Genomic DNA, 47,101 nt, shown 5'->3' on the forward strand with positions numbered 1-47,101 from the left:
GCACCAATGGCACACCGCTTTCACGGCAGGTGAAGATCAGGTTCGGCCAGACTTCCGTCTCCATCACCACGCCGACGCTCGGTCGCCATTGCTTCAGGAATCGCCGGATCGGACCGACCATGTCGTAAGGCAGATAACAGCGCAGCACACGATCGCCGAACAGGTTTTCGCCCGTGGCACGCCCGGTGGGCGTCATGTGCGTGAGCAAAATGCCGTGAGACGGGTAACGCGCCAGCAGCGCGTCAATCAACGGCTGCGCGGCGCGCGTCTCCCCAACGGAGACGGCATGTACCCAGATCAGCGGACGGCCGGTGTATGGCGGAGCATCGTAAAACCCGAAGCGTTCCCCGATGTGACGGCGATACCCGGGCTCGAACCGGCCGCGCCACCACAGGCGAATGACGGCCAACGGTGCAACGATCCACCAGAGCGCGCGATAGACGAGACGCAGCAACATTCAGATGAGCGCGCGTTGCGTGAGGCGTTGCAATACCGCCAGCGGCGAGCACTCGGGGTGCACCATCGCTTCGGCGGGCAGGAAGAATGTCTGCTCCATCATGAACTGCCCCGACATCACGGCGTGAGAAGTCTGATCCGAAAAGCAGACCCACACGCTGCCCGGCGGGAATGGCATGGTCTGCTGATCGGCGTCGCGCTGGTAGCCCATGTCGGCTTTCATGCCGTCATGCAGGTGCAGCATGATGTGGTCGTAGCCGCTGCGCGGGCGCTTGGTGATACCCACGGCGTTTTGCAACCATGCGGAGCCCGGCCATTGCATCGGCACTTTAGGCAGGAAGCGCCTGGCCACGGCCTCGAACGGCTCACCCACGCGCCAGACGCGTGGCTGGCCCGCCGGATTGATGTTGGTGAACACGCGCAGAATGCGCTCGCCGTAGTTCGGGCGCGACGGGAAGGCATCGACATGCAGGCGGCTGTCGTCCTTGCGCCACGACGTCTGGCGCGTTTCGACCTGATGCAGACGCAAGCTCGTAGGTGCCGCGCGCAACTTGCCGCGATACTCGGGCAGCAAACCGTCGATCAGACTGCATGCCTGCGTGTAATAGCGCTTGACCAACGCATGGACGGCACGCTGCGTGGCGTCATCGGCGGCTACGCCCACGAGCACGTCGGTCTTGGGATCGAGGCTGATGTTCTTGCGCTTCGGATCGGCAATCGACGGATCGAGCAGACGCTGTTCCCCGGCATCGATGGCAAAAGCCAGATGCGGGAAGTAGAGCACCTTGCCCGCCTCGACATCGGCCACCAGCGTCTCGCGCGGTATCGACAGTTGGCTTCCCTGCCAGTTGCCGGATTCGACGGTAACGATCTGGTTGCTTTCTTGCGTTTGGCTCATGCGCTTCGGTCCTCCCCGGACGCGGCGTCGCCACGCATCGCAGGCGGCAGCGACGGTGCGAGCTGGCGCACGGCGTCGCGCACTTGCGCGAGCGTTGGCTTATGTTCGGCGTCGCCTAGATTGATGATGCACGGCGACCAGAATCCACCGGTGCGCCACGCGGTGCTGAAATTGTATAGCTCGATGGTGGGGCGGTTCAGCGCTGCGGCAATATGTACCAAACCGGTGTCCACCCCCACGGTGATCGCACCGCGATCGATGAGGCCGACGACCTGCGACAGATTCAGCTTTGGCGGCACCCAGGCGTCGTTCCCCAAGGCCGCAGCCAGCCGCAGCGAAACCTCATGCTCGGCTGCGCTGCCCCACGGCAAGACGATCCGCAACCCCCGCGACGCCAGATCCCGGCCCAGCGCAATCCAGTCGTCTTCGGGCCAGCTCTTGTCCTCGCGCGAGGTCGCATGCACGAACACCGCGTACGGACGGTCCGGGCACTGGCTGTGATCCGCCCGCTCGGTGGCAATGCCGAAGTCGATCTCGCCGGGCACCTTGAAACCCAGCGCCTCGGCGACCAGCAAGCGTGAACGCGTCACCACGTGGGTATGCGGCTCAATGCGCACCATGTGACGATACAGATAACGCACCGGCCACTCGTAGCTGGCCCCCTCGGTCCGGTTGCCCAGTCCCCACACGGCGCCACGCGCCGTGCGCGCAATCCAGCCGGTCTTGACCAGGCCTTGAGTGTCGATCACGTAATCGTAGGGGGTTTCGCGCAGCGCGCGGCGAAACGCACCGACTTCCTGCCACGTGCGCGCCGCGAGCGGCTTCTTGCGCCAGCGGCGCAGGGCGAAGGGAATGACCCGGCGCACACCGCGCACGAGTTTGACGAGGTCGACGAAACCCTCTTCCACGACCCAGTCGATCTGGGCGTCGGGGTACTGGCGCAGGATGTCCTGCACCACGGGCATGTTATGGACGACGTCGCCGAGCGACGAGACTTTGACGATCAGAACCTGCAACCGAACGCTCCGGCGGTTCGGCCGGGCCTCGTGAGCAAAACCGCGATTTTACTCCCGACACGGCCCGCTGGACACCGTAAACGCCAAGGATCTCGCCACGGCTCCCTCCCCCTGCCTTGCGCCCGCCATCGGGCGCTTGCGCCAGGGGGAGCCCCATCGGCCGGGGTCCCCCCGGCCTGGCGTCAGAACGGCAGCTTCGCGTCGGGCTTGACCGCCAGAATGGCGCGGCGGAAGTCGTCCTGAATATGCTTGATTGCCGCTTCGCTGTCGGCCTCGAAGCGCAGCACGACGACCGGCGTGGTGTTCGACGAACGGGCCAGACCGAAACCGTCCGGATACTCGACACGCACGCCGTCGATCTTGATGATGTCCTGCGCACCGTCGAACTTGGCGGTTTCGCGCAGCTTGTCGATCAGCGCGAAGTTCTCGCCTTCGGCCAGCGGGATCTGTAGCTCAGGCGTCGAAATCGAATTGGGCAACGCGTTGAGCACTGCGCTCGGATCGGCCACCTTCGACAGGATTTCGAGCAGACGCGCGCCCGTGTACAGGCCATCGTCGAAACCGTACCAGCGATCCTTGAAGAACACGTGACCGCTCATCTCGCCCGCAAGCGGTGCGCCCGTTTCCTTGAGCTTGGCCTTGACCAGCGAGTGCCCCGTCTTCCACATCAGTGGCTCGCCGCCATGCTCACGCACCCAGTCTGCGAGATTACGCGTGCACTTCACGTCGTAGATGATCTTCTCGCCCGGATTGCGGCTCAGCACCTCGGCCGCGAAGAGCATCAACTGACGATCCGGATAAATGATCTGACCATCCTTGGTGACCACGCCGAGACGGTCGCCGTCGCCATCGAACGCCAGGCCGATTTCTGCATCGGTCGTCTGCAGTGTCTTGATCAGATCCTGCAGGTTCTCGGGGTGTGCCGGGTCCGGGTGATGGTTCGGGAACGTGCCGTCCACGTCGCAGAACAATTCGATGACATCGCAGCCCAGCGAATGGAACAGCGCCGGGGCGTAAGCACCCGCCACACCGTTGCCGCAATCCACTGCAATCTTCATCGGACGCGCCAGATGCACGTCGCCCGCGATGCGCGCGCGGTACGACTCACCGATCTCGTCGGCCGTGTACGTGCCCTGCCCCGTTTCGAAATCCTGCTGTTCGATCAGCTTCGCCAGACCCTGGATCGCGTCGCCATAGATCGCGCGGCCGCGCAGCACCATCTTGAAACCGTTGTAGTCGGGCGGGTTGTGGCTGCCCGTGACCATGATGCCGGAATCGACAATCCGGCCGTGCAGTGTGACGTTCGTTGCGAAATACACCATCGGCGTGACAACGACGCCGATATCGACCACATCGACGCCTGCGGCGCGCAGGCCGTCGGAGAGTGCGCCGACAAGCTCGGGGCCGGACAGACGGCCATCGCGGCCGACGACGACGGCATTGCCGCCCTCGCGACGCAGCGCCGTGCCGAATGCACGGCCGATCAGGTTCGCAACGTTGGCATCCAGCGTCTTGCCGACGATGCCGCGAATGTCATATGCCTTGAAAATCGCAGGCGAAACTTGCGTGGTTTGCGTCATGGGAAAGCGTCTCTCGGAAACGAGGGGAGAAATGAGCATCCGAAGCGGGTGGGCCTGGCCGGTTGCCTGCCCGGCCCCGCGACGGGCCGGAAGTTGCGAGCGCCTTGGCCGCGAAGCACGCGGCGGCCGCGCCGCAAACGTCAAATCCCGGCAGGAAGCCCGGCCGGGAGCGGCTGCATTACGTTAAAATTATACGGGACTTCGCCGCACTGCGGCACGTCCCGAAACCCTTGTCAGTCATGGCCTGCCTCCCTAGCCGCACGACGTGACAAGCGCGTGAAGTCCACCCGCACCGGCCTCACAAGGCCGGTTTTGCTTATCTTGAGAACGAGTGAGCCGCGCGAGCGCCACATGCCCTATCGCACCATCATTCGCAACATCCTCTGGATGCTGACCGAGCGCGGCGCGCAAATCGCCGGCGGCATCGCCGTCTCCGGTCTCCTGGCTCGTAGTCTGGGCGCCGCCCAGTTCGGCCTGTTTCAGTACGCGCAATCGCTCGTGTTTCTCGCCGCCTCCCTCACACTGCTGTGCGGCAGCGAGGTCGTGGTGCCGCGTCTGGTCGGCAAGCCCGAGGCCGATCAACGCACAGTGATCGCGCACGCCTTCGTGTTGCGACTGGCCGCCGCCGCCGTCGCTTATACGATTCTCACCATTTACCTCATCGGCTTCGCGGAGTCCGACCTGCTGGCCGTCACCCTCTGGCTCGGCGTGGCGCTCTGGTTCCGCGAGCCGTTCGGCATCGTGATCGCATGGCTGCAAGCACGCACGTTCAACCGCCCGAGTGTAACGGCCAACCTCTGCGGGCTGGGGGTGAAGCTCGCGCTCGTGGCGATGCTGTTCGCGACACATGCGGGTGTTGCTTCGTTTGCCGTCGTTTATGCCGTCGAGGCCATCGTAGCCGCCACACTGCTCGCGCGCTATTACCTGAAGCATTCGCCCAAGACACCGGTCATCTGGCAACGCAAGCTGTTGCTGGACCTTCTCACCAGCGGCATGACGTTCTGGGGCGGGCTGATGCTCATGATTCTCTTCAAGCGCATCGACCAGCTTGTGCTCAAGCCGCTCATTCCGCTCTCGGAGCTGGGTGCCTACGCCGCGGCCATGCAAATCACGGAAAACTTCGTGCTCGTCGCGCCGATCATCGCGAATTCGCTCGCGCCGCAACTGATCTTCCAAACGGCCGACAACGCCACCGCGAGGCGCAACACTGTGCGGGCGGTGTGGCTCATGGTGGCCGCGGGCGCCAGTCTTGCCGTTCCGATCGCGCTGCTGGCACCCTGGATCGTGCACCTGATTTACGGCGCAGCGTTCACGGAGTCGGCGCAGATTCTGCGCGTGTCGGCCCTCATGGGGATTCTCGTGTTCGCCGATGCCGCCCTGAACCTGACGCTGATCCGTCGCGGCGCCGGGCGTTGGGTCATCGCGAAATGGCTGTGTGCCGCCGTCGTGGCCTTCGTTGTCGTTCGCGGCCTCGCGCCACACCTCGGTGCGCTCGCCGGAGCCCTCGGCTTCGGAGCCGGCTATGCGGCCGCGCTGGTGCTGGGCGTCTGGCTGCTTCGACGGGACTGAAGCGATGACGCAAACTCACGCCCTGAATTCCGCTGCCCCGCGCACCGTCTGCCTGTTCACGGGCACGCTCGCAGCGTTCGCCGGTGCCGAGCGCGCCACGGCCACCCTGGCGAATGCGCTCGCGGCACGTGGGCACCGCGTGCATGTGCTCTCGCTGTGGGGCCACACCCCTGTATTCCCGTTGGCCCCGGGAGTGGCGCATCACGCGCTATTCGCCGAGCGCATGGCCTTCAAGCATCACTATTTATCCATCGTGCGGCAGGTGCGCCGTTACGTTCGCGAGCACGCCATCGATGTGATGATCGACGTCGATCCGATGCTCGCCCTTTACACGGTGCCCGCCACGCTCGGCCTGCCGCTGCGACGCATCGCCTGGGAGCACAGCACTTACGCCAGCGACCTCGGACGACGCGCACGCCGGTGGGCGCGTGCGCTGGCAGCACGCAGGTACGACGCCGTCGTTGTCTTGACAGATGCCGACCGCATCGCATGGCAGACGCATCATCCGCACGCTCGCGCAAAGTTCGTCACGCTGCCCAATCCACTCGGCATCGCGATCCCCGACACGCTGCCGGCGCACAGTGACGAGGGCTGCATTCTTGCCGTCGGACGCCTCATCCCGGAGAAAGGCTTCGACCGGCTGATCGAGGCATGGGCGCGCATCGCCCATGACGCCCCCGGTTGGCACGTGCGCATCGTAGGCGACGGACCGCTGCGCGACGCCCTGCGCACGCAGGCACGCGACGCGGGGGTCGGCGAGAGCGTCGAGGTACTGCCCGCCGTGGCGGACATCGCGCAGCACTACGCGCGGGCAGCGATCTATTGCCTCGCGTCGCGACGCGAGAGCTTCGGGCTGGTGCTGATCGAAGCGAAGGCTTACGCAGTGCCCGTGGTGGCCTACGCCGCCGACGCCGGCCCGCGCGCACTGCTGAACGACGAGGTCGACAGCCTCGTCGTGAACGACGGCGACCGCGAGGCGCTGGCTGGCGCACTCTCCCGGCTGATTGGCGACGCCTCGCTGCGACGCAGACTCGGGATGGCGGGCTACGCCCACGCGCAAGACTTCCGGCCCGATACCATCGCCGCGCGCTGGGAAGCGCTTTGGACCGATGGGAAGTCAACGCCGGAGGGCGAGCGATGAGGATCGTCCTGTTCGTCACCGGTCTGCAGTTGGGCGGCGCAGAGACCCAAGTCGCCGATCTCGCCCGGGGGTTTCTCGCACGCGGTCATGATGTCAATCTGATTTCCCTGACCGGGAATTGCGCCATCGATCTGCCCGAATCGCCACGGCTCACGCTCATCGAACTGAGGGCGGGCAAGACGCCGTGGTCGCTCGTGTGCGCGTTGCGGCGGCTCGTCTCGCATTTGCGTGCATGGCAGCCGGATGTCGTGCACGCCCACATGGTGCATGCCAATCTGCTCGCCCGTGTGGCACGCTGGTTTGTGTCAATGCCGGTGCTTGTGACGAGCGCCCACAGCCGTAATGAAGGCGGACGTCTGCGGATGCTGGCCTACCGGCTGACCGACCGATGGACGGACTTGACGACCAACGTCAGCGACGACGCCGTGGCTGCGTTCGTCGCGCAACGCGCCGCCCCTGCGGCACGCATCGCGAGCATGCCCAACGGCATCGATACGACGCGCTACCATCCCGACGCGCCATCGCGTTCGCGGTGGCGCGCCGCCGCGCTGGCAACGGCGTCCGGCACGACGCCCATCGTCTTCGCCGCCGGCCGGATGGTCGAAGCGAAGGACTACCCGACGCTGATCGACGCGTTCTCGCACGTGCGACGAGAATTACCCGGCGCGCGCCTGTTTATCGCGGGCGACGGGCCATTGCGGGCCTCGGTGCAGGCGCTCGTCGACACCCGTGGACTTTCCAATGCCGTCACGTTGCTCGGGCGTCGCAACGACATTGCGCAATGGATGTGTGCGGCGGATGTGTACGCGATGTCGTCGGCCTGGGAAGGATTACCGCTCGTGATCGGCGAGGCAATGGCCAGCGGCTTGCCTATTGTGTCGACCGATTGCGGGGGCGTGCGCGAGCTGGTCGGCACCGGGCCGGACAATACGCTGGTGCCCGTAGGCGATGCGCAGGCGCTTGGCGAAGCCCTGACTTGCTGCTTGCGCGCCGACGCGAGCGTGCGCCACGCGGCCGGCATGGCCAATCGCGAGCGCATCGTCGCCAATTACTCTCTCGATGCTGTCGTCAGCCGATGGCTTGAGACCTATGCCCGACTGGCTGCGGCGCGAGCCGCAGCCCACTGAATCCGATGCAAGCACCCGTTCTCTTCTGTTCGAACTCTTTCTGGTCGATCCACAACTTTCGTGGCGGTCCGATCCGCGCACTGCTCGCTGACGGCCATCCGGTCCATGTCGTCGCCCCCGATGACGACTACTCGCCGTTACTGCGCGAAATGGGCTGTACCGTCCATATCATGCCGATGGCGTCGAAAGGCCAGAATCCGCTTCAGGACATTGCGCTGACGATGCGCCTGTTCCGTCTGTACCGGCGTATTCGTCCGGCGGTCTGCTTCCACTACACGATCAAGCCGAACATCTACGGCGCCGTAGCGGCCCATTGGGCGGGCATTCCGTCGGTATCCATCACGACCGGCCTGGGCACCGTGTTCATCAACAAGTCGCTGATTACACACGTCGTACGCCTGTTGTACCGGTACGCGTTCCGGCACACGCTGGAGAACTGGCTGCTCAATGAATCGGACTTCGATGCCATGGTCAGCGGCGAACTGGTCGATATGCGCAAAGCGCGCCTGCTTCCCGGGGAAGGGGTGAATCTCGATCATTTCGCCCTCGCCCCGTGGCCGGCAGACGACGGGACGTTCCGCTTTCTGCTGATTGCGCGGCTATTGCGTGACAAAGGCGTGCTGGAGTTCGTGGATGCGGCGCGCGCGCTCAAGGCGTCGATGCCGCACGTTCGATTCCAGTTGCTGGGGCCCGCCGACGTCGAAAATCCGACCGCGATCTCAAGGGAGCAGGTCGCCGCATGGGAGCGGGAAGGTCTCATCGAGTACCTGGGCGTGACGCAGGAAGTGCGCCCCTTTATCGCCCAAGCACACTGCATCGTGCTGCCGTCCTACCGGGAAGGCTTGTCCCGGACGTTGCTCGAGGCGAGCGCCATGGGGCGCCCCGTGATCACCACCGACGTTCAGGGTTGTCGCGAAGTGGTGAGCGAGGGTGTCACTGGATGGGTCGTACCCGCGCAGAACGCAACGGCATTGAGCACGCAAATGAAGCATGTGGCAAGCATGTCCCCCCTTGATCTTGCGGCGGTTGGGCGGGCTGGGCGTGCTAAAGTAGCGCACAATTTCGACGAGCGATTGGTGATCGCCGAGTATTTCAGAATACTTGGCGAGGTCAATAGGGGGGCCCCGCGACACCCGACCCACGTTTAACCGGGTTCTTGCGAGAACACCATTCGCCTATAAGAACTAAGCAACGCGATTAACTTGTCCGTACTATGCTGAACCTGACATTGGCATTGGTGGTTTCATTCGTCACTACGCTGCTTATCGTGCGGTATGCCCATGTGCACGCGCGTTTTTCCAGCGATAGCGATACGAAAGGGGTTCAGAAGGTTCACGCCCATCCTGTGCCTCGAATTGGCGGATTGGGGATTATGCTCGGTCTGCTCGTTGCGGCAACGTTCGCGACGTTTAACTACCGCGGTGGACGGCTCGGCGAGATCCTGATGCTGACCGCCTGCGCTGCCCCGGTGTTTCTGAGCGGTTTCATTGAGGACATCACCAAACGGGTATCACCGCGTGCCCGTTTGCTCTGCGCGATGGCTTCCGCACTCGTGGCCTATTGGGTGCTGGGCATCCATATCAACCGCATCGATATTGCCCCGATTGACAGTCTTCTCGCAATTCCGTTGATTTCCGTCGTGCTGACCGTTGTTTGTACGGCGGCCATGACGAATGCCATCAATATCATCGATGGCTTCAATGGACTCGCCGCGATGGTCAGTATCTTCATGTTCATGTCGCTCGGCTATGTCGCTTTTCAGGTAGGTGATAGCGTTGTCCTTTCTGCGGCAATGATTATGGTCGGTGCCGTTCTCGGTTTTTTTATTTTGAATTATCCGAACGGACTGATCTTCCTCGGAGATGGTGGCGCCTACTTCATCGGATTCATGCTGGCGGAACTCGCCATACTTCTGGTAATGCGAAACCCGATGGTTTCTCCCTGGTATCCGGCGCTCATGCTGATTTACCCGATTTTTGAAGTTTGCTTTTCGATTTACCGGCGGCGTTTCGTGCGGGGTGTCTCGCCCAGCATGCCTGACGGCGTTCATCTGCATATGCTCATCTACAAGCGCGTATTGCGTTGGGCCGTCGGTTCAAAAATTGCGGCACAATTGGCTCGCCGCAATTCGATGACCTCGCCATATCTTTGGGTGCTGTGTCTATCGGCCGTAGTCCCGGCAACGATCTTCTGGCGACACAGCGGCTTGCTGGCGACTTGTTGTCTCATGTTCATCGTGGTGTACGTCTGGTTGTATCAGCGCATCGTACGATTCCGTTCGCCGCGCTGGATAGTTTTTAAGAAAAAGTAAGCCACGTTCCAAATCATCTCTTCGATAGCCGCGTCAGCGACTATCGCACCGCATCATGCTGAGTCTTGCCATCGCCCTCGTCGTGTCGTTTGTCGCGACGCTGTTGATCGTCCGCTACGCGCACGTTCACTCACGCTTCTCCGGCGATAGCGATGTCGCCGGGGTACAGAAGTTTCACGTGCGCCCGGTGCCGCGCATCGGCGGCGTCGGCATCCTCGCGGGCCTGCTCGTGGCCGCCACGGCGCTCGGCGTCTCTTATCCCAAGGTGTCGCGCGACATTCTGCTGCTCATCGCCTGCGGCCTGCCGGCTTTCCTTTCCGGCTTCATCGAGGATGTGACCAAAAGGGTGACGCCGACGGTGCGCCTCGTCTGCACGATGTTCGCGGCATTGCTGGCATGGTTCATGCTCGATATCCACATCACCCGCATCGACATCGGCTTTGTCGACCGGGCGCTGATGCTCGCCATTGTGTCGGTACCGCTTACGGTGCTGTGTGTTGCCGGCATGGCCAACGCGGTCAATATCATCGACGGCTTCAACGGGCTCGCAGCCATGGTCGCGACGATCATGTTCGCCTCGCTCGGTTATGTGGGATTTCAAGTCCAGGACCCCGTCGTGCTGACCACGTCGATGATCATGGTGGGCGCCATCCTCGGGTTCTTCATCTTCAATTTCCCAGGCGGACTGATTTTCCTGGGGGACGGCGGGGCCTACTTCCTCGGCTTCATGCTGGCCGAAATCGCCGTGTTGCTGGTCATGCGCAACCCGCAGGTCTCGCCGTGGTATCCCGCCCTCATGGTGATTTACCCCGCCTTCGAAGTCTGCTTCTCCATCTATCGCAAACGCTTCGTGCGCGGCATCTCGCCCGGCATTCCCGATGGCGTGCATCTGCACATGCTCGTCTACAAGCGGTTGATGCGCTGGGCCGCAGGCTCGCGCACGGCGAGCGCACTGACGCAGCGCAACTCCTTGACGTCACCGTACCTTTGGCTGCTATGCTTGCTGGCAGTGATCCCGGCGACGGTTTTCTGGCGACATAGTCTGGTGCTGGCGTTGTGCTGCGTCGCCTTCATGGTGACGTACGTCTGGCTGTACCTGCGCATCGTTCGCTTCAAGGCGCCACGCTGGCTGATCTACAAAAAATGAACGACCCCGGGGGCGATGCGCCGAAGGTGTATAGCCTCAGCACGCGACATCCCTCCGGATCGGGACAACAAGACAAGACAGCGCCACCTACGCGATGCGTGACATCTATGCCATCGGCGACCTGCAAGGTTGCCAAACGTCGTTTGAACAACTGCTCGCACGCCTGCCTCAGGATGCGGATCTCTGGCTGGCCGGCGACCTCGTCAACCGTGGTCCGCGTTCGCTCGACACGCTGCGTCAGGTTATCGCGCTGGGCCACCGCGCGACGGCCATCCTCGGCAATCACGATCTGCATTTGCTGGCCGTGGCCGCAGGTGTGCGTCAGGCCCACGGCAGCGACACCATCGACGACATTCTCAACGCGCCCGACCGCGATGCCCTCATCGACTGGGTTCGCCATCTGCCGCTCGCACACCTCGCGCATGGCCATCTGATGGTGCATGCCGGTGTGCTGCCGCAATGGGACGCCACCCAGGTCATCACGCTCGCCCGCGACGTAGAGACGCAATTGCGTGGCCCAAACTGGAAGACGTTCCTCTCGCGCATGTTCGGCAATCAGCCCGATCAGTGGCAAGAGGGGCTGAGCGACGAGGACCGTCAGCGTCTCACGATCAACGCACTCACCCGTATGCGCTTTTGCACGGCCGACGGACGCATCGACTTCAAGATCAAAGAAGGCGCCGATGCGGCCACGACCGAACTGAAGCCCTGGTTCGACGCGCCGGGCCGTCGCACGACCGACGTCACGGTGGTGTTCGGTCACTGGTCAGCACTCGGTCTGGTGATGCGCGAGAATGTGCTCGGACTCGACACGGGCTGCGTCTGGGGCGGCCAATTGACGGCGGTGAAGCTCGCCAGTTCACTCGCCGGGCGCGATCTGATTCAGATCGATTGCCCGCAGATTCGCGATCCGTTTGCGTTCGCGGACAGTAAGAAGCGCGGCAAGATGAAAAAGGCCGATAAGGCCGAAGACGCCATCAAGGCCGCGAAAGCCGAGAAGCTCGGCAAGGGCGCGCGCAAGCTCGACAAGGCCGATAAACCCGCGAAAGCCGATAAGATTCAGCGGGTCGACAAGATCGACAAGGAAACAAAGCGCAAAAGCGCTTGAAGACGGACCGCGCTCACCGCCATCTCCAGGTCAAACGAAAACGGCGCCTTACTGGCGCCGTTTTTCATGCCGGTATACGTCACTCGCGTCAGACCTGAACCGCCTGCGCCCCATCGCCTTCCTCGTCGCCCAACACTACCGAATCACGCGAGCCGACCGAGCCGCTTTGCGGCAGCACCGCCTCAGGCAAGAATCGCTGTAACGCATCGCCAACGGCCTTCTGCGCACCGAGTGCGAATTCGCGCCGATGTTGCCCTTCCTGCGGAGACTGGGGTTCGCCGATCGACAGGCGCACCGTCATGGGAGGTGCACGCAGAATCATGTCGATGGACTCGATCAGACTCATCTCGCCAATGTATGCCGGTGCCATCGTATGTCGTCCGCTCGCGGCATCGGTATAGAACAGGCAGAGCGGCTGCACGGGCTTACCGGTACTCACCGGCGCTTGCAGCAGGTTGGCGTGAAACGGCAACAGACTACGGCCATCCGTAGTCGTGCCCTCAGGGAAAACCGTGATGATGTCGCCGTCGCGCAGACAATCGGACAGGTAATGCATGATCCGGCGCGCATCGGCACGGCGCTCTCGTTGCAGGAAGATCGTGCGCGTCTGCACACACAGCCAACCGACCAACGGCCAATGGCGAATCTCTGCCTTCGCGACGAAGCGCACCGGTTGCCACGCATTGATCGCGAAGATATCGATCCACGACACGTGATTGCACAGCAGCATCACGCCGCTGTTGGGCAACGCGGCATGCTGCTCGACCTCGAGACGCATGCCGCACAGCTTGAGCAACTTCTGCGACCACGCACGAATGCGACGATGCTTCGCCGCCTCGGACAGAAACGGGAAGAACAGCAACGCAGTCAGCAGGCCGCGCAAGAGGTGCAGGCCGAGACGAATTTTTTTGATTAACAACACGGCAATCGCATCCTAAACGGCGAGGGTTTCGTGCGCCACGCGGCCACCGACCAGCGTGAAACGTACGCGACCCGGCAATTCGTATCCCAGGAACGGGGTGTTGTGGCCGGCGCTGCGCAACGTCTGCGCGCCAACCGTCCAGTGCGCCGACGGTGCGAACACGCAAACATCGGCCGGCTGCCCCGGCGCGAGACGGCCTGCGCCCGGCGCTACCGCTACGAGGCGCTGTGCCGGCCCGTGCGTCACACGTGCCAACGCATCGACCAGCGGCACGCGCGACTCGTCGGCCCATTTCAGGACCAGCGACAGGAGCAGTTCCAGTCCGCTCGCGCCCGGCACAGCTTGCGCAAACGGCACCAGACGCGCATCGGCAGCGAGCGGTGTATGGTCCGAGCAGATGGCGTCAATCGTGCCGTCCCGTGCCGCCTCTCGCATGGCCTCACGGTCCCGTTGACCCCGCAGCGGCGGATCGAGCCGGTACTGGGCATCAAAATAACCGATATCCATGTCGGTCAGATGGAGATGGTGTGCGGCGACGTCGCACGTGACCGGCAACCCTTCTGCCTTTGCGGCTCGCACCAGCGCCAGCCCTGCGGCAGACGACAAACGGCACAGATGCACCCGCGTGCCCGTAACGCGAACGAGTTCGAGAAACGTGTGGAGTGCGATCGTCTCGGCGGCCACCGGAATACCCGCCAGGCCAAGACGCGAGGCAACGGCCCCGCTGGCAGCCACCCCGCCCGCCGCCAGTGCGGTATCTTGCGCACGCAACCATACCGTCAGCCCGAACGTGCCTGCGTATTGGAGCGCGCGCAACAACGTGCGGTTATCGGGCATCGGCGCATTGGCCTGCGAAAGCCCGATGCAACCCGCCTGCGTCAACTGCGCCATTTCCGTGAGTTCGCGGCCCGCGAGGCCGACCGTCAGCGCACCCAAGGGGTGTACCTGCGCAAGATGCGTGGCGCTGGCGCGCAATTGCAGCATCTCGACAAGATCGGGCTCGTCCAGCACAGGGTCGGTATCGGGGGGACAAACCACGCGCGTCACGCCGCCCGCGAGCGCTGCGGCCGCTTCGCTGGACGCCGTCATGCGGCGCGCGGCCAGATCGACGAGCCCCGGCATGATCGCCAACCCCGTCGCGTCAACAGTGCGCTCGGCCGTAAAGTCGCCAGGCACCGCGCCCAGCGCAGCGATTTTTCCTTCGGCGATGAAGACGTCCTGAACCTGGTCGGTTCGGGTCGCGGGATCAATGACGCGACCACCCTTCAAATGCAGTTTCATGGTGCGCTTACCCGTGGTTTGCGGCGACGATGCTCATCACCGCCATGCGCACGGCAATGCCGAACGACACTTGTTCGAGAATGACCGACTGCGGGCCGTCTGCGACCGCCGAATCGATCTCCACGCCGCGGTTCATCGGACCAGGATGCATGACGATGGCATCGGGCCTGGCCAACGCCAGACGCTCCGGCGTCAGGCCGTAATACTTGAAGTACTCGGCGGCGGACGGCAGCAACGCACCGTTCATCCGCTCGTTCTGCAAACGCAACATGATGATCACGTCGACGTCGCGGAGCCCTTCGTTCATGTCGTGAAACACACGCACGCCGAGTTGCTCCAGCCCCGTGGGCAGGAGGGTTCGCGGACCGATGGCGCGCACTTCCGGCACGCCGAGCGTCGTGAGCGCGTGAATGTCCGAACGCGCCACGCGCGAATGCAGAATGTCGCCGACGATTGCGACCGTCAGGTTCTGAAATTCGCCCTTGTGATGGCGAATCGTGTACATGTCGAGCAAGCCCTGCGTGGGGTGCGCGTGACGCCCGTCGCCAGCGTTGATGACATGCACATGCGGCGCACAATGCTCGGCAATCAGATACGGCGCCCCCGACTGGGCGTGACGCACGACGAACAGGTCCGCGTGCATCGCCGACAGATTGCCAATGGTATCGAGCAACGTTTCGCCCTGGCTCGTTGACGACGCGTTGATATTCAGATTCAGCACATCGGCCGACAGGCGGGCCGCCGCGATTTCAAACGTCGTTCGCGTACGCGTCGAATTCTCGAAGAAGAGATTGAAGACTGACTTGCCGCTCAGCAGCGGCACCTTCTTGACGTCGGCATCGTTCACGCTAACGAACTGCGTGGCGGTGTCGAGAATGTGCGTCAGCACAGCACGCGGCAACCCCTCTACCGTCAGCAAATGCTTGAGTTCACCGTTACGGTTGAGTTGGGGGTGGCCGCGTCGGCCGAGGATTCCGTTAGCCATACTGGGGGGATTCCTTGCCGGCGTGACGTTGTGTGGCGTCGCGCAGAAGACTGTCAGGCGTAATGCCGGTCCGGAGGTCAGGCAGGCACATGCTCGTCGAAGTACTGCTGGAGGATGATGCGGGCGGCTTCGGCATCGAGCGATGTCTTTTGCGAGACCTTGACACCCGCCTCAGCCAGCGACGCCGCGGCAGCAACCGACGAGTAACGTTCGTCGACCCACACCACCGGCACGTCGAATCGCCCGTTGAGTTGATTTCCGAAGCGCTTGGCTTGCTGCGTCATCGCGTGGGGCGTGCCGTCAGGATGGCACGGCAGCCCGACGACGATGAGTTCCGGTTGCCACTCGGCAATGAGCTTGCCGGTCTCGGCGAACCGGACTTCGCGGTTCAGGTTGGCAAGAACGGTGAGTGCGCGGGCTTCGCGCAACAGGAGATTGCCGATCGCCACACCGATCCGGCGCTCGCCGTAATCGAAGGCGAGTACCGTGGCACTGCCTGCCGTCATGCGTGACCTGCGTCAGCGGAAAGCATAGACGACGTCACGCCCAGCAGGGCCAGCGCCGCATCGAAGCGTTCTGCCGGCGGTACGTCGAACACGATGCCCGGGTCGGCGGCAACGGTCAGCCAGCCGTTGCGGCCGATCTCGTCTTCCAGTTGCCCCGCGCTCCACCCCGAGTGTCCGAGCGTCAGCAGGAAACGGCTCGGCCCCTGACCGTTGGCCACGGCTTCGAGTACGTCTTTCGATGTCGTCATCTCGAGACCACCCGGCACCGACAGCGACGAGCTGTACGGTGTGCCGGTCGACTCATGCAGCACAAAGCCGCGCTCGGTCTGCACCGGACCGCCGAAGAACACCGGCTGATGCGCCAGAGGATCGATTTCCAGCTTCAGATCGAGACGCTCGAAGAGCGACTGCAGATCGATGTCGGTAGGACGGTTGATGACCAGCCCGATCGCGCCTTTCTCGCTGTGCTCGCACAGGTACACGACGGTGCCGGAAAACGTCGGATCGGCCATGCCCGGCATGGCGATGAGGAACTGATTCGTGAGATTGATACGGTCGTTCGGCATAGGGCCAAAGTTTATCGGAACCTGTTTGACGGTCTGCCGCCCGGTGCCGCACGCCGCAGCGAGGACATTGACCTCGGGCGGGCTCGCAGCACCTGCCTGCGGCCGGTCAGCGGACGAACTTTTCCGCATCGTGGTACGGCCATCGGCCGCCAAAGGCGACCTTTGCGCCGACTTTATCACGGAACGTCGCGCCCGGTGACGAGCCGCTGCCCGAACACACTGGCATCCAGCGCGCGCTCGCGCCACATTGCCATGTCGGCAATCAGGTCGGGCCGTGATTCGGGATACGTGTCGGCGGCGAACTGGTGAAGCATGCCGCGCAACGCCTTGACGGTCATCGCGAGCGCCGCCGGACCGCCTGGCTCCGCTGGCGGCGAAACCGCGAGACGCTCACCCGTCGCGGCCACCGCCGCCGCGAGCCGTGCAACGGGCGCCAGTCCGATGGCGGCGGAGTATTCCGCGACCTTCGCCGCCACCGCAGGATCGTTCAAATTCGGAAGCGCCTCATCGGCCAGGCTGAGGAAGGTCTGGCAAACGTCCTGACGCACCGCCAACGGGCCGATGCGCAACCAGTCGCGCGAACTGCTGCCTGCGCCCTGCTTTTGCGCAGCTTGAGCGGCATCGGCCAACGGCTCGGGCAGATGGCCGGGTCGGCGCAGCACGCCGAAATCGGCCAGCAGCGTGCCGAGCCAGCTATCCGGGGCCTGCGCATGCCATGTCGCAAGGGTTTCGAGCAAATCATGACCAGGCACCGCTTCATTGGCGCCCTTTCCACCGGCGCCTGCCGTTGCAGACGCAGTCGTCGCGGAAGCGTCCTGAGCCTGCTGCGGCCCACTGGGACGGGTCAATTGCTTGCGCAAGGCCAGATTCATCCGCCCAATCTGGCGTTTGTCGGCCAGACTCAGCGGGGCTCGGGCAAACCGCAGCCACGCCGCGGCCAGACGCCAGTAATCGAGTGGCGCCGTCGCCCCGGCACGGTGCAGATCCGCCGCGAGATCGGCCAGTTGCCCCAGCGCCGCCGTGGTGTCGGTTGCGTCCGCATCGGGGCGCAACAGGCGCAACAGAACTCGCTCAACGTCCGCGCGCAAGGGTGCCGTGCCAGCAGGTAGCCCGTGCAGGCGCGGGTGTGCGACCACCCATCCTGCCATCCGCAGCTCGCCCGGCGAGGGTGCCCCGGACCAGTTCTCGAACGCAACGCCGGCGTCGGCGGCGGCAGGCGCCGCCACGGGAGTCGCCCCCGCCTGCCAGATGTCGCGTTCGAACTGGCGCAGCGCGTTGCGCTGGGCGTCCTGACTGCCCGGCTGCCCATACGCCGCCTCGGCAATGGCCTGAACAAGGCGTTCGCCGTGCAGCGCCCAATCGGCGTGACCGCTCGACTGGAGCAGCCGATTGGCCCGTCGCAACGGCCCAAGCGCTGCCGCAGGGCCGTTTGACCAGGCGTCGGACGCTTCGGTCAGCGCTTCCGCCACCTCGGGCAGACGCCACAAGGGGGTCGTATCACGCATCTCGCGCGTGGGGGTTCCGGGGGTGTTGATGGTGGTGTCGGAAGGCGTTTGCGGCGTCACCATAGGCCATCTCCTGGCCGTGCGGCCGGTCTTCGTAAATGCGGGCGGGAAGTCCGCTGCGTCACCGGTCCAGCCAACGGCCGGGCGGATCGTCGAGCGCCGTGCCGTGCAGACGGCTTCACGGCGCTCGGCGATATCGGAGAACGCGGCAAACGCGCGGGGATCGCGGAAAACAGGCGGCCGAGCCGCCCATCCTCAGATCTGCACCATCTCGAAATCTTCCTTGCGCGCGCCGCACTCGGGGCAGGTCCAGTTGATGGGCACGTCTTCCCAGCGCGTGCCGGGGGCGATGCCCTCGTCGGGCAAACCTGCCTCTTCGTCGTAAATCCAACCGCAAATGAGGCACATCCAGCTCTTGTATTCCATTCTTTCTTCAGCGACGAGCGTTCCGTTACAATGGCTTGTCAACCGCTTCGGGTCCCGCCGGCAGAGATGTCGTGCGGTGGTGTGGGAACCCTGCCGGTGCATTGTCCCGACAGGTGCTGCCCACGGCGCTTTTCAGCGCTCCGAAACGGGCATTTAAGGCGTGATGGTACCAACGAACCCAAGGCCTGACCAGATCGCCGTCTATCCTGCTTCCATGCACACTGAATCCCCTCCCATTCTTCTGACCTTCGGGCTCTCCGATCCCACTTCGGCAACCGGCGTTCAGGCCGACCTGCTGACCTTCGCCAGCATGGGCGGCTACGGCGTATCGGTACTCACCGGCTACTCCTCCCAGGACTCACGCGCTTGCGATGATGTCCAACCGATCGATCCGGACTGGATCGCCGACCAGGCGCGCATGCTGCTGGAGGACATGCCGGTAGCCGCCTTCAAGGTCGGGAGCGCCGTCAACGCCGAAAACGTCGCGGCGATTGCCGAGATCGTGGCCGATTACGACGAGACACCGCTGGTGGTGGCGCCCGATTTCGGGCTGGCAGGCGAGCATCTGCTCTCCGCAGACGAGTTGCGCGAGGCCACGGCCAGCCTTCTCGTGCCGCAGGCCAGTGTGCTCGTCGTGAGCCCGGCCAGCGCCGTTGCACTGGCGCAGACCGTCACCGAGAACGAGAACCTTTCGCTCGACGAAGCGGTCTCCATCCTGCTGGAGAACGGTTGCGAGTTCGTTCTGGTGAGCGACAGCAACGCCCCGCAATTCACGCACACGCTCTACGCCGACGGCGGCATCATCCGCGAAGACGCCTGGGACCGTCCTCCCCACAATGTGGCTGGCGCCATCGACACACTGGCGGCTGCCGTCACCGCGATGCTCGCCAACGGCCTTGCCGTGCCCGAGGCGGTGCGCGAGGCACAGGAATATTTGCAGCAGGTGCTGGAAAATGCCTTCCGCCCCGGCATGGGACGCCATTTCCCCGACCGGTTCTTCTGGGCCCGCAGCGAAGAGAACGATCAGGAAGGCGCACCGCCCGAAGCCTGAGCCATCGATGGGAGATACCGGAAAGCACAACGCCCGCGAATGTCGCGGGCGTTTGTTTTTACGGGCGGTGTCAGCACGCCATCCATGCCGTCACGACAGTTGGCGCGCTTTCCCTTGCGGAGACACCATCGCATCGTCGTCCGCATCCCCCTTCGGTCGCCCCCAGATCTCGATGACGCGCTTGACGAAGGGAGCCAGGTCATCGCCCTGTGCCCGCAACATGCGGACAAGTGAGGCGTACTGCCCTTCGAAAATCGCCGAGTTGTAGTTCTTCAGACGGCGAATGTCTTCCAACGCTTCATCGTCGCGCCCTGCGATGGCCAACAGCACAATGTAACGCTTGATCATCGTCGGCCCGGCCCCGAGCGCCAGCGCTTCGCGATGCGCCGCCAGCTTCTCGTCGAGCTGATCGCGACTCAGGAACAATGCCCCCGTGACCGCGTAGTCACCGTACGGCGCAAAGAAAAGCGCCGGATCGGTGCGATACATGTCGATCTTGCCAGCGCGATATGCCACCTCGACACGCTGATAGTCGTGGTAAAGCCAGGGAATCGCCACACACGCAAACAGCAGAATCACCCCATTGATGGCGCCGGTCGCTGTCGACGATACGCTATCGATCTGTTTCGTCTCGCAAAATCCAAGCAGGAACAAGGCGGGCAGCAGGAAAAACGCATAGTGCTGCGGGTACTCAAGCATGGCGTGCACGGCAAGCATGCCGAGCAGAATGAATGCCAGCGCGATCGGCGGCGTCTTGATACCGCGCACGGCGCGCACGAACCAGAACGCCAGCGGCACCAGTACCACCAACGTGCCAATGAGGCCAGTCTTTGCGAGCAGGTCGAGCAACACGTTATGGGCGTTGTCAGCCATCTCGACCGGACCGAGCGTGTCGACCAATGCAAACTGCGCGTCGATATAGTTCGACCACCCGGCCCCGAACACCCAATGTTCACGGAAGATAGCGACACCGTACTCCCACAGGTTCAGGCGTCCCGTCACCTGCCCCGCCTGCTGCATGCGGGCCACAGCGCTGCCGTCGAGCTGCAATCCCCAGGCCACGTTTGCCCAGCCGACGAACATCGTCATCAGCGCGAGCAACGGCAGGATCGCGAGCGGCACGAACCATCGCATTGACCGGCGCATGTTGCGCGTCGGCTCGGCGCGCTCCATCCACACGAGCCACAAACCGAACGCCGACAGCAGCGCCAATTGCAGCCACGGGGTACGCGATCCGGTCAGACAAATACCGATATCGAACGCGGCGCACACGGGCAGCCAGAGCCACGCGGGCAGCTTGCGTTGATACCAGAGATAGAAGGCCCCCGCACTGGCGAGCGACAAATACGTCGCCAGGTGATTCGGCTGGTACATATTGCCGAACAGACGCCGTGCGGCCGTCACGGAATACTTGGCCACCAGCCAGGGCACATTGCCTTCCAGATGAAACGCCTGCAAAACCTGCGCGCCAACCGCGTAAAGGCCGCCAAGTGTGAGCGCCACGGCGCTGCATCGCATGAGAACGTTGCGCCAGCCGAGTTGCGCGAGCCAGAAGCCGGCATTCACCGCCACAATCATCGCCACGCCGTAGAGCAACGCCGTCATCATCAGTTGCGGCAGCTCGGTCGGCATCGTGGCGCGTTGCACGAGGATGACCGCCACGAATGCCAGCGGCATCCAGGTGACGCGCGGCATGCGCAGCACCCGCCCGTCGCGTTGCCATACGGCGATCATCGCGAGCACGCCGAGCAGACCGAAGAGCGAAAACGTCAGCGCTTCCGAATAGAACGTGGAAATCGGGTAGGTGTGCTTGACGAGGTTATAGGGCAAGGCCCAGATCAGCGCTACCGTGAGCCCGATCATCGAAAGAAGCAGAGGAGGAAACAAAATCGCCGCCGTGCAATGCACCGGTTGGAAGATGCGCAAGCATAACGAAAAATGGCCGCCCCGGGGGCAGCCATTTCATGCCTGACGCACGCAAATACGCCGTCAATGAACCCATCGCCGCAGCGGGCCACAGTGCATCACGGCGTGTGATGCGCTATGACCGTCTGCGAACCGGACTCAGGCCCCCTTGGCCGTGCCGCGGCACTCCGGCGGCGCCAGCTTGGCGGGCAATGTCGCACCGTTTGGCGCACCTTCACGGCCCTGCGCGAAGCACGTCCACACGATCTGACCTTCGGGCGCCTTGCCAACCGTCAGCCCCTTGGGCGTGCCGTCGGCACCGGCGCTCGTCGGCACCAGCACGATCGCACCGTCGCCCGCGCGTTGGGTGTAGGCGACCGTCACGTTGCCACTCACGGAATCGATGCTCACCGAGTTCACGTTGTCGGTCGCGCTCGGTGCCTGCCAGCCGCTGTTGAACGGCGCACCATGCATGGCGTTCTCGCTCACGAGCGCCTTGGCCGAGGCCGCAGCCCCCAGCCCTTCGACAACGCGCGCGCGCACCAGATAATTCTGCAGATACGGAACCCCTGCCGTGACCAACACACCGATGATCGCCAGCACGATCATCAGCTCGATCAGGGTGAAACCCCGGGATGTGGCGATACCGGTGGTCCGGTGGCCGAAACGACGCATTGTGTAACTCCCTGCGAAAGCAATGAAAACAAAAGGGACATCGGGGGGGAAGTGGGCGGAGTATGCCACAGCCCCAACGGCGAGCGCCCTGCCTCAGATCAAAATCGGGCGGCCCCGTATGGGTGGGGAGAATCGTCCTAGTCCAAGGCGGGACGATTCCTCCGATCAGGGCGCTATTCCCCCGGAAAAGCCACCATCAACCGAGACCAACGACCCCGGCAATGGACTCGATTATTCTGAAGAGGTTGCACGCAATTGACGCGCTTCGCTGCGGCGCTTGAGTACGAGCCCCACGGCCACGACCAGCACGGCACCGGCGGCGCACGCCACGTAATGGGTGAATTCGCCCGCAGCACCTGGCAGGTGCAAGAGGTGACCGATGCCCGGGTCCGAGACAATCAGGCCGCCCGCGATCCAGCCAAGCAGAGCCGCACCGGCGATGACGATGAACGGAAACCGATCGAGCGCCTTGAGTACCAGTTGCGAGCCCCAGACGATGAGCGGAATGCTCACGAGCAAACCGAAGATCACGAGCGGCAATTGATGATGGTCGGCGGCGCCTTCTGCCGCGCCGGCAATGGCGATCACGTTATCGATACTCATCACCAGATCGGCGACGATGATGGTCTTGACGGCGGTCCAGAGTTTGTCGGCCGGCTTCACGCTGTCGTGGGCGTCATGGTCGGGCACCAGCAGCTTGGCGCCGATCCAGAGCAGCAACAGCCCGCCCAGTGCCTTGAGATACGGCACGGCGAGCAGCGTCACGGCGAATGCGATGAGGATCACGCGCAGCACGATTGCGCCAACCGTCCCCCACATCACCCCCTGCAAACGTTGCTTGGCCGGCAGATTGCGGCAGGCGAGCGCGATCACCACGGCATTGTCGCCACCCAGCAGGATGTCGATCATGATGATCTGCAGGACCGCGGCCCAGTTCAGCTCGGCAAAAAACGCAAGCATGGCGGGAATATCCTAGGGAGCGAATGAAACGAATGCGTTGGGAAAGGCAATAGCAAAAAAGGGAGCCCGATGCTCCGGGCTCCCTTCTTCCTGACCGGTCTGACAACCGCCGGTTCCGGCGGCTGTCGTGCGGTCATCCGGCGGGAATTACAGCGCAGCCTTGAGCAGGCGGCCCATTTCCGACGGGTTACGGGTCACCTTGATACCGCAGGCGTCCATGATTTCCAGCTTGGCTTCGGCCGTATCGGCACCGCCCGAGATCAGCGCGCCGGCGTGGCCCATGCGCTTGCCCGGGGGCGCCGTCACGCCCGCGATGAAGCCGACGACCGGCTTCTTCATGTTGCCCTTGATCCACTCGGCAGCCGTTGCTTCGTCCGGACCGCCGATTTCACCGATCATGATCACGGCGTCCGTATCCGGATCGTCGTTGAACATCTGCATGACGTCGATGTGCTTCAGACCGTTGATCGGGTCGCCACCGATACCGACGGCAGTCGACTGGCCCAGCCCCAGGGCGGTCAGTTGGCCCACGGCTTCGTACGTCAGGGTGCCCGAGCGCGACACCACGCCGATGCGACCCTTCTTGTGGATGTGACCCGGCATGATGCCGATCTTCAGTTCGTCCGGCGTGATCACGCCCGGGCAGTTCGGGCCGAGCAGCAGGGTCTTGCGACCTTCGCGACGCATACGGTCCTTCACTTCGATCATGTCACGAACGGGAATACCTTCCGTGATACAGATCGCCAGATCCAGGTCGGCTTCAACAGCTTCCCAGATCGCAGCAGCAGCGCCTGCGGGCGGCACGTAGATCACCGAGACGGTCGCGCCGGTTTGTTGCTTGGCGTCCTTGACCGAACCGAAAATGGGAATGCCCTCGAAGTCTTCGCCAGCCTTCTTCGGGTTCACGCCTGCGACGAACGCGTTCTTGCCGTTCGCGTATTCGCGGCACATGCGGGTATGGAACTGGCCGGTTTTGCCAGTGATACCCTGGGTGATGACCTTAGTATCTTTGTTGATCAGAATCGACATTGCTTGATTTCCTTCATCCGGTTGCCGGGCAGCGTTCGCACAGCCCGTCAGGGCAGCACGCCGCTGCGGCTTCGACTGTTCTGGTTACTTGCCTGCGGCAGCCGCGACAACCTTCTGGGCAGCTTCTTCCATGCTGTCCGCAGAGATGATCGGCAGGCCGGACTCGGCGAGCATCTTCTTGCCCAGGTCCTCGTTCGTGCCCTTCATGCGCACGACCAGCGGCACCTTCAGCGAGACGGCCTTCGACGCTGCGATCACGCCTTCGGCGATCACATCGCAACGCATGATGCCGCCGAAGATGTTGACCAGAATGGCGGTCAGGTTCGGGTTCTTCAGCATGATCTTGAACGCTTCGGTGACCTTCTCGGTCGTGGCGCCACCGCCCACGTCCAGGAAGTTCGCCGGCTCGCCGCCGAACAGCTTGATGGTGTCCATCGTGGCCATGGCCAGACCGGCACCGTTCACCAGACAGCCGATGTTGCCGTCGAGCGAGATGTAGGCCAGGTCGAACTTCGAGGCTTCGACTTCAGCCGGATCTTCTTCGTCCAGGTCGCGGTACGCGACGATTTCCGGGTGACGGAACAGGGCGTTCGAATCGAAGTTGAACTTGGCGTCCAGGGCGGTGACCGTGCCGTTGCTGCTCACGTTCAGCGGGTTGATTTCGGCCAGCGACGCATCGGTTTCCCAGAAAGCCTTGTACAGACCTTGCAGGATCGTGCGGGCTTGCGAGATCGAAGCGTCGGGGATGCCGATCTTCTTGGCCAGATCGTCGGCTTGCGCGTCGGTCAGACCAACGGACGGCTCAACGATGACCTTGTGGATCAGTTCCGGGTGCTTTTCGGCGACTTCTTCGATGTCCATGCCGCCTTCGCTCGAACCCATCAGCACGATCTTCTGCGAGATGCGGTCGACCACGAGGCTGACGTACAGTTCGTTCTTGATGTCGGCGCCTTCTTCGATCAGCAGGCGATTGACCTTCTGACCTTCCGGACCGGTCTGGTGCGTGATCAGTTGCATGCCGAGGATCTGGCTGGCGTATTCGCGCACTTGCTCGATCGACTTGGCAACCTTCACGCCGCCGCCCTTACCGCGACCGCCTGCGTGAATCTGGGCCTTGACCACCCAAACCGGACCGCCGAGTTCTTCGGCTGCCTTCACGGCCTCGTCCACGGAAAACGCCGGAATGCCGCGGGGCACCGCGACTCCGAATTTTCGGAGGATTTCCTTGCCTTGATACTCATGAATCTTCATGCGTGATTCCCTTCTTGCTGAGTTGGAAGTTTGGGTTCGAGCTTGCGAGTCGAGGCTCCATCGCGCACCGCTTCTGTTGTGACGGGCGTCGTGGGCTCGTTCGCTCGATCGTTTGCGCGGCCGTTGAACCAGCGCGGGTAAAACCGGCGCACTGCCTCGCCATCAAACCGCAAGGCGTGACAATGTCCGAGTTGGAAAGGAGGTGCCGAGCTGTCGGCATCATTGGCGGCCTTGAGTGCCGTATCGGGTGTATGAATGACCACCCCGGCAAAGGCCTGAATCGCTGCCGTCGGCAGGACACTGCAAAGTTCGGTCAGATGGGTGCAACCGGCCGCGCCGCCAAGGCGCTCACGGACCGCGTGACGGAAGCCGCGCCGCAGGTTAAGCCCGATCAATTGACGGTATTCAGGGCCGATCTGGTCGCAAATGCCGGGATACGGCACCCAGTCAGAGACGGCCTCAGCGTCACGCACCTCGAAATCCTCATCGATCGTCAGACGCAGCCAAAGCTCGTGAATCGGCGTGCCCTCCTTGCGAAGTCCCGTTGCCAATGCAAAATCCCGATCCTTATGATCGGTTAAACGGGCTTCGATGTCCCATAGGCCATCGTCGCGCGAATACGCTTCGACAGCGATCGTGCGGCGGTGACGCAGGGTACGAGAGACAGGCTCAGAGAGCGGCATGCGAGAGTGTGCAATGCATGAACGCAGAAAGACCTTGATTCTAGCATAGGCCGCGACGCCCTCTGCCGCAGCGCAGCAGAAGCCCGCCGCATAAGGCTCAATTACCCGACCCATCGGTCGGGTTTTCAAAATCGCGGGATCGTCGCACGCATGGTGCGACGCCATATGGCGATAACTGTGGCATGACGCGTCACGCGAGATTCATCGCCGCGTTACGCCAACATTCATGCGGGCTGCAAACCAGCGGCCGTCATCGGCGCTTCGTCGATGAATGACCCGGTATCCATCAGGAAGTCGACTGAACGCGCGTCAAGAATCGTCCGAAAATTCATCAGCGCCCCGTACGATTTTGCTGATAACGGTACGCGAGAAGCCGCGCGAGGCAAGAAAGCGCATCTGCTTGGCCCGCGCTTCGGGTGTGGTGGCGAGCTCGCCGAACTTCTTTTGCCACACAACGCGCGCGCGCGCGAGTTCCGTGCCGCGCAGTTGCTCGGTGAGCGCAGCGACCGTCTCGGCGTCGACCTGATGTTGCTTGAGTTCGTTGACGATACGTGTCGTACCCATGCGCGATGCGCGCCGGTTCACCACGCTTTCCGCAAACCGTTCGGTGGACAGCCAGCGCTCCTGCTCAAGACTGTCGAGCATGCGATCGAGCGCTTCGGGGTCCTCGGCATCGGCATAGGGCACGAGCTTGCGGCGCAGCTCCGTTCGGCTGTATTCACGACGCGCGAGATAAGACAGCGCACGCGCTTTGAGGCTAAGCACGGGTTTGCGTGATCGCTTGACCGAAACGGCTTCGTCGCCTGGCGGCGGCGGCGGTGCATTCGGGTCTCGGGGAGGACGGCGATGGATCATGACCTCATCCTGGCGCAATCAAGGGGGAACTAGAAAGCAAAAACGGCAACGCGACGCCATATGGCCTCGCGTTGCCGTTCCGAAACGGGGCTATCAGGCCTCGTCTTCTTCTTCGATCTCGCCGGTCTCGTTGATCGCCGTCACGCCGAGCGATGCACGCACCTTGTTCTCGATTTCGTGGGCGATATCCGGATTTTCGCGCAGGAACTCGCGCGCGTTGTCCTTGCCCTGGCCAATCTTCTCGCCGTTGTAGCTGTACCAGGCGCCGGCCTTCTCGACGATCTTGGCGTTCACCCCCAGATCGATGATTTCACCTTCGCGCGAGATCCCCTGACCGTAAAGGATGTCGAAGATGGCTTCGCGGAACGGCGGCGACACCTTGTTCTTGACGACCTTGACGCGAGTCTCGTTACCGACGACTTCGTCACCTTTCTTGATCGAGCCGATACGGCGAATGTCCAGACGCACCGACGAGTAGAACTTCAGTGCGTTACCGCCCGTCGTGGTTTCCGGGTTGCCGAACATCACACCGATCTTCATACGAATCTGGTTGATGAAGATCACCGTGCAGTTCGTACGCTTGATGGTGCCAGTCAGCTTGCGCAGCGCCTGAGACATCAGGCGCGCCTGCAGACCCGGCAGCGAGTCGCCCATCTCGCCTTCGATTTCGGCCTTCGGCACCAGCGCCGCGACCGAGTCGATGATGATGAGGTCGATCGAGCCGGAGCGCACCAGCGCGTCGGCGATTTCCAGCGCTTGCTCGCCCGTGTCCGGCTGCGAGATCAGCAGTTCCGGTACCGAGACGCCCAGTTTGTTGGCGTAGCCGACGTCGAGGGCATGCTCTGCGTCGATAAACGCGCAGGTGCCACCGATCTTCTGCATTTCAGCCACGACTTGCAGCGTAAGCGTGGTCTTACCCGACGATTCCGGGCCGTAGATTTCGATCACGCGCCCGCGCGGCAAGCCACCCACGCCAAGCGCGATGTCCAGACCCAGCGAGCCGGTCGAGACGACCTGGATGTCCGCTTCGACCTCGCCGTCGCCCAGACGCATGATCGAGCCCTTGCCGAATTGCTTCTCGATCTGCGCGAGGGCGGCGGCGAGCGCCTTGCCTTTCTCGGCCGACAGATTGGCAGACCCTTTCTTGCTTTCTTCCATGAATCGTCCTTTGATATGATGAGCGAGACGGCTCGAGTGAGGCGTGAATGCCAGTACTGTATAAAAAACCAGTGCTGTTTGCAAGTGCCTGTTGTCCGAAAGCGCCGAAACGACAAAAAAAGCCGCGAACCACGCGCCGCAACATCACCGGAGACACACCGCTGCCGTCAGGCGCCGGTGCCTAGACAAGCCTATCACGCCCATGCGAATTCTCATCGCAGAGGATGACAGCATTCTGGCTGACGCCCTGACCCGCTCGCTGCGTCAGGGGGGCTACGCCGTCGATCACGTCAAGACAGGGCTCGAAGCCGACTCCGCGCTCTGCGCCCAGACGTTCGATTTGCTGATTCTCGACCTTGGCCTGCCCCGCCTTCCCGGTCATGAAGTCCTGCGCCGGCTGCGCGCACGAAATTCCCATTTGCCTGTATTGATCCTGACGGCGTCGGACAGCGTTGACGCTCGCGTGAAGGGCCTTGACCTCGGAGCTGACGACTATATGGCCAAGCCGTTCGCCCTCGCCGAACTCGAAGCGCGAGTGCGGGCGTTGACCCGGCGCGGCGCGGGCGGAGGCTCTACGGTCATCCGCCATGGCCCGCTCAGTTTCGATCAGGTGGGCCGCACCGCCTATATCCATGAGCAGATGCTCGACCTGTCTGCCCGCGAACTCGAATTGCTCGAAGTCCTGCTGCTTCGCACGGGCCGCCTCGTCTCCAAGGAGCAACTCGTCGACCATCTGTGCGGTTGGGGCGAAGAGGTGAGCAACAATGCCATCGAGGTGTACATGCACCGGTTGCGCAAGAAGATCGAGCCCAGCGGCGTACGCATCGCCACGATCCGCGGGTTGGGGTATTGTCTGGAGAAGCCGGCCGCAACGCCTGCCAACGCGGCCTAGTGCGCCGAGTGCGGCGTCAGCCGTTCCAGCCTCTTTAGTCTTCCCGTCCGATGCGTCTGAGCTTTCGCCACCATCATCGCGCTACCCCCGCGGACCCGGACGCCTCGTCTTCCCCGTCGCCTCCGGCAGATGACATGTCCGCAAGACGCGCCACCGCCACGCCCACCGACCCCACCGATCCATTCGATCCCTACGCCGATCCGTTCGTGCGCCCCGGCTTTGGCGCGCCGCTAGAGCGCGAGGCGGAGCCGCCGCCACGCTCGCTCTTCGGCGAGATCCTCGACTGGATGCTCGCGCCACTGCTGCTGCTCTGGCCGATGAGCATTGCCGTGACGTATCTCGTCGCGAAATCGATTGCCAACGGCCCGTTCGACCGGGCGCTCGAGACCAACACTTACGTCCTCGCCCAGCAAGTCCATGCGGATCGCGGACAAGTCACGCTGACGCTGCCCATGCCCGCGCGCGATCTGCTGCGCGCCGACGCCACCGATAACGTCTACTTTCAGGTGCTCGGGGCGAAGGGAGAACTTGTCGCCGGGACGGCGGAACTGCCCCTGCCTCACGAAGATGATCGTCCGCAGCCGGGCGTCGTGCAGTTTCGCGACGAGACCGTCGGCGGCAACGACATCCGCGTCGCGTTCACCTACGTCGACCTGCCACGCATCGCGCCTGCGGGCAGCATGGCGCTCGTGCAAGTTGCAGAGACACTCGACAAACGCAGTCAACTGGCAAACGAAATCATCAAAGGTGTGATCCTGCCGCAATTCGTGATCCTGCCGCTGGCCATCGTGCTCGTGTGGTTCGGCCTGTCGCGCGGCCTTGCGCCGCTGCATGCGTTGCAGGAGCATATTCGCGCCAGACGTCCGGACGATCTGTCGCCGCTTGAAGCGAGTCAGGCACCGCCGGAGATTGCACCGCTTGTCGGTTCGTTGAACGATTTGCTCGGACGGCTCGAGCAGAACATGAAACTCCAGCAGCGCTTTATCGCCGATGCCGCCCATCAGCTCAAGACGCCGCTGGCCGGGCTACGCATGCAGGCCGAACTTGCCTTACGTCAGACGTCCCCCGACGAATTGCGCCGCTCGCTCTCGCAAATCGCGGTGAGTTCGGAGCAGGCAGCACGCCTCGTCAATCAGTTGCTGGCGCTGGCCCGCGCGGAGAACAGCGCGAACGACGCCGCCGCCTTCACACCGGTCAATCTCAGCGTGCTCGCCCGCAGCGCCATGCAGGACTGGTTCCAGGCCGCGTTCTCCAAACGAATCGACCTTGGCTTCGAGGAGCCGCCGTTCCCGGTGCATCTGTCGGGTCAACCGGTGATGCTGCGCGAGCTGCTCAACAACCTCATCGACAACGCGATTCGTTACACGCCGACAGGCGGCAAGGTGACGGTCCGCTTGCGGCACGAGGCGTCCGACGGCTTCGTCCACCTCGAAGTCGAAGACACCGGACCGGGTATTCCGGCATCGGAGCGCCCCCGTGTGTTCGAGCGCTTCTATCGCATTCTGGGCAGCGACAGCGACGGCAGCGGTCTGGGTCTGGCCATCGTGCGCGAGATCGTGCAAATCCATCGCGGCGATGTGAGCGTGCTCGACCATGTCGACGCGCAGCATCCCGAAGCAACCGGCACCCTCATTCGGGTGACATTGCCGCTCGCCGATGTGCCTATCGAAAACCCGCATGCGTGACGAAAACACGCGAAATACGGTCGATTTCACGCCAAAGTCGAGGGTAAGTCCCTAGCAGCGTAAGGTTCGAGTCAGTTTGGCGTCAGACGGCGGTAAGGTTGCGCTCCAATAATCAGTTGCAACGGCCCGGGCACGACCCAGGGGCGTGCTTACATTACAGGAGACAACCGCATGGCTACTGCAACGACAGCCACTACGCATGCGCCGATGACCAAGGAAGAGCGGAAGGTGATCTTCGCGTCGTCGCTGGGCACAGTGTTCGAGTGGTACGACTTTTATCTGGCCGGCTCGTTGGCCGTTTTCATCAGCCGGCACTTCTTCTCTGGCATCAACCCGACGGCGGCGTTCATCTTCACGTTGTTGTCGTTCGCGGCGGGTTTCGCGGTACGTCCGTTCGGCGCGATCGTGTTCGGGCGCATCGGCGACATGGTGGGTCGCAAGTACACGTTCCTGGTGACCATCACACTGATGGGTCTGTCAACGCTGGTTGTCGGTTTGCTGCCGGGCTACGGGTCGTGGGGAATTGCCGCACCGGTGATCTTTATCGCCATGCGTTTGCTGCAGGGTCTGGCCCTTGGCGGCGAATACGGTGGCGCAGCCACGTATGTTGCCGAGCATGCGCCGCATGGCCGTCGCGGTTTCTACACGTCGTGGATTCAGACGACTGCCACGCTCGGTCTGTTCCTTTCGCTGCTCGTGATTCTCGGCACCCGTACGGTGATCGGCGAAGAAGCGTTCGGCGAATGGGGTTGGCGCGTGCCGTTCGTTCTCTCGCTCGTGCTGCTGCTGGTTTCGCTGTGGATTCGCATGCAATTGAGCGAATCGCCGGCATTCCAGCGCATGAAGGCCGAGGGCAAGGGGTCGAAGGCGCCGCTCAGGGAGTCGTTCGGTGAGTGGAAAAACCTGAAGATCGTCATTCTGGCGCTCATCGGTTTGACGGCCGGGCAAGCGGTCGTGTGGTACACGGGTCAGTTCTATGCGCTGTTCTTCATGACTCAGGTGCTCAAGGTCGATGGCAACACGGCAAACATCATGATCGCTTTGGCCCTGCTCATCGGAAGTCCGTTCTTCGTATTCTTTGGCGCGCTCTCTGACAAGATCGGGCGCAAGCCGATCATCATGGGGGGCTGTCTGATCGCGGCGCTGCTGTACTTCCCGATCTTCAAGGCGCTCACGCACTATGCAAACCCGGCCCTGGAAGCGGCCACCGCTCGCTCGCCGATCACGGTGATCGCCGATCCGAACGAATGCTCGTTCCAGTTCAACCCGGTAGGCACGTCGAAGTTCACGAGTTCGTGCGACATTGCCAAGAGTTACCTATCGCGGTCCGGCCTGAATTATCACAACGAGGCGGCACCGGCGGGCACGATGACGACGGTGAAGATCGGCGACAAGGTGATTCAGTCGGTCGATGGCAAGGCCGCAGACGCGAAGGACAAGGTCAAGGCGTTCGAGACCGACATGTCGTCCACGCTCAAGGCAGACGGCTATCCGCCCAAGGCAGACCCCGCGCAGATGAACAAGCCAATGGTCGTGGTGCTGCTCACGATTCTGGTGATCTTCGTGACGATGGTGTACGGCCCGATTGCCGCGATGCTGGTGGAAATGTTCCCGACGCGTATTCGCTACACGTCAATGTCGCTGCCGTATCACATCGGTAACGGCTGGTTCGGCGGCTTCCTGCCGGCGACGGCTTTCGCCATCGTGGCAGCCAAGGGCGACATCTACTCTGGCCTCTGGTACCCGATTGTCATCGCCCTGGTGACCTTCGTCATCGGCATGCTCTTCATCAAGGAGACGAAGGACGTCGACATCTACGCCAACGACTGATGGTGTGACCTACCAGACAGGTTGAAATGGATCGTCAACGCCGGGACCTTCGGGTTCCGGCGTTGTCTTTTTCGGGACCTGTCGGCAGGCGCGCCGAACCGCACCTCGCCTATTTTCATTTGGTCCGCAAAAAAGTGTTGACAGCCTATAGGGGCCTACCTATAATCTTTCTTCTACGGCGAATTAGCTCAGTCGGTTAGAGCGACGGAATCATAATCCGCAGGTCCGGGGTTCGAGTCCCTGATTCGCCACCAAATGCAGAAAGGGCTCAGCGCAAGCTGGGCCCTTTTTCTTTGCTCCGCAAACGCAGATCCGCTCCGCAACTCTTTACCGAATACCAGGGAAGCTCACTCGAGGACTACGAGATCCCTCGTACCAATCGGACGAGGGATCTCCCCGAAAATTCAGCGCTCGCCACCCTCGTCCTCGTCCACTCCCGTGTAGATGTCCAAGCAGTCGAGCACCCGGACCGACTCAACGTCATTGGATCGCGACAGCTTGCGATGCAGGCTATCCGGCAAGCGTCGCTTGCGCAAATAGCCATAAATCAACTCACGCTTATCAGGGTTCAGCGCGTACTTCTTCTTAGAGTTGCTGATCTTGCAAACCACGATCTCCTCCTGGAAGAGCGTGTTCAGCACATGCGGCACCCGCCCACTGTATTTATCGTCGACGCCGCGACCCTTCGGAATGTCGCTCGACCACATATACCCCTTCGAGTTTCCCGTCCACATGTGCTCCTGATCCAGCTTGCGCATCAGGAGAAAAGCCACGACAACGTCGAGGGCTTCGTGCGGCTCGCCGCCTTGATGGCGCCGGCAAACGTCGGCGATTGAAGCCCTCAGGCCGTCAATCTCGTACGCCTCACAAACAACAACTGGCACAAAACCATCGAGCTTTTCACGCACCAGCTCAACGGTCTTGTTTTGCACCGGGCGAATTAACAAGACCGGCCCAGGAGTCTGACGGACAACAGAACAGAACTCCCGAACATTAAGCGACGAGTTGCGCTCATAAATGGTCGCTTTGATCACCCAACCGCCGTGCCCATCCGGTTCTCGCACGCAAAGCTCAACCAAAGCCGCGGCATCGCCGGCATATTGGTTAGCAGCGTGACCTATGTAAACGACTGGCATCGCGCGTTCCTTTGACTCGCGCTAAATTAGCGCGTCTTAGCCTGGGAAAGCGCGGACAGCATCACTCCTGCAGGAATTGGAATTTCCAGAAGCCTTTCGAGCGGCAGCGTCGAAATCGCCAACAGAATGGCCTCACGAAGGCCGTCACCACCAAGTACAGGCGCCGATTGAACACTCGGAAGCGCATCCCCCACTTCCTGCTGCCGAGGGCGCGCAGCTCCCTGGAATCCTCGCTCCACCGGCAACGAGTGCTGCGTCAACCACTCTTGAACGCGCGTCGACACCTTCGCAGAACGAAAGCGATTCCACATACGCGCAACATTCTCGTCCTGCCCCCGAAGCAATTGGAAAAATGCGTAGGGGTGCCACCCCTCCGTCGCTAGCGTCTTCGCTGCCTCCGCGACATTTTTTCCGTCAGCACTGGCAATGAAGTCACGCGCCCACTCGCGCTGCTCATCAGGGGAAATTGGGGTAATCTCCACCCAATCGTCTGCTGGCGCCGGCGCAATTTCCAACCCTGCACGGATCACCCCGTTGGCGCGATGCATAAAGCGCCGACCGCTCGGCGAAGGCAATACAAATGCCTCCCAAACCGACTTACGCAGAGGATTGAAGACTTCGATAGCTTGAACATCCCCAGCCGGCGGTTCGCCCACCGGCGAAACCGCTAGAGCACCCTTTGCGGTCTCGAATGTCTTGAGATGAGGCTGAACCCTCGGATCAGTCAAGAGCTCACTGAGAGTGCGCTTGCCGAAGGTTTTCCAGGTGACGTCAGGCGACGCCTTCCGGAGCATATTGCCCAGGGCCGCTGCCATAACGGAGCGGCTCACGGGGTTCATATTTTTAGTTACAGTCTGGACCAGAAGGTCCAAGTATTCTTCGAAAGTCATCGTTAGCCCTTGAAAGCAGAAAGCCCCTTAGGAAACTCCTAAGAGGCTAATGTCTTGTACTGCTTCTGCAGGGGCAAGAAGATCTGGAGCGCAATCGCGCAATTATCTAAGTCATACGTGGTAGCCGCCTGCATGCGACTCGCGACTCAGAACCCAGTCATCTGGACTTTCAGGTCCCACCACCCGAGAGGCTTTACGCCAATCTTTCCCCCACGGTCTCCCGTGCAGCGGCAATAGGTCTTCAGTAAGTGTGATTTTGTGCGACTTCAACTAGCTTGTCAAGCTAAAGACCGCACAAATGTGTTGAGTTCCGTTCACAAACGCGCGGCAACCATCCAATGATGGCAATTAGGACACATCCGGAACTACTCCTCGAACCAGCACGCCCCCCCCCGGGTTACGAACGTTCCAATTGGCAATCTGGCCAGCCTCTTGCAGCCGCCCTCTCAGAGACGCACGAAGCGACATCTGCTCCCCATCCCCTCCTGCCGCACGGATGGCCGCTCGAGCCTCATGTATTTGCTTGTGGCGCGAATTGGGAAGGCGCAGAGCGTCTGAAGTTACGATTACTCCGGTCACAGTTTTAGGCTTGTGCGCAGGAAAGGTCTTGGATTTATCGTCCTTGCTAGTTCGACCGGCAGCACGAATGAGTCCCCGCACTCGATAAAGCAACTCCTTTGATGCTCCCGGCCCAGAAATGACAATGTCATCGACGTAACATGTCATGACGCACCCGCGATCCTGCGCAAGACAGTAAATCTGATCAAACATTGCACGGTGCGCGAAGAACGCCAACGGCCCACTAAGGTAGCTCCCCGTCGGAAGGTGCCGCTGCCGAAAACAACATAGCCGCGCCAGAAGGTGAGCGACATCCGGAGCACACCCCATGTCTCGGCGGAAAAAGCCGTACACAGCACTGAAATTAGTACCCGGGTAAAACTGAGCTATATCGGTCTTGATCAAGGGGCCGTTGCCGACATGTGAGCCGGCATTGGACACGTACGACTCCCCCTTAACTGATCGGACGTAGGACGGTACGTCTAACCGCCCAAGCAAAGACGCAATACGTTTATGCACCCCTGCCAGTTCCCCAACGGGATGCTGGATGGTGCGCCCCTTCGCGTTCACGAATACGCGATAGTTCCGCTCCCCAACCAACTGCTCAATCTGATGCAGATCAATGCCCAACACTTCCGCCGCACGTCTCTTGGAGGGAAGCCGAAACAACGGGGACTGATCGAGCGGATAAGTGGGCCTAGCGCTCATTGGCAAGCGCCTCCCTGTCCGCAACCCATTCGAGCAACCGCAGAATCTTGTCAGCAGCCTTTACGCGCAACTTGCCTCCGCTCGTACCCGCGTCCAGTTGCTCCGAAAAGAGCAAGATCGACGACACCGGTAGTTTGAAGACTTGAGAGTATTGGGACAGGAGGTCGATGCCCGGTGTTTTTATACCGGACTCGATTTCACTCAGATATGAATTTGAAATTTCCAGTCTCTTCGCGAGATCTGTCTGCGACAACTGATGAAACGTTCGCATGAGCTTAAGTGCACGATGCAGCATAGCTCCAAGCTCCTTCTTCAAAAAGCGGGGGGCGCTAGTGGCGCCATTGATCGTAAATCCGCCCAACCAACCAGACCAAGCGCACGAAATACACAGCACAGCGCCAGGTTTCCGGCCGAATAAGAACGGACACCATCTTGCCGACTAGCCCCCGTCGTTTGGAGGTATTCAGGTCCATATAGGGCCTCTTCAGTTACGCTGCCGCGGGGTGCGACAGCTCTCGCATGTAACTGAAACGGAGCAAACGACGGGACTACCCCCCACATCCGAAGTGAGTGCACGGTTTCGCAACGTGCACTCTCGCGCCGCACCCACCTACCCTGTACGGCCGGGACAGACCGAGCGACGACAAACATTAGGGCATGCGCCCCACGACCGGATGGTCAATACAGCAGCGAGTTATTCCGACACCTCAGGGTAAAGAGTAGCAGCATTTTCGCGAAGAGCAATAAATTTTCGCCAATAGCGAAATTAAAAACTATCGCGTCGGCCCCACTTTGTCGCCTTTTCGCTCACGCACATAGTGTTCTGTCATCGTTATCGACTGGTGCCCCAGCTGTTTCTGCGCGGCGCGAATATCTCCGGACAACTCGGTTTTGTCCGTGCCCGCCTTGGCCCTCAAGTCCCTAAACTGAAAGAGCCCCTTCTCGATACCAGCCGCCTCCCGAGCCGCATCGAAGCGAAATCTGAGCGCATCAGCCCCCATACGCTCCCCTTTCTCGTTGACAACCAGCGCCGAACTAGCAACTCGATAGCCGACTTTCCGCGCCTGAATGCGCTTAATGACCTCGCCCAACTCACCTACGACCGATATCCGCAACTTCTTTCCGCGCTTCCCTTGGATAACCCAGAGCTCGCCATCCCGTATGTGACTCTCGTCGAATCGGAGCGTGTCGGCAGGCCGTTGACCGGTCAGATACGCGAGATCCATAGCGTCTCGCGTCGGCTGATCAGCAAATTGCCAAACTCGTTGGAACAACCCGTCCTCCACATATACGTTGCGGCCAAACTCGCGGTGTTTCTTAATTCCGACGCAGGGATTTGCGGCATCAGTAAATCCCCGCTCCCGCGAAAAATTGAAAATATGGGAGAACAACGCGATTTCTCGATTCGCACGAACGTGCCCTGCGCGGTCAGGCGCTTGTCGCCCATTCTCCGAGTACCACCGTTTCGCCAGCTCCATTCGCCAAGAAAGATACTGCCGAACATGCACAGGTCGTATCTCATCGAGACGAGCAGGAGGATCGTCAAAAAATCGGTACAGGAAATCCAATTCGAGAAGGTTATCGCGTTGCGTACGACGCGCCTTGCTTGGCAAGATCTCGCGCACATACCGTTCAGCAACATATCGAAACGTCACCAACTCGATATGTCTTGCCCGCCCTTCAGCCTCAAGCTCGGACCACAACCTAACCGCATCCACATAGTCAGACCCAAGCGGGATCTCTTTCCTCGGCACGCCACCGGTATCGTAGTAGTAGTACACGTTTCCACTACGCTGTTTTCGCGCACGCATTCTAGTGGGCAAATTGAGATTCTTCGTAGGGCGTCGTCCCATATCACTTCGCCAACGCTTTAGGCTGCCACGACGCACGCACCACAATCTCCTTCCCACCTTCCACCGCCGACCGGGTGACGACAGGCTTCCCCGCAGCGTTCACAAAAAATGCGATCCCCATTTTGCGCAAAGCATCGACCTGCTTCGACTTCACTTTTCTTCCGGTCAACATGGCCAGTTCTGGGGGAGAAAGGAACAAATCCATCACATCAGCTCTCCCGTGTAGCAAGCCAAAAAGTGCCCAGTTCCTGATTCCAAAACACTTGGCAGTGGTCCAAGCTGGCACCCACCGCCTGCGCTGCCTCAAACGCAATCACGATTGCCCTAGCCGGATCGTTGCTCAAGATATGGTCAATCGGGTGTCGCTCGGGGACAACGATGCCTCTGCTCGTCCAATAGCGCTTCTCGTTCATCTTGTGTTCCGCGAAGTCCTTGGTAAGGTACTTCCCAAGGTAGGCAGCCAGCTTGTGGCGCAGCCCCCTTTGTCGAAACGGGTTGCGCACATCGACGTTGCCGTTATCTGCACCAACGATTGAGTGCCAGATGGAACGCAAAACGCGATAGTTTTGCCGCCCCTTCACCGCGACGTGCAGATGCCACGCACCGCGCTTTTGGCGCTCGGAGACAGCCACGTACTGAAAGTTCTGGAACTTACCTAGGCGGCGGCGAAGAGCATCGAAATCACGCTTCAGGCGTTCACGGTCTTCCATGTTCTCCCGGTATGTCAAAGTGATCATCCGATCCGCACCAATCGCCTTGCAGCGCAGGCGAACCTGTTGCTTTGCTCGCTTTGCCGCAGCGAGTTGGTTTTCTTCCGTATTCTCTGACTCACCGCGCTTAGCTTTGGGCATCGCGTGCAACTGTTGAGCCCCCATATACCGATCAAATCGCGTGGCGGTGACTTCGACTTGCCCGTCGCCAAAGTTACGGCCACGAATCAACCACTCTCGACGGAACGCTACCCAGTCCGATATACTCGTTTCAAGCATGACAACTCCAGATTGTCGTGTGGCTGTGCTAGCCCTGAACCGTTGCAGCGGTCGGGGCTTTTCTTTTTTTTGCGATGGTGTTGCGGTTACTGTCTGCGAGCTTCCTCATCGGCTCGTACGTTAAGTGTTACTGATATAAATCTAGGCGCGCTCCGCGCGCCCGAGTGACCGCGCTACCGCTGCGCACACTCGGGCGTCGTAGCCCGCCCTCTGGCGCAAATGTTTCGCATGGGCCGCGCCGACCTCCGGCCGACCCAGCCCAAGCTCAGAGCGTTTTTGTGGCAACGCGGCGTCAAGGCCATGCCCTGCGGGTCGCTGCGCGAGCCTTGACCCCGGCACACACGTCGGCGCACCCTCATTGCGCACCTCCCTTCACGCGCTGAACCTGCAACACCAAAACCACTTCAGTTCGGCCGCTGGATGCGCTGTGCCCGTCGAGAAACGAAGGCAACCAGCCGGGGCTATTCTTCGTTGACGAGTCGCCGTCTTGCACCAACCCACCGAGCAATATGACCTCACCATCTTTTGCACTGATGGTCGTTTTAATTTCTCTTGTGTTCTTCGTCGGAGAGTTATTCACCCCATTAGTGGTCGGCACGAAGCTGGAAATCTGTTCCGTCAACCGGACTTCTATGGCCTCTTGCATCACGACCGGTTCGACCTCGAAGATCAAGCCCGCATCCTGATACGTGACTGACTGGACCGGTGTCCCAGATGCGCCCTGATAGCTGATACTTCCGAGTGTTGGCACACGTGACCCAACATTGAGGCGAACTCGCTCACCTGACGTGACGCGAACATGCGGATCGCTTATTTGCTTGAAGCGCGTATCGGCGTTCAGCAGCGACAGCGCCATGTCCAAACCGGAACTTGAAAAGCGAAGTGCAGTGGGGTCGCTGTCCGTGGCACCGTTTGACATCGACACGGAGGTCCCAAACGCACGGGCGGCAATGCTGAACGCGGAGTTATTTGCTCGCGTGTTCGACACCTCGTACACCCAACCGCGAATCAATACCTCCCCGGCGGCAGCGTCTATCTCTTTCAATGCTGCGGCCACGCGCTTGATCTCTTCGTCTGTGCACAGGCAGGTCAACTCATCTGCGGCGGACAGAGCAAGTGTCGCGCGCGGCGGCGGGTTTCCCGGTTGCCCAACAGCCGTACCATCAGACGGTGGCGCGGACATATCTGATTCGGTTCGCTCTGCGAAAGGGCGTGCGGATGCCAGAGTCTTTGCACCCAGTACAGGTTCGACCGCGCGAGCAAGGTATGCGGCGGTGCGGAATCTCGGGCGGTAAACAAATAGCGATTGCGACACCTTCTTCCGCTCGTCGTAGCTCTTTCGAGACACATAGTCGACGCCGGATTTAGACGTGACGGCGAATCCCTGAGAATCTAAAAAATCGAGCACGAACGAATGTAGGTCGCGACCTTTCCCGTCATATCGGAACGACACGAGCCGAGTGTCTTGCAATACGTCGGAACTGATGACGTGCGGTACCCCTAACGCTTCGCTATACAGCAAATCCACCAGTTGCCCGACGTTCACGTAGCGCAAGTCGAATGCTCCACTAGGAGAGCGCTGCACTCCTTTGAGGGGATTCGTGGGCAGCGCGACAGATGTGGAAAGGAGTGCAGTGTCGAATCGAGGTGGCAAGGGCAGTTGAGCCTCTGCCGCACAAGCATTTGCACCGACGAACGCGACAGCGAGCGCAATAATTGATCGTTTCATTTCTGCTTTTCCACTGCGCCTACGCCAGACCACGCGGAAACGACGTCACCGTCTAGGACTCCACGCGTGCCCAATGTCTCGCCTGTGAAAGCGTCAGAGCTCTCGCGGCGCAAACGACCTTGTTTGTCAGCTAGAAGAACGTAGCCCTTTCCGCCCATCGCATAGCGACCAACGATCCTCCATGTAGAAGAAGTCGCAGCTTTGGGGGATGGCGAAGCACGCGGGGCGTCAGGCTGCGCTCCCTCTGCTCTCGATGGCGATTGGACACCGCCGCTGTTGAGTCCGAATCCGTCGGATACGCCAAGAAATCCCTTCCATGCAAGCAGGCCGCCCGCGAGTGCTGCAACCGGAAGCACGAAGAGAGCCTTCGGAATCACTGCTTTCTGCTTCGTGTGGACTTCCGCGCTTGTGTACAGATTGAACACATGGCGCGGATAGCGCCACGCGGTTTTCACCGCGTCGCGAAGCCCCGTGTTCGGGTTGTGGCAGTGATCCCATTCATAGAGCATCGCCCCTTTACGACCGAACAGGCGACGGACATGCACATGTCTCCCGACCAGATCGCGGATCGTTTTACTCATCCGCTGGGGATGCTGCGTGATGAGAATGAAGTCGACCCCTTTGTGACGGTGGACGTGCAGTTTCTCGACGTCTTCTGTCGCTTTGACGCTGACCGGCGTTGGTCCCCAGATTCGCTGGACCTCATCAACCACGATTAGGTCGTTTTGCTCACAACGTGCGTACCAATCACGCACCCACGTCTCGTCGACCAACTCGTGCTCCAGAGACAAATCCCGGATGCCGTCAACAACGAGCCGTCTACCCGCACGAAGCTCCTTCTGCATAAGCCACACGGCGTAGAGCGTTTTCCCGCTGCCCGGAGTGCCAGTGATTAACGTGATCATTTGATGAAGAAGCGTTTGAAATTGGACGCACCAGCCATCGCAACGCGAGCACTAATAGCGCCTCCGATGTAACCCATGCCCTGAAATACACCTCCCATGGCAAGTAGGTTCATAAGATCGGCAGGAAGACCTCCCACCGCCCCGACGACCCATGACATGAGCTTGTCAACCACGAGACTGATTCCGGCAACGGTTACCACGCCCACGCCGAGCGCGAGCAGCGCTTGAGCGATCAACGGCTGAACAAGAGAGAGCAGCCATGTCGCCCAGCTCATCGGAGCAATCCAGTAATGGCGTTCGCGCGTGCGCTAGCGCGATTGACGTCGGACTTGAGAGACGAGCCGATATACGCGATGGCGAGCGCCGCGATCAAAAGCACGGCGATGAGAAATTTCATGACGAGACTCCCATGACAAAAATGATGGCCGCCGCAAGCGCACAAACAGCGAGAACCAGCGGACGAAGTTTTTGGACCAGAGAACAAAGCGGATCAAGCGAAAAGGAAATCTGTTGCCCGAACGCGTTGACGACAATCGGTACCGGGCAGACACCATCGGTAGGACCAACTGACCAAGGGGTTAACGAGACGTCTTTTGATACCGGCTGCGGAAGTTGCCCAGGAGGTGCGCTGCCAAGCGGCGCGCATGCCGATGCCGACGGGTTTGCCTGACAAAGATCAGGATTGGTCGGATTGCCAGTAGTAGGTGGATTGGTGACTGGAGGCGAACCCGGCCCAGTTGATATGTCCGACGAAATCGGCACGGTCGGAGCACCAAACGGCTTGGGGTACCCCTGCACGAGATCGCTCCATGTGGGAGCAACGGGCGCGGACGCCACATCACCTGATGTGACAGGATTTACAGGCGAGTATGGATAGCCGTTGTAGTCTGGACGTGCCGCAGCACTGCGCCAGAGAGCGTCAGTAATAGACGCGGTTAGCGATTGCGGCAATGGCTGAGCGAGCATCGCAGGAGTAAGCGGAAGCGTCGTGATACTTCCGGTCTCTGTCTTGAGCGGCTTTACATAGTTGGCGTTCTTCGAGGGGCTGACGTTTATCTCAGTGCCAATCTGAGTGGGATTGTTCTGTAATGGCGTCCAGTTGAGCAAGACCTTATATGAGAGCGGTTCCGGCGATCCCGTCGGACTGGTCTGAGTAATTGTGACCGTGATGTTCTTCACCGCTTGCGACTGAAATGCCACGTTTGCATCCGCAACTTGCTTTGCACAGTCAAGTCCACTCACGCACCCTACGACCGTGCCGGAGTTCGGGTACCCGTTGTCCCAATACGGATAATTGGAAGGCAGAGGGTTTGTGCAAGTGGTGGTGACTTGCGGGTTACAGGTCGGACGCGTGAACGCGGTCCAACTTCCGGCTTCTGCTGGTGGTGGGTCTTGTATGGCCGATGGAGTGTCGGGGGCGAGCTTGAGGCTCTGTGCCGGGTTGTCGCCGACTTGGGATAGCTTGTATACCCCCCACGCTATCGCACCTGCGGCAGCGATGACGCCAAGACTTACTGCTGTCGCCAGCCATACCGGCGCTCCGGCGACGGTGGCGACCGTTCCGGCAGCAAGGCTCACATACGATGCGTCGTTTGCGGCTTTTCCAACGAACGAGAGAGTGTTGAGTAGTGTGGCGTCGTTTGCGGCCACAGTGATCCCGCGTCGGGCAAGATTCGCCACAATTCCGGACGCAACAGCGCGATTGATGACCGCATTGAATACGGGCATGAGCACTGGTGCCGCCTGAGCCTGAGCCGCCTGCTGTTGACACAGCATCGCGACCAGCGCAAACAAGATGATGATCTTTTTCATCTGCTCAGAAGAAAAGGATGACGCCGATTGCCCAGCACGTCAGAACTACGATGCCGACACATTCATAGAACCAGAGCACTCACGCCTCCCCGGTAGAGTCGAAGTGATTGCGGATGGCGCGAATACACCAAGCAACTGCCATGACACCAAGTACCGCACCACCAATTTGCAAGCCGACGATTTCGCCGCCAGCGACGGGTTGAGAGTCCGAGAGAGTCGCGACGTGGATAAGCATCTCGTTGCCCGCTGAGTCAGCGCCGCATTTCACGTGCTGGCCGCCGACTTCCGCATAGGTCACGCCGGGTTCGTCAGCAGGTCCACAAACCAAACCGGAAAGCGCCATTTCGTTTGCCCAGAAGAAAAGGCGCTGGATACTTCAGCGCCTTCTCATTAACTGCCGCTGTGATTAGCGGCCGAGGAAGCCCTTCACAACCTTGTAGCCCCACGCCAGGACCACGACCGCGAGCACGGCACCACCGATGGCGATGATCGTGGGCTGCACGCCGTTAATCGACGTAACGATCGGAGCCGAGTCAACACCGCTAGGGGCGGTCTGAGCGAACGACATGGAGCTTGCGAGAGCCGCTACGGCAGCGACGGAAAGCGAGCGGAACTTCGTTTGGATGTTTTTCATGTGAGACCTTCTGATTGAATCGAATTTGGCCCGGATAACGGAACGCGCGGGCGGGGGCCAGATGCTCGTGCGCAGAGAACTGTGGGGAGCGGATTAGGCCGTTGCGGATTGAGCGATGGGCTTTGCTTTGTTCTGCCCGAATGGCACCAGCGACACGATGCGCGGGACGAGACGCCCTGCGTCGCTACCGTTGCCCTGGGCAAGCGCGAACTCCGCGAGATATTCGCCGGGCTGGCGATCAGCAAGCACATCAGGAAGGTTGATTACTCCGACCACGATGTTTGCAACTCCATCGGTAGCCTGCTCCAAGATGCACTGAGCTTCACGAATGGTGTATGCGCGCCCGGTCTTCTGGCTGGTCCCGGAACGGGTGTTGACGGAGAGGATGGTCAGTTTCTGTTTGCTCATAGTTGCCTCGTAGCGGAAATGTCCAGCAGGACGGATAATTGATTGCGAACAAATTGGTAACCTACAATTAATCGTCTAAATTTAAACGCTTAATTTTGAGCGAATATAGAACGGAGCTTCCGCGATGTCAACAGTCGGAATTGAAGATTCGCGCGTTCGCGCGATTCACGTAATCAGCGCCGTGACCAGTCCTGCCCGTCGATTCAAGGAGTTAGGTGACAAGACGGAGGTAAGCGCGGCAACTTGGCGAAGCTTCTGGAATCGCGATGGAGCGATTCCCAGTGGAGCTATGCTGGAGGGGCTTGCTAGAGAGTGGCCGCAGTACGCGTTCTGGCTAGTGACGGGAATCACTGATTGGGAGGCGGGGCATGTTGCACCTCCGACGGTTGATTCACTTCCCGAACGTGAGCTTCAGGAGTCGCCTGCGACCACCGCCTACTTTGTCCACAGATTGAAGGCGACTAACCCCAAGCCGCTGTCAGCTGCTACGAGAGCCTTTGTTGAGTCGCTGGAAGGCTTGCGATATTTCGCTCTTGAGAAAGAAGCAACGGATGCCCTAGGTGGACCAGCAGCTCTCGCAAAGCTACGTGACGAACTTATCGAGCACGGCATATTGCAAAAGACGGTGGATAAGCCGTTGAAACTTGAGTCGCTATGGACAGATGAACCGGTTGCCGATCCTGTTATCGAGCGGGCAATTGAGGCGCTGTTGCACGAGCGGCAACAACGGAGCGAAAAGCAGTTAGAAAGTTTGCAATTGCAACGTGCGGAGGAGCTCGCGTCACGACGAACGGATCGTCAATGACTCACTTCTTCAAAAGGACTGGCTTCACCCATCGGAGAAGGTGCGCATGTCTGACACGAATATTGAGGGGGGCGGCACGAACGTCTACGCCGACCTAGATTACGCGAACCCAACAGCAATGGTTCAAAAGGCCGCACTCGTTGCAGCGATTACGGAGCGTATAGAGGCGCTGTCGATATCCGTGGACGAGGCGGCGAAAACCGCTCAGGTCACCGCTCCGAAAATGTTAGCCATGCTCGGCGGGAGATTTCGCGATATCTCGCTGGAGGACATCCGATCCTGCGCGCACTCGCTCGGTGTTCCTTTGTCGTAGCCCGCTCGAAAACAAGCGGGAGCTGATGCATTGCTGGCGGAAGCCTCGCATTCGGATGCATCCTTCGACACCTCTGATAAGGTCTACAACGAGGATAAATCTAGGCGCTAGCGCAAGATGCCAAGCGCTTCAGCTTGCTCGCGGCTTAGACGAATCGTGATGGACGGCTTAGAGGCTTTGAGAGACGACGCCTCAAAGGAAACGCCTTCCAGATTCAGGAAAACGATTTGCTCCTCGAAAACGTCTTCATAGATGTGGAACGACTCAGAGCCATCCGCGGAAGACCACGTCTTGAGCGATGCCTTGGTGCTCATGGCACACCTCAAATTCAGCGGACGACTCCCCGTCATCCATCAGTAGGAAGTCACCTCAGTAACCTTATAGCTATGGGCATTCGCTGAGGTGAACGGCGCTTCGAATCGCCACCGCTCATTCGGGCCGATGTTCTGACCGTACGCGATGGTGTTCCCAATGATATTGCCTCCCGCATCGTACAGGTTGAATTTGACGAATGCGTTCTGAACCAATTTTTCGCCCTTATTCGTAGCCACGCCGACGATAGCCGGGAAGCCGTTCGCGGCAACTATGACCGACGTGTCACTCACGACAATCGGACTGGCCCCATTGGTGCTTTGAGCAAATGCCCCCGCACAGGAGAAAGCGAAAACGAGAACTGCAATTGCGTTCTTCAAAGTGTGATCCTCAAAAATCAACGGCATCCAATTCGTCTGCGTCATGTACAAACGTTTCCGGACATTTAGCTCGGCGCTCCCCGTCCCCCGTCGATACGTACTGCCAGCGGGCGGAATCACCAAACAACAGCAACTAAAAGCCGGTATTAGATATATCGTCCTGCACGCAGCGATCTTTAGATCTCTGTTTTGCAGTCATCGCAGACGCGACCCTCGTCGCTCCGACGATACCCAACATTTTTGCTCCTCAAAGCACGCACAGACCCTATAAATCGGGAGCGGTTTCGTACCAGATTTGACTTGATTGCGGAGCAACGAACGCAACAACTCTTTGATTTAATTATTTATTACAACTGAATCATAATCCGCAGGTCCGGGGTTCGAGTCCCTGATTCGCCACCAAATGCGAAAGCCCTGTAAATCTCTGATTTACAGGGCTTTTTCAATAAGGGCTCTGCGGCTTCGCTGCGAGCCCTTTTCTTTTACCGGCTCCTCACGGTGCAAATTCGGTGCAATACGCGGTGCAGACCTCAAGGAAGGAGCACCATGGCAGCACTCACAAAAACACCATCGGGAACCTGGAAAGCGACGATTCGTCGAGTGGGTTGGCCCACCGCAGCCAAGACATTTCGAACGAAGCGCGACGCAGAGGATTGGGCCCGACGGACCGAAGACGAAATGGTCCGAGGCGTATTTATTCAACGCGCGCCGTCTGAGCGCACTACCGTTGCGTCAGCGCTGGAACGCTATGCCAAAGAAATCGTTCCCACGAAAAAGGCGTCCACACAACGCCGCGAACAGGCCAGAGTCGCCACGCTCCTCGCCGCATTCGGCAAATATTCACTTGCCGCAGTTACTCCCGACCTGGTCGGAAAATTCCGTGACCAGCGACTGGCGGAAGGCAAGGCGAACAATACCGTTAGGCTTGAGCTGGCCCTTCTAGGTCACCTCTTCACGGTCGCGATAAAGGAATGGCACATCGGGCTCACCTACAACCCTGTCGCCAATGTCCGAAAACCGAGCCCGGGCGAAGGTCGCGACCGTCGCATTACTCACGACGAGCAAACACGGCTGTGACCCTACCCCAGAAAACAGTACCACTGAAAAGTAGAAAATCCGGCATGATTTTGACAGTTTGAAACGGAAGACAT

At 60.9% G+C, this 47,101-nt stretch carries 48 protein-coding genes, 1 tRNA gene and 1 pseudogene (1 of these 50 running past the window's edge); 15 read left to right on the top strand and 35 right to left on the bottom strand.

Annotated features, from left to right (window positions below):
* The 4 genes from waaA to PBR20603_RS16950 all read right to left on the bottom strand — a co-directional run.
* Positions 1-454 carry the 5' portion of a lipid IV(A) 3-deoxy-D-manno-octulosonic acid transferase gene (waaA, locus tag PBR20603_RS16935; RefSeq protein ID WP_150560723.1) on the bottom strand. Its footprint begins 854 nt before the window's first position, so 454 of the gene's 1,308 nt are visible here — the first part of the coding sequence; it begins with the start codon at positions 452-454; its stop codon lies beyond the left edge, outside the window.
* 3 nt (positions 455-457) lie between these two features.
* Positions 458-1,354 (bottom strand): Kdo hydroxylase KdoO, encoded by an 897-nt coding sequence (kdoO, locus tag PBR20603_RS16940; protein ID WP_150560664.1) that lies wholly within the window; start codon positions 1,352-1,354, stop codon positions 458-460.
* Positions 1,351-2,319, bottom strand: coding sequence for a lipopolysaccharide heptosyltransferase I (waaC, locus tag PBR20603_RS16945; protein WP_246174787.1), 969 nt, complete (start codon positions 2,317-2,319; stop codon positions 1,351-1,353). Before waaC ends, kdoO begins: the two co-directional genes overlap by 4 nt.
* A 233-nt stretch (positions 2,320-2,552) precedes the next feature.
* Positions 2,553-3,950, bottom strand: a complete 1,398-nt coding sequence (locus tag PBR20603_RS16950; RefSeq protein WP_150560666.1) for a phosphomannomutase/phosphoglucomutase — start codon at positions 3,948-3,950, stop codon at positions 2,553-2,555.
* A 351-nt stretch (positions 3,951-4,301) separates the two neighbouring features.
* On the opposite strand from PBR20603_RS16950, the gene PBR20603_RS16955 reads away from it, so the two are divergent.
* From PBR20603_RS16955 to PBR20603_RS16985, 7 genes are all read left to right on the top strand, one after another.
* Entirely contained in the window at positions 4,302-5,519 is a 1,218-nt protein-coding gene (locus PBR20603_RS16955; RefSeq protein ID WP_150560667.1) for an oligosaccharide flippase family protein, read from the top strand.
* Between the two features lie 4 nt (positions 5,520-5,523).
* Positions 5,524-6,660 (top strand): glycosyltransferase family 4 protein, encoded by a 1,137-nt coding sequence (locus PBR20603_RS16960; protein WP_150560668.1) that lies wholly within the window; start codon positions 5,524-5,526, stop codon positions 6,658-6,660.
* Entirely contained in the window at positions 6,657-7,787 is a 1,131-nt protein-coding gene (locus PBR20603_RS16965; protein ID WP_150560669.1) for a glycosyltransferase, read from the top strand. The genes PBR20603_RS16960 and PBR20603_RS16965 overlap by 4 nt, the downstream gene beginning before the upstream one ends.
* Positions 7,788-7,792: 5 nt before the next feature.
* Positions 7,793-8,935 (top strand): glycosyltransferase family 4 protein, encoded by a 1,143-nt coding sequence (locus PBR20603_RS16970; protein WP_150560670.1) that lies wholly within the window; start codon positions 7,793-7,795, stop codon positions 8,933-8,935.
* A 65-nt stretch (positions 8,936-9,000) separates the two neighbouring features.
* Entirely contained in the window at positions 9,001-10,098 is a 1,098-nt protein-coding gene (locus PBR20603_RS16975) for an MraY family glycosyltransferase (protein ID WP_150560671.1), read from the top strand.
* A 55-nt stretch (positions 10,099-10,153) separates the two neighbouring features.
* Positions 10,154-11,245 (top strand): MraY family glycosyltransferase, encoded by a 1,092-nt coding sequence (locus PBR20603_RS16980; protein WP_150560672.1) that lies wholly within the window; start codon positions 10,154-10,156, stop codon positions 11,243-11,245.
* A 94-nt stretch (positions 11,246-11,339) separates the two neighbouring features.
* The gene (locus tag PBR20603_RS16985; protein ID WP_150560673.1) at positions 11,340-12,353 is read left to right on the top strand and encodes a symmetrical bis(5'-nucleosyl)-tetraphosphatase; all 1,014 of its coding nucleotides are present in this window, start codon (positions 11,340-11,342) and stop codon (positions 12,351-12,353) included.
* Positions 12,354-12,441: 88 nt separating this feature from the next.
* On the opposite strand, the gene PBR20603_RS16990 is transcribed toward PBR20603_RS16985, so the two are convergent.
* The 7 genes from PBR20603_RS16990 to PBR20603_RS17020 all read right to left on the bottom strand — a co-directional run bounded on the left by PBR20603_RS16990 (position 12,442) and on the right by PBR20603_RS17020 (position 18,544).
* Positions 12,442-13,275, bottom strand: coding sequence for a lysophospholipid acyltransferase family protein (locus PBR20603_RS16990; RefSeq protein WP_150560674.1), 834 nt, complete (start codon positions 13,273-13,275; stop codon positions 12,442-12,444).
* A gap of 12 nt (positions 13,276-13,287) precedes the next feature.
* The gene (locus PBR20603_RS16995; RefSeq protein ID WP_150560675.1) at positions 13,288-14,556 is read right to left on the bottom strand and encodes a dihydroorotase; all 1,269 of its coding nucleotides are present in this window, start codon (positions 14,554-14,556) and stop codon (positions 13,288-13,290) included.
* 7 nt (positions 14,557-14,563) lie between these two features.
* Positions 14,564-15,541: an aspartate carbamoyltransferase catalytic subunit gene (locus PBR20603_RS17000; protein ID WP_150560676.1), complete on the bottom strand. Its 978-nt coding sequence runs from the start codon at positions 15,539-15,541 to the stop codon at positions 14,564-14,566.
* A gap of 77 nt (positions 15,542-15,618) precedes the next feature.
* Positions 15,619-16,047: a Holliday junction resolvase RuvX gene (ruvX, locus tag PBR20603_RS17005; protein WP_150560677.1), complete on the bottom strand. Its 429-nt coding sequence runs from the start codon at positions 16,045-16,047 to the stop codon at positions 15,619-15,621.
* On the bottom strand, positions 16,044-16,613 hold the full coding sequence (locus tag PBR20603_RS17010) for a YqgE/AlgH family protein (RefSeq protein ID WP_150560678.1): 570 nt from the start codon (positions 16,611-16,613) through the stop codon (positions 16,044-16,046). The genes ruvX and PBR20603_RS17010 overlap by 4 nt, the downstream gene beginning before the upstream one ends.
* A gap of 176 nt (positions 16,614-16,789) precedes the next feature.
* Positions 16,790-18,181, bottom strand: coding sequence for a hypothetical protein (locus PBR20603_RS17015; RefSeq protein ID WP_150560679.1), 1,392 nt, complete (start codon positions 18,179-18,181; stop codon positions 16,790-16,792).
* A gap of 192 nt (positions 18,182-18,373) precedes the next feature.
* A complete protein-coding gene (locus PBR20603_RS17020; protein ID WP_006400971.1) occupies positions 18,374-18,544 on the bottom strand; it encodes a rubredoxin in 171 nt (56 codons plus the stop codon).
* A gap of 214 nt (positions 18,545-18,758) precedes the next feature.
* On the opposite strand from PBR20603_RS17020, the gene thiD reads away from it, so the two are divergent.
* Complete coding sequence (gene thiD / locus PBR20603_RS17025) at positions 18,759-19,595, top strand: bifunctional hydroxymethylpyrimidine kinase/phosphomethylpyrimidine kinase (RefSeq protein WP_150560680.1); 837 nt, start codon at positions 18,759-18,761, stop codon at positions 19,593-19,595.
* A 90-nt stretch (positions 19,596-19,685) separates the two neighbouring features.
* On the opposite strand, the gene PBR20603_RS17030 is transcribed toward thiD, so the two are convergent.
* The 8 genes from PBR20603_RS17030 to recA form a co-directional block, all read right to left on the bottom strand.
* Positions 19,686-21,458, bottom strand: coding sequence for an O-antigen ligase family protein (locus PBR20603_RS17030; protein WP_150560681.1), 1,773 nt, complete (start codon positions 21,456-21,458; stop codon positions 19,686-19,688).
* Between the two features lie 201 nt (positions 21,459-21,659).
* Positions 21,660-22,175, bottom strand: a complete 516-nt coding sequence (locus PBR20603_RS17035; RefSeq protein ID WP_150560682.1) for a pilin — start codon at positions 22,173-22,175, stop codon at positions 21,660-21,662.
* Positions 22,176-22,406: 231 nt separating this feature from the next.
* Positions 22,407-23,135, bottom strand: a complete 729-nt coding sequence (locus tag PBR20603_RS17040) for a TerC family protein (RefSeq protein ID WP_150560683.1) — start codon at positions 23,133-23,135, stop codon at positions 22,407-22,409.
* Positions 23,136-23,282: 147 nt separating this feature from the next.
* The gene (gene sucD, locus PBR20603_RS17045; protein WP_042113006.1) at positions 23,283-24,164 is read right to left on the bottom strand and encodes a succinate--CoA ligase subunit alpha; all 882 of its coding nucleotides are present in this window, start codon (positions 24,162-24,164) and stop codon (positions 23,283-23,285) included.
* Between the two features lie 84 nt (positions 24,165-24,248).
* Entirely contained in the window at positions 24,249-25,415 is a 1,167-nt protein-coding gene (gene sucC, locus PBR20603_RS17050; RefSeq protein ID WP_150560684.1) for an ADP-forming succinate--CoA ligase subunit beta, read from the bottom strand.
* Positions 25,412-26,098 carry a DUF2889 domain-containing protein gene (locus PBR20603_RS17055; protein WP_150560724.1) on the bottom strand — a complete coding sequence of 229 codons (687 nt, stop codon included), beginning with the start codon at positions 26,096-26,098 and terminating at the stop codon, positions 25,412-25,414. The genes sucC and PBR20603_RS17055 overlap by 4 nt, the downstream gene beginning before the upstream one ends.
* Before the next feature lie 309 nt (positions 26,099-26,407).
* Complete coding sequence (gene recX, locus PBR20603_RS17060) at positions 26,408-26,863, bottom strand: recombination regulator RecX (protein WP_343041951.1); 456 nt, start codon at positions 26,861-26,863, stop codon at positions 26,408-26,410.
* 183 nt (positions 26,864-27,046) lie between these two features.
* Positions 27,047-28,111 carry a recombinase RecA gene (recA, locus tag PBR20603_RS17065; protein ID WP_069342508.1) on the bottom strand — a complete coding sequence of 355 codons (1,065 nt, stop codon included), beginning with the start codon at positions 28,109-28,111 and terminating at the stop codon, positions 27,047-27,049.
* A 202-nt stretch (positions 28,112-28,313) separates the two neighbouring features.
* Here recA and PBR20603_RS17070 point away from each other — a divergent pair, with 202 nt between their 5' ends.
* From PBR20603_RS17070 to PBR20603_RS17085, 4 genes are all read left to right on the top strand, one after another.
* Positions 28,314-29,003: a response regulator transcription factor gene (locus tag PBR20603_RS17070; protein ID WP_150560686.1), complete on the top strand. Its 690-nt coding sequence runs from the start codon at positions 28,314-28,316 to the stop codon at positions 29,001-29,003.
* 134 nt (positions 29,004-29,137) lie between these two features.
* Positions 29,138-30,688 (top strand): sensor histidine kinase, encoded by a 1,551-nt coding sequence (locus tag PBR20603_RS17075; RefSeq protein ID WP_150560687.1) that lies wholly within the window; start codon positions 29,138-29,140, stop codon positions 30,686-30,688.
* A 171-nt stretch (positions 30,689-30,859) separates the two neighbouring features.
* On the top strand, positions 30,860-32,518 hold the full coding sequence (locus tag PBR20603_RS17080; protein ID WP_150560688.1) for an MFS transporter: 1,659 nt from the start codon (positions 30,860-30,862) through the stop codon (positions 32,516-32,518).
* A gap of 177 nt (positions 32,519-32,695) precedes the next feature.
* Positions 32,696-32,772: transfer RNA gene (locus tag PBR20603_RS17085), tRNA-Met, on the top strand.
* Between the two features lie 150 nt (positions 32,773-32,922).
* On the opposite strand, the gene PBR20603_RS17090 is transcribed toward PBR20603_RS17085, so the two are convergent.
* The 14 genes from PBR20603_RS17090 to PBR20603_RS17155 form a co-directional block, all read right to left on the bottom strand.
* Positions 32,923-33,654, bottom strand: a complete 732-nt coding sequence (locus PBR20603_RS17090; protein WP_150560689.1) for a hypothetical protein — start codon at positions 33,652-33,654, stop codon at positions 32,923-32,925.
* Between the two features lie 26 nt (positions 33,655-33,680).
* Positions 33,681-34,544 carry a hypothetical protein gene (locus tag PBR20603_RS17095; RefSeq protein WP_150560690.1) on the bottom strand — a complete coding sequence of 288 codons (864 nt, stop codon included), beginning with the start codon at positions 34,542-34,544 and terminating at the stop codon, positions 33,681-33,683.
* 1,255 nt (positions 34,545-35,799) lie between these two features.
* Positions 35,800-36,105 carry a helix-turn-helix transcriptional regulator gene (locus PBR20603_RS17105; protein WP_150560691.1) on the bottom strand — a complete coding sequence of 102 codons (306 nt, stop codon included), beginning with the start codon at positions 36,103-36,105 and terminating at the stop codon, positions 35,800-35,802.
* A 478-nt stretch (positions 36,106-36,583) separates the two neighbouring features.
* On the bottom strand, positions 36,584-37,591 hold the full coding sequence (locus PBR20603_RS17110; protein WP_343041952.1) for a tyrosine-type recombinase/integrase: 1,008 nt from the start codon (positions 37,589-37,591) through the stop codon (positions 36,584-36,586).
* Positions 37,592-37,664: 73 nt separating this feature from the next.
* Positions 37,665-37,868 (bottom strand): DUF4224 domain-containing protein, encoded by a 204-nt coding sequence (locus PBR20603_RS17115; RefSeq protein WP_150560693.1) that lies wholly within the window; start codon positions 37,866-37,868, stop codon positions 37,665-37,667.
* A gap of 4 nt (positions 37,869-37,872) precedes the next feature.
* Entirely contained in the window at positions 37,873-38,652 is a 780-nt protein-coding gene (locus PBR20603_RS17120; RefSeq protein WP_150560694.1) for a rolling circle replication-associated protein, read from the bottom strand.
* A gap of 355 nt (positions 38,653-39,007) precedes the next feature.
* Positions 39,008-40,381 carry a type II secretion system protein GspD gene (locus tag PBR20603_RS17125; RefSeq protein WP_150560695.1) on the bottom strand — a complete coding sequence of 458 codons (1,374 nt, stop codon included), beginning with the start codon at positions 40,379-40,381 and terminating at the stop codon, positions 39,008-39,010.
* Positions 40,378-41,286, bottom strand: coding sequence for a zonular occludens toxin domain-containing protein (locus tag PBR20603_RS17130; RefSeq protein WP_150560696.1), 909 nt, complete (start codon positions 41,284-41,286; stop codon positions 40,378-40,380). Before PBR20603_RS17130 ends, PBR20603_RS17125 begins: the two co-directional genes overlap by 4 nt.
* On the bottom strand, positions 41,283-41,561 hold the full coding sequence (locus PBR20603_RS17135; RefSeq protein WP_039375195.1) for a DUF2523 domain-containing protein: 279 nt from the start codon (positions 41,559-41,561) through the stop codon (positions 41,283-41,285). Before PBR20603_RS17135 ends, PBR20603_RS17130 begins: the two co-directional genes overlap by 4 nt.
* Positions 41,558-41,683: a hypothetical protein gene (locus PBR20603_RS24460; RefSeq protein ID WP_281356060.1), complete on the bottom strand. Its 126-nt coding sequence runs from the start codon at positions 41,681-41,683 to the stop codon at positions 41,558-41,560. The genes PBR20603_RS17135 and PBR20603_RS24460 overlap by 4 nt, the downstream gene beginning before the upstream one ends.
* A complete protein-coding gene (locus tag PBR20603_RS17140; protein ID WP_150560697.1) occupies positions 41,680-43,098 on the bottom strand; it encodes a virulence factor TspB C-terminal domain-related protein in 1,419 nt (472 codons plus the stop codon). Before PBR20603_RS17140 ends, PBR20603_RS24460 begins: the two co-directional genes overlap by 4 nt.
* 79 nt (positions 43,099-43,177) lie before the next feature.
* Positions 43,178-43,441 (bottom strand): hypothetical protein, encoded by a 264-nt coding sequence (locus PBR20603_RS17145; protein WP_039375198.1) that lies wholly within the window; start codon positions 43,439-43,441, stop codon positions 43,178-43,180.
* Positions 43,442-43,504: 63 nt separating this feature from the next.
* A complete protein-coding gene (locus PBR20603_RS17150) occupies positions 43,505-43,732 on the bottom strand; it encodes a major capsid protein (RefSeq protein WP_150560698.1) in 228 nt (75 codons plus the stop codon).
* A 93-nt stretch (positions 43,733-43,825) separates the two neighbouring features.
* A complete protein-coding gene (locus PBR20603_RS17155; RefSeq protein ID WP_150560699.1) occupies positions 43,826-44,140 on the bottom strand; it encodes a cellulose synthase in 315 nt (104 codons plus the stop codon).
* A 124-nt stretch (positions 44,141-44,264) separates the two neighbouring features.
* On the opposite strand from PBR20603_RS17155, the gene PBR20603_RS17160 reads away from it, so the two are divergent.
* Both PBR20603_RS17160 and PBR20603_RS17165 read left to right on the top strand, forming a co-directional pair.
* Positions 44,265-44,945: a hypothetical protein gene (locus tag PBR20603_RS17160; protein WP_150560700.1), complete on the top strand. Its 681-nt coding sequence runs from the start codon at positions 44,265-44,267 to the stop codon at positions 44,943-44,945.
* A gap of 46 nt (positions 44,946-44,991) precedes the next feature.
* The gene (locus PBR20603_RS17165; RefSeq protein ID WP_150560701.1) at positions 44,992-45,258 is read left to right on the top strand and encodes an XRE family transcriptional regulator; all 267 of its coding nucleotides are present in this window, start codon (positions 44,992-44,994) and stop codon (positions 45,256-45,258) included.
* Between the two features lie 107 nt (positions 45,259-45,365).
* On the opposite strand, the gene PBR20603_RS17170 is transcribed toward PBR20603_RS17165, so the two are convergent.
* Entirely contained in the window at positions 45,366-45,572 is a 207-nt protein-coding gene (locus PBR20603_RS17170) for a hypothetical protein (RefSeq protein WP_150560702.1), read from the bottom strand.
* A 39-nt stretch (positions 45,573-45,611) separates the two neighbouring features.
* Positions 45,612-45,995 carry an FxLYD domain-containing protein gene (locus tag PBR20603_RS17175; RefSeq protein ID WP_150560703.1) on the bottom strand — a complete coding sequence of 128 codons (384 nt, stop codon included), beginning with the start codon at positions 45,993-45,995 and terminating at the stop codon, positions 45,612-45,614.
* Between the two features lie 501 nt (positions 45,996-46,496).
* Between PBR20603_RS17175 and PBR20603_RS17180 the strand changes: the two are divergent.
* Positions 46,497-47,024: pseudogene (locus tag PBR20603_RS17180) on the top strand (site-specific integrase); the annotation flags it as partial.
* Between the last annotated feature and the right edge of the window lie 77 nt (positions 47,025-47,101).

It is taken from the genome of Pandoraea bronchicola (assembly GCF_902459805.1).
Taxonomy (GTDB): Bacteria; Pseudomonadota; Gammaproteobacteria; order Burkholderiales; family Burkholderiaceae; genus Pandoraea; species Pandoraea bronchicola.

Excerpts from the sequence above, each read along its gene's own strand:
- PBR20603_RS17035 (WP_150560682.1), bottom strand. The coding sequence starts at position 22,175 with ATGCGTCGTTTCGGCCACCGGACCACCGGTATCGCCACATCCCGGGGT.
- PBR20603_RS17140 (WP_150560697.1), bottom strand. The coding sequence starts at position 43,098 with ATGAAAAAGATCATCATCTTGTTTGCGCTGGTCGCGATGCTGTGTCAA.
- PBR20603_RS16965 (WP_150560669.1), top strand. The coding sequence starts at position 6,657 with ATGAGGATCGTCCTGTTCGTCACCGGTCTGCAGTTGGGCGGCGCAGAG.
- PBR20603_RS17135 (WP_039375195.1), bottom strand. The coding sequence starts at position 41,561 with ATGAGCTGGGCGACATGGCTGCTCTCTCTTGTTCAGCCGTTGATCGCT.
- waaC (WP_246174787.1), bottom strand. The coding sequence starts at position 2,319 with ATGCCCGTGGTGCAGGACATCCTGCGCCAGTACCCCGACGCCCAGATC.
- PBR20603_RS17165 (WP_150560701.1), top strand. The coding sequence starts at position 44,992 with ATGTCTGACACGAATATTGAGGGGGGCGGCACGAACGTCTACGCCGAC.
- PBR20603_RS17080 (WP_150560688.1), top strand. The coding sequence starts at position 30,860 with ATGGCTACTGCAACGACAGCCACTACGCATGCGCCGATGACCAAGGAA.
- PBR20603_RS17160 (WP_150560700.1), top strand. The coding sequence starts at position 44,265 with ATGTCAACAGTCGGAATTGAAGATTCGCGCGTTCGCGCGATTCACGTA.
- PBR20603_RS16955 (WP_150560667.1), top strand. The coding sequence starts at position 4,302 with ATGCCCTATCGCACCATCATTCGCAACATCCTCTGGATGCTGACCGAG.
- PBR20603_RS17105 (WP_150560691.1), bottom strand. The coding sequence starts at position 36,105 with ATGCTGCATCGTGCACTTAAGCTCATGCGAACGTTTCATCAGTTGTCG.
- PBR20603_RS17120 (WP_150560694.1), bottom strand. The coding sequence starts at position 38,652 with ATGCTTGAAACGAGTATATCGGACTGGGTAGCGTTCCGTCGAGAGTGG.
- PBR20603_RS17030 (WP_150560681.1), bottom strand. The coding sequence starts at position 21,458 with ATGATCGGGCTCACGGTAGCGCTGATCTGGGCCTTGCCCTATAACCTC.
- PBR20603_RS17130 (WP_150560696.1), bottom strand. The coding sequence starts at position 41,286 with ATGATCACGTTAATCACTGGCACTCCGGGCAGCGGGAAAACGCTCTAC.
- PBR20603_RS17115 (WP_150560693.1), bottom strand. The coding sequence starts at position 37,868 with ATGGATTTGTTCCTTTCTCCCCCAGAACTGGCCATGTTGACCGGAAGA.
- ruvX (WP_150560677.1), bottom strand. The coding sequence starts at position 16,047 with ATGACGGCAGGCAGTGCCACGGTACTCGCCTTCGATTACGGCGAGCGC.
- PBR20603_RS17145 (WP_039375198.1), bottom strand. The coding sequence starts at position 43,441 with ATGGCGCTTTCCGGTTTGGTTTGTGGACCTGCTGACGAACCCGGCGTG.
- PBR20603_RS17015 (WP_150560679.1), bottom strand. The coding sequence starts at position 18,181 with ATGGTGACGCCGCAAACGCCTTCCGACACCACCATCAACACCCCCGGA.
- PBR20603_RS17000 (WP_150560676.1), bottom strand. The coding sequence starts at position 15,541 with ATGGCTAACGGAATCCTCGGCCGACGCGGCCACCCCCAACTCAACCGT.
- thiD (WP_150560680.1), top strand. The coding sequence starts at position 18,759 with ATGCACACTGAATCCCCTCCCATTCTTCTGACCTTCGGGCTCTCCGAT.
- PBR20603_RS17170 (WP_150560702.1), bottom strand. The coding sequence starts at position 45,572 with ATGAGCACCAAGGCATCGCTCAAGACGTGGTCTTCCGCGGATGGCTCT.
- PBR20603_RS17075 (WP_150560687.1), top strand. The coding sequence starts at position 29,138 with ATGTCCGCAAGACGCGCCACCGCCACGCCCACCGACCCCACCGATCCA.
- PBR20603_RS17150 (WP_150560698.1), bottom strand. The coding sequence starts at position 43,732 with ATGAAAAACATCCAAACGAAGTTCCGCTCGCTTTCCGTCGCTGCCGTA.
- sucC (WP_150560684.1), bottom strand. The coding sequence starts at position 25,415 with ATGAAGATTCATGAGTATCAAGGCAAGGAAATCCTCCGAAAATTCGGA.
- PBR20603_RS17010 (WP_150560678.1), bottom strand. The coding sequence starts at position 16,613 with ATGCCGAACGACCGTATCAATCTCACGAATCAGTTCCTCATCGCCATG.
- PBR20603_RS17055 (WP_150560724.1), bottom strand. The coding sequence starts at position 26,098 with ATGCCGCTCTCTGAGCCTGTCTCTCGTACCCTGCGTCACCGCCGCACG.
- PBR20603_RS17125 (WP_150560695.1), bottom strand. The coding sequence starts at position 40,381 with ATGAAACGATCAATTATTGCGCTCGCTGTCGCGTTCGTCGGTGCAAAT.
- PBR20603_RS17040 (WP_150560683.1), bottom strand. The coding sequence starts at position 23,135 with ATGCTTGCGTTTTTTGCCGAGCTGAACTGGGCCGCGGTCCTGCAGATC.
- PBR20603_RS16995 (WP_150560675.1), bottom strand. The coding sequence starts at position 14,556 with ATGAAACTGCATTTGAAGGGTGGTCGCGTCATTGATCCCGCGACCCGA.
- PBR20603_RS17155 (WP_150560699.1), bottom strand. The coding sequence starts at position 44,140 with ATGAGCAAACAGAAACTGACCATCCTCTCCGTCAACACCCGTTCCGGG.
- PBR20603_RS24460 (WP_281356060.1), bottom strand. The coding sequence starts at position 41,683 with ATGAAATTTCTCATCGCCGTGCTTTTGATCGCGGCGCTCGCCATCGCG.
- PBR20603_RS16950 (WP_150560666.1), bottom strand. The coding sequence starts at position 3,950 with ATGACGCAAACCACGCAAGTTTCGCCTGCGATTTTCAAGGCATATGAC.
- PBR20603_RS16970 (WP_150560670.1), top strand. The coding sequence starts at position 7,793 with ATGCAAGCACCCGTTCTCTTCTGTTCGAACTCTTTCTGGTCGATCCAC.
- recA (WP_069342508.1), bottom strand. The coding sequence starts at position 28,111 with ATGGAAGAAAGCAAGAAAGGGTCTGCCAATCTGTCGGCCGAGAAAGGC.
- PBR20603_RS17095 (WP_150560690.1), bottom strand. The coding sequence starts at position 34,544 with ATGACTTTCGAAGAATACTTGGACCTTCTGGTCCAGACTGTAACTAAA.
- PBR20603_RS16980 (WP_150560672.1), top strand. The coding sequence starts at position 10,154 with ATGCTGAGTCTTGCCATCGCCCTCGTCGTGTCGTTTGTCGCGACGCTG.
- PBR20603_RS16960 (WP_150560668.1), top strand. The coding sequence starts at position 5,524 with ATGACGCAAACTCACGCCCTGAATTCCGCTGCCCCGCGCACCGTCTGC.
- PBR20603_RS17070 (WP_150560686.1), top strand. The coding sequence starts at position 28,314 with ATGCGAATTCTCATCGCAGAGGATGACAGCATTCTGGCTGACGCCCTG.
- PBR20603_RS17020 (WP_006400971.1), bottom strand. The coding sequence starts at position 18,544 with ATGGAATACAAGAGCTGGATGTGCCTCATTTGCGGTTGGATTTACGAC.
- PBR20603_RS17175 (WP_150560703.1), bottom strand. The coding sequence starts at position 45,995 with ATGACGCAGACGAATTGGATGCCGTTGATTTTTGAGGATCACACTTTG.
- PBR20603_RS16975 (WP_150560671.1), top strand. The coding sequence starts at position 9,001 with ATGCTGAACCTGACATTGGCATTGGTGGTTTCATTCGTCACTACGCTG.
- kdoO (WP_150560664.1), bottom strand. The coding sequence starts at position 1,354 with ATGAGCCAAACGCAAGAAAGCAACCAGATCGTTACCGTCGAATCCGGC.
- sucD (WP_042113006.1), bottom strand. The coding sequence starts at position 24,164 with ATGTCGATTCTGATCAACAAAGATACTAAGGTCATCACCCAGGGTATC.
- PBR20603_RS16985 (WP_150560673.1), top strand. The coding sequence starts at position 11,340 with ATGCGTGACATCTATGCCATCGGCGACCTGCAAGGTTGCCAAACGTCG.
- PBR20603_RS17090 (WP_150560689.1), bottom strand. The coding sequence starts at position 33,654 with ATGCCAGTCGTTTACATAGGTCACGCTGCTAACCAATATGCCGGCGAT.